56 protein-coding genes and 3 pseudogenes are annotated in these 50,799 nt (G+C 68.9%); 31 read left to right on the plus strand and 28 right to left on the minus strand.

All coding sequences use genetic code 11. The features are described from left to right. Nucleotides 1–1,213 (minus strand): HNH endonuclease signature motif containing protein (locus ACXMYJ_RS20035; RefSeq protein ID WP_460358656.1); only part of this gene is annotated, 1,213 nt, incomplete at its 3' end. 128 nt (nt 1,214–1,341) lie between these two features. Here ACXMYJ_RS20035 and ACXMYJ_RS20040 point away from each other — a divergent pair. Next, nucleotides 1,342–2,739 (plus strand): aminotransferase class III-fold pyridoxal phosphate-dependent enzyme, encoded by a 1,398-nt coding sequence (locus tag ACXMYJ_RS20040; RefSeq protein ID WP_460358658.1) that lies wholly within the window; start codon nt 1,342–1,344, stop codon nt 2,737–2,739. Here ACXMYJ_RS20040 and ACXMYJ_RS20045 read toward each other — a convergent pair. After that, entirely contained in the window at nt 2,736–3,368 is a 633-nt protein-coding gene (locus tag ACXMYJ_RS20045) for a hypothetical protein (protein ID WP_460358660.1), read from the minus strand. The genes ACXMYJ_RS20040 and ACXMYJ_RS20045 overlap by 4 nt on opposite strands. 114 nt (nt 3,369–3,482) lie before the next feature. Between ACXMYJ_RS20045 and ACXMYJ_RS20050 the strand changes: the two genes are divergently transcribed. The 3 genes from ACXMYJ_RS20050 to ACXMYJ_RS20060 all read left to right on the plus strand — a co-directional run bounded on the left by ACXMYJ_RS20050 (nt 3,483) and on the right by ACXMYJ_RS20060 (nt 6,035). Then, on the plus strand, nt 3,483–3,857 hold the full coding sequence (locus tag ACXMYJ_RS20050; protein ID WP_460358662.1) for a hypothetical protein: 375 nt from the start codon (nt 3,483–3,485) through the stop codon (nt 3,855–3,857). A 112-nt stretch (nt 3,858–3,969) separates the two neighbouring features. Further along, the gene (locus ACXMYJ_RS20055) at nt 3,970–5,259 is read left to right on the plus strand and encodes a metal-dependent hydrolase family protein (protein WP_460358664.1); all 1,290 of its coding nucleotides are present in this window, start codon (nt 3,970–3,972) and stop codon (nt 5,257–5,259) included. Between the two features lie 5 nt (nt 5,260–5,264). After that, entirely contained in the window at nt 5,265–6,035 is a 771-nt protein-coding gene (locus ACXMYJ_RS20060; protein ID WP_443188448.1) for an SDR family NAD(P)-dependent oxidoreductase, read from the plus strand. Here ACXMYJ_RS20060 and ACXMYJ_RS20065 read toward each other — a convergent pair. Then, nucleotides 6,001–7,503: a GGDEF domain-containing protein gene (locus tag ACXMYJ_RS20065; RefSeq protein ID WP_460358666.1), complete on the minus strand. Its 1,503-nt coding sequence runs from the start codon at nt 7,501–7,503 to the stop codon at nt 6,001–6,003. The genes ACXMYJ_RS20060 and ACXMYJ_RS20065 overlap by 35 nt on opposite strands. Before the next feature lie 83 nt (nt 7,504–7,586). Here ACXMYJ_RS20065 and ACXMYJ_RS20070 point away from each other — a divergent pair, with 83 nt between their 5' ends. From ACXMYJ_RS20070 to ACXMYJ_RS20095, 6 genes are read left to right on the plus strand one after another with little or no spacing between them, the layout of a single operon-like run. Beyond that, a complete protein-coding gene (locus ACXMYJ_RS20070) occupies nt 7,587–8,603 on the plus strand; it encodes a CobW family GTP-binding protein (RefSeq protein ID WP_260755931.1) in 1,017 nt (338 codons plus the stop codon). 18 nt (nt 8,604–8,621) lie between these two features. Then, complete coding sequence (locus ACXMYJ_RS20075) at nt 8,622–9,008, plus strand: DUF2237 family protein (RefSeq protein WP_260755932.1); 387 nt, start codon at nt 8,622–8,624, stop codon at nt 9,006–9,008. A gap of 40 nt (nt 9,009–9,048) precedes the next feature. Further along, entirely contained in the window at nt 9,049–9,588 is a 540-nt protein-coding gene (locus ACXMYJ_RS20080; protein WP_460358669.1) for a DUF4333 domain-containing protein, read from the plus strand. Nucleotides 9,589–9,618: 30 nt separating this feature from the next. Then, a complete protein-coding gene (locus tag ACXMYJ_RS20085) occupies nt 9,619–10,266 on the plus strand; it encodes an MOSC domain-containing protein (protein ID WP_460358671.1) in 648 nt (215 codons plus the stop codon). Between the two features lie 47 nt (nt 10,267–10,313). Then, on the plus strand, nt 10,314–11,534 hold the full coding sequence (locus ACXMYJ_RS20090) for a mechanosensitive ion channel family protein (protein WP_260755935.1): 1,221 nt from the start codon (nt 10,314–10,316) through the stop codon (nt 11,532–11,534). Beyond that, a complete protein-coding gene (locus ACXMYJ_RS20095; RefSeq protein ID WP_260755936.1) occupies nt 11,531–12,439 on the plus strand; it encodes a phosphotransferase in 909 nt (302 codons plus the stop codon). The genes ACXMYJ_RS20090 and ACXMYJ_RS20095 overlap by 4 nt, the downstream gene beginning before the upstream one ends. Here ACXMYJ_RS20095 and ACXMYJ_RS20100 read toward each other — a convergent pair. The 4 genes from ACXMYJ_RS20100 to ACXMYJ_RS20115 all read right to left on the minus strand — a co-directional run bounded on the left by ACXMYJ_RS20100 (nt 12,421) and on the right by ACXMYJ_RS20115 (nt 16,072). Then, nucleotides 12,421–12,858 carry a hypothetical protein gene (locus ACXMYJ_RS20100; RefSeq protein ID WP_260755937.1) on the minus strand — a complete coding sequence of 146 codons (438 nt, stop codon included), beginning with the start codon at nt 12,856–12,858 and terminating at the stop codon, nt 12,421–12,423. The two genes, ACXMYJ_RS20095 and ACXMYJ_RS20100, sit on opposite strands and share 19 nt — an antisense overlap. Before the next feature lie 80 nt (nt 12,859–12,938). Further along, complete coding sequence (locus ACXMYJ_RS20105; RefSeq protein ID WP_260755938.1) at nt 12,939–13,655, minus strand: NUDIX hydrolase; 717 nt, start codon at nt 13,653–13,655, stop codon at nt 12,939–12,941. A 65-nt stretch (nt 13,656–13,720) separates the two neighbouring features. After that, nucleotides 13,721–14,974: a KasA/KasB family beta-ketoacyl-ACP synthase gene (locus tag ACXMYJ_RS20110; RefSeq protein ID WP_260755939.1), complete on the minus strand. Its 1,254-nt coding sequence runs from the start codon at nt 14,972–14,974 to the stop codon at nt 13,721–13,723. A 108-nt stretch (nt 14,975–15,082) separates the two neighbouring features. Then, complete coding sequence (locus tag ACXMYJ_RS20115; RefSeq protein ID WP_260755940.1) at nt 15,083–16,072, minus strand: ferritin-like domain-containing protein; 990 nt, start codon at nt 16,070–16,072, stop codon at nt 15,083–15,085. Between the two features lie 228 nt (nt 16,073–16,300). Between ACXMYJ_RS20115 and ACXMYJ_RS20120 the strand changes: the two genes are divergently transcribed. Further along, the gene (locus tag ACXMYJ_RS20120; RefSeq protein ID WP_260757861.1) at nt 16,301–17,311 is read left to right on the plus strand and encodes an iron-containing redox enzyme family protein; all 1,011 of its coding nucleotides are present in this window, start codon (nt 16,301–16,303) and stop codon (nt 17,309–17,311) included. Here the strand turns inward: ACXMYJ_RS20120 and ACXMYJ_RS20125 are convergent. Both ACXMYJ_RS20125 and ACXMYJ_RS20130 read right to left on the minus strand, forming a co-directional pair. Further along, nucleotides 17,288–17,515 carry a CDGSH iron-sulfur domain-containing protein gene (locus tag ACXMYJ_RS20125; RefSeq protein WP_396884731.1) on the minus strand — a complete coding sequence of 76 codons (228 nt, stop codon included), beginning with the start codon at nt 17,513–17,515 and terminating at the stop codon, nt 17,288–17,290. The two genes, ACXMYJ_RS20120 and ACXMYJ_RS20125, sit on opposite strands and share 24 nt — an antisense overlap. Further along, the gene (locus ACXMYJ_RS20130; RefSeq protein ID WP_460358672.1) at nt 17,512–18,204 is read right to left on the minus strand and encodes a HemK2/MTQ2 family protein methyltransferase; all 693 of its coding nucleotides are present in this window, start codon (nt 18,202–18,204) and stop codon (nt 17,512–17,514) included. The genes ACXMYJ_RS20125 and ACXMYJ_RS20130 overlap by 4 nt, the downstream gene beginning before the upstream one ends. Nucleotides 18,205–18,273: 69 nt before the next feature. Here ACXMYJ_RS20130 and ACXMYJ_RS20135 point away from each other — a divergent pair, with 69 nt between their 5' ends. Next, nucleotides 18,274–18,528 (plus strand): hypothetical protein, encoded by a 255-nt coding sequence (locus tag ACXMYJ_RS20135; RefSeq protein WP_260755942.1) that lies wholly within the window; start codon nt 18,274–18,276, stop codon nt 18,526–18,528. Between the two features lie 15 nt (nt 18,529–18,543). On the opposite strand, the gene ACXMYJ_RS20140 is transcribed toward ACXMYJ_RS20135, so the two are convergent. Beyond that, a complete protein-coding gene (locus ACXMYJ_RS20140; RefSeq protein ID WP_460358673.1) occupies nt 18,544–19,245 on the minus strand; it encodes a cutinase family protein in 702 nt (233 codons plus the stop codon). Nucleotides 19,246–19,286: 41 nt separating this feature from the next. Beyond that, on the minus strand, nt 19,287–19,565 hold the full coding sequence (locus ACXMYJ_RS20145) for a hypothetical protein (RefSeq protein WP_460358674.1): 279 nt from the start codon (nt 19,563–19,565) through the stop codon (nt 19,287–19,289). Between the two features lie 82 nt (nt 19,566–19,647). On the opposite strand from ACXMYJ_RS20145, the gene ACXMYJ_RS20150 reads away from it, so the two are divergent. The 4 genes and pseudogenes from ACXMYJ_RS20150 to ACXMYJ_RS20165 all read left to right on the plus strand — a co-directional run bounded on the left by ACXMYJ_RS20150 (nt 19,648) and on the right by ACXMYJ_RS20165 (nt 22,933). Then, a complete protein-coding gene (locus tag ACXMYJ_RS20150) occupies nt 19,648–20,205 on the plus strand; it encodes a type 1 glutamine amidotransferase domain-containing protein (protein ID WP_260755945.1) in 558 nt (185 codons plus the stop codon). A gap of 55 nt (nt 20,206–20,260) precedes the next feature. Next, nucleotides 20,261–20,635 carry a hypothetical protein gene (locus ACXMYJ_RS20155; protein ID WP_460358675.1) on the plus strand — a complete coding sequence of 125 codons (375 nt, stop codon included), beginning with the start codon at nt 20,261–20,263 and terminating at the stop codon, nt 20,633–20,635. Nucleotides 20,636–20,657: 22 nt separating this feature from the next. Then, nucleotides 20,658–21,556, plus strand: a pseudogene (locus ACXMYJ_RS20160) (ribonuclease Z). A gap of 183 nt (nt 21,557–21,739) precedes the next feature. Then, nucleotides 21,740–22,933 (plus strand): MFS transporter, encoded by a 1,194-nt coding sequence (locus ACXMYJ_RS20165; protein WP_460358684.1) that lies wholly within the window; start codon nt 21,740–21,742, stop codon nt 22,931–22,933. Here ACXMYJ_RS20165 and ACXMYJ_RS20170 read toward each other — a convergent pair. Continuing rightward, nucleotides 22,926–24,062, minus strand: coding sequence for a glycoside hydrolase 5 family protein (locus ACXMYJ_RS20170; RefSeq protein WP_460358685.1), 1,137 nt, complete (start codon nt 24,060–24,062; stop codon nt 22,926–22,928). The genes ACXMYJ_RS20165 and ACXMYJ_RS20170 overlap by 8 nt on opposite strands. Nucleotides 24,063–24,389: 327 nt before the next feature. On the opposite strand from ACXMYJ_RS20170, the gene ACXMYJ_RS20175 reads away from it, so the two are divergent. Genes ACXMYJ_RS20175 through ACXMYJ_RS20195 form a run of 5 tightly spaced genes read left to right on the plus strand, consistent with a single transcriptional unit; the run spans nt 24,390 to nt 29,137 of the window. Further along, nucleotides 24,390–26,015 carry a PP2C family protein-serine/threonine phosphatase gene (locus ACXMYJ_RS20175; protein WP_460358676.1) on the plus strand — a complete coding sequence of 542 codons (1,626 nt, stop codon included), beginning with the start codon at nt 24,390–24,392 and terminating at the stop codon, nt 26,013–26,015. After that, a complete protein-coding gene (locus tag ACXMYJ_RS20180) occupies nt 26,012–27,079 on the plus strand; it encodes a cobalamin B12-binding domain-containing protein (RefSeq protein WP_260755950.1) in 1,068 nt (355 codons plus the stop codon). The genes ACXMYJ_RS20175 and ACXMYJ_RS20180 overlap by 4 nt, the downstream gene beginning before the upstream one ends. Beyond that, nucleotides 27,076–27,426, plus strand: coding sequence for an STAS domain-containing protein (locus ACXMYJ_RS20185; RefSeq protein ID WP_260755951.1), 351 nt, complete (start codon nt 27,076–27,078; stop codon nt 27,424–27,426). Before ACXMYJ_RS20180 ends, ACXMYJ_RS20185 begins: the two co-directional genes overlap by 4 nt. Nucleotides 27,427–27,464: 38 nt before the next feature. After that, nucleotides 27,465–28,457, plus strand: a complete 993-nt coding sequence (locus ACXMYJ_RS20190; RefSeq protein WP_460358677.1) for an NAD-dependent epimerase/dehydratase family protein — start codon at nt 27,465–27,467, stop codon at nt 28,455–28,457. Then, entirely contained in the window at nt 28,457–29,137 is a 681-nt protein-coding gene (locus ACXMYJ_RS20195) for an alpha/beta hydrolase (RefSeq protein ID WP_260755953.1), read from the plus strand. Before ACXMYJ_RS20190 ends, ACXMYJ_RS20195 begins: the two co-directional genes overlap by 1 nt. A 12-nt stretch (nt 29,138–29,149) precedes the next feature. Here ACXMYJ_RS20195 and ACXMYJ_RS20200 read toward each other — a convergent pair whose 3' ends face one another. The 4 genes from ACXMYJ_RS20200 to ACXMYJ_RS20215 form a co-directional block, all read right to left on the minus strand. Then, the gene (locus tag ACXMYJ_RS20200) at nt 29,150–29,533 is read right to left on the minus strand and encodes an acyl-CoA thioesterase (RefSeq protein WP_460358686.1); all 384 of its coding nucleotides are present in this window, start codon (nt 29,531–29,533) and stop codon (nt 29,150–29,152) included. Nucleotides 29,534–29,604: 71 nt separating this feature from the next. Next, nucleotides 29,605–30,912 carry a hydroxyacid-oxoacid transhydrogenase gene (locus tag ACXMYJ_RS20205; protein WP_460358678.1) on the minus strand — a complete coding sequence of 436 codons (1,308 nt, stop codon included), beginning with the start codon at nt 30,910–30,912 and terminating at the stop codon, nt 29,605–29,607. Then, the gene (locus tag ACXMYJ_RS20210; RefSeq protein ID WP_260755955.1) at nt 30,909–31,559 is read right to left on the minus strand and encodes a TetR/AcrR family transcriptional regulator; all 651 of its coding nucleotides are present in this window, start codon (nt 31,557–31,559) and stop codon (nt 30,909–30,911) included. Before ACXMYJ_RS20210 ends, ACXMYJ_RS20205 begins: the two co-directional genes overlap by 4 nt. A 9-nt stretch (nt 31,560–31,568) precedes the next feature. Beyond that, the gene (locus tag ACXMYJ_RS20215; RefSeq protein ID WP_443188437.1) at nt 31,569–32,402 is read right to left on the minus strand and encodes an SDR family oxidoreductase; all 834 of its coding nucleotides are present in this window, start codon (nt 32,400–32,402) and stop codon (nt 31,569–31,571) included. Nucleotides 32,403–32,474: 72 nt separating this feature from the next. Here ACXMYJ_RS20215 and ACXMYJ_RS20220 point away from each other — a divergent pair, with 72 nt between their 5' ends. Genes ACXMYJ_RS20220 through ACXMYJ_RS20230 form a run of 3 tightly spaced genes read left to right on the plus strand, consistent with a single transcriptional unit; the run spans nt 32,475 to nt 35,374 of the window. Continuing rightward, complete coding sequence (locus ACXMYJ_RS20220) at nt 32,475–33,668, plus strand: metallophosphoesterase (protein ID WP_443188436.1); 1,194 nt, start codon at nt 32,475–32,477, stop codon at nt 33,666–33,668. 13 nt (nt 33,669–33,681) lie between these two features. Then, the gene (locus ACXMYJ_RS20225) at nt 33,682–34,503 is read left to right on the plus strand and encodes an acyl-CoA thioesterase (RefSeq protein WP_443188435.1); all 822 of its coding nucleotides are present in this window, start codon (nt 33,682–33,684) and stop codon (nt 34,501–34,503) included. Nucleotide 34,504: 1 nt separating this feature from the next. Further along, entirely contained in the window at nt 34,505–35,374 is an 870-nt protein-coding gene (locus ACXMYJ_RS20230; RefSeq protein ID WP_443188434.1) for a phosphotransferase family protein, read from the plus strand. A gap of 9 nt (nt 35,375–35,383) precedes the next feature. On the opposite strand, the gene ACXMYJ_RS20235 is transcribed toward ACXMYJ_RS20230, so the two are convergent. Both ACXMYJ_RS20235 and ACXMYJ_RS20240 read right to left on the minus strand, forming a co-directional pair. Next, nucleotides 35,384–35,818: an SRPBCC family protein gene (locus ACXMYJ_RS20235; RefSeq protein ID WP_260755959.1), complete on the minus strand. Its 435-nt coding sequence runs from the start codon at nt 35,816–35,818 to the stop codon at nt 35,384–35,386. Between the two features lie 12 nt (nt 35,819–35,830). Continuing rightward, a complete protein-coding gene (locus ACXMYJ_RS20240) occupies nt 35,831–36,676 on the minus strand; it encodes a lysophospholipid acyltransferase family protein (protein ID WP_260755960.1) in 846 nt (281 codons plus the stop codon). Between the two features lie 53 nt (nt 36,677–36,729). Here ACXMYJ_RS20240 and ACXMYJ_RS20245 point away from each other — a divergent pair, with 53 nt between their 5' ends. Then, nucleotides 36,730–39,249 carry a DEAD/DEAH box helicase gene (locus ACXMYJ_RS20245; RefSeq protein WP_460358679.1) on the plus strand — a complete coding sequence of 840 codons (2,520 nt, stop codon included), beginning with the start codon at nt 36,730–36,732 and terminating at the stop codon, nt 39,247–39,249. A gap of 135 nt (nt 39,250–39,384) precedes the next feature. After that, a complete protein-coding gene (locus ACXMYJ_RS20250; RefSeq protein ID WP_260755962.1) occupies nt 39,385–39,528 on the plus strand; it encodes a hypothetical protein in 144 nt (47 codons plus the stop codon). A 7-nt stretch (nt 39,529–39,535) separates the two neighbouring features. On the opposite strand, the gene ACXMYJ_RS20255 is transcribed toward ACXMYJ_RS20250, so the two are convergent. Then, on the minus strand, nt 39,536–40,366 hold the full coding sequence (locus ACXMYJ_RS20255; RefSeq protein WP_260757866.1) for an LLM class F420-dependent oxidoreductase: 831 nt from the start codon (nt 40,364–40,366) through the stop codon (nt 39,536–39,538). A gap of 157 nt (nt 40,367–40,523) precedes the next feature. Between ACXMYJ_RS20255 and ACXMYJ_RS20260 the strand changes: the two genes are divergently transcribed. Next, nucleotides 40,524–40,994 carry a hypothetical protein gene (locus tag ACXMYJ_RS20260; protein ID WP_260755963.1) on the plus strand — a complete coding sequence of 157 codons (471 nt, stop codon included), beginning with the start codon at nt 40,524–40,526 and terminating at the stop codon, nt 40,992–40,994. On the opposite strand, the gene ACXMYJ_RS20265 is transcribed toward ACXMYJ_RS20260, so the two are convergent. Beyond that, nucleotides 40,995–41,243, minus strand: a complete 249-nt coding sequence (locus ACXMYJ_RS20265; protein WP_260755965.1) for a hypothetical protein — start codon at nt 41,241–41,243, stop codon at nt 40,995–40,997. 105 nt (nt 41,244–41,348) lie between these two features. On the opposite strand from ACXMYJ_RS20265, the gene ACXMYJ_RS20270 reads away from it, so the two are divergent. Next, nucleotides 41,349–41,477 (plus strand): hypothetical protein, encoded by a 129-nt coding sequence (locus ACXMYJ_RS20270; RefSeq protein ID WP_260755966.1) that lies wholly within the window; start codon nt 41,349–41,351, stop codon nt 41,475–41,477. Nucleotides 41,478–41,533: 56 nt separating this feature from the next. On the opposite strand, the gene ACXMYJ_RS20275 is transcribed toward ACXMYJ_RS20270, so the two are convergent. After that, nucleotides 41,534–42,871, minus strand: coding sequence for a hypothetical protein (locus ACXMYJ_RS20275; protein WP_460358680.1), 1,338 nt, complete (start codon nt 42,869–42,871; stop codon nt 41,534–41,536). A 246-nt stretch (nt 42,872–43,117) separates the two neighbouring features. Between ACXMYJ_RS20275 and ACXMYJ_RS20280 the strand changes: the two genes are divergently transcribed. Then, nucleotides 43,118–44,587: an amidase gene (locus tag ACXMYJ_RS20280; RefSeq protein WP_460358681.1), complete on the plus strand. Its 1,470-nt coding sequence runs from the start codon at nt 43,118–43,120 to the stop codon at nt 44,585–44,587. A gap of 1 nt (nt 44,588) precedes the next feature. On the opposite strand, the gene ACXMYJ_RS20285 is transcribed toward ACXMYJ_RS20280, so the two are convergent. The 5 genes from ACXMYJ_RS20285 to ACXMYJ_RS20305 are packed head-to-tail and all read right to left on the minus strand — an operon-like array spanning nt 44,589 to nt 47,481. After that, entirely contained in the window at nt 44,589–45,266 is a 678-nt protein-coding gene (locus ACXMYJ_RS20285) for an energy-coupling factor ABC transporter permease (RefSeq protein WP_260755969.1), read from the minus strand. 22 nt (nt 45,267–45,288) lie between these two features. Continuing rightward, nucleotides 45,289–45,597 (minus strand): nitrile hydratase accessory protein, encoded by a 309-nt coding sequence (locus ACXMYJ_RS20290; RefSeq protein ID WP_260755970.1) that lies wholly within the window; start codon nt 45,595–45,597, stop codon nt 45,289–45,291. Further along, on the minus strand, nt 45,594–46,214 hold the full coding sequence (nthA, locus tag ACXMYJ_RS20295) for a nitrile hydratase subunit alpha (RefSeq protein WP_260755971.1): 621 nt from the start codon (nt 46,212–46,214) through the stop codon (nt 45,594–45,596). The genes ACXMYJ_RS20290 and nthA overlap by 4 nt, the downstream gene beginning before the upstream one ends. After that, nucleotides 46,211–46,951: a nitrile hydratase subunit beta gene (nthB, locus tag ACXMYJ_RS20300; protein WP_260755972.1), complete on the minus strand. Its 741-nt coding sequence runs from the start codon at nt 46,949–46,951 to the stop codon at nt 46,211–46,213. The genes nthA and nthB overlap by 4 nt, the downstream gene beginning before the upstream one ends. Then, nucleotides 46,948–47,481: a DUF1097 domain-containing protein gene (locus tag ACXMYJ_RS20305; RefSeq protein ID WP_260755973.1), complete on the minus strand. Its 534-nt coding sequence runs from the start codon at nt 47,479–47,481 to the stop codon at nt 46,948–46,950. Before ACXMYJ_RS20305 ends, nthB begins: the two co-directional genes overlap by 4 nt. Nucleotides 47,482–47,693: 212 nt before the next feature. Here ACXMYJ_RS20305 and ACXMYJ_RS20310 point away from each other — a divergent pair, with 212 nt between their 5' ends. Continuing rightward, nucleotides 47,694–48,629 (plus strand): GlxA family transcriptional regulator, encoded by a 936-nt coding sequence (locus ACXMYJ_RS20310; protein WP_460358682.1) that lies wholly within the window; start codon nt 47,694–47,696, stop codon nt 48,627–48,629. A 28-nt stretch (nt 48,630–48,657) separates the two neighbouring features. Here the strand turns inward: ACXMYJ_RS20310 and ACXMYJ_RS20315 are convergent, their stop codons facing one another. Both ACXMYJ_RS20315 and ACXMYJ_RS20320 read right to left on the minus strand, forming a co-directional pair. After that, nucleotides 48,658–49,674, minus strand: a complete 1,017-nt coding sequence (locus tag ACXMYJ_RS20315) for a GlxA family transcriptional regulator (RefSeq protein WP_460358683.1) — start codon at nt 49,672–49,674, stop codon at nt 48,658–48,660. 123 nt (nt 49,675–49,797) lie between these two features. Continuing rightward, nucleotides 49,798–50,426, minus strand: a pseudogene (locus tag ACXMYJ_RS20320) (biliverdin-producing heme oxygenase). A gap of 120 nt (nt 50,427–50,546) precedes the next feature. On the opposite strand from ACXMYJ_RS20320, the pseudogene ACXMYJ_RS20325 reads away from it, so the two are divergent. Next, nucleotides 50,547–50,684, plus strand: a pseudogene (locus ACXMYJ_RS20325) (helix-turn-helix domain-containing protein); the annotation flags it as partial. Nucleotides 50,685–50,799: the final 115 nt, after the last annotated feature.

The raw sequence follows: 50,799 nt of genomic DNA on the forward strand, positions 1-50,799 counted from the left end.
CGTAGGGGTACGGCACGACGTGGTCGATGTCGCAACGCTCGGCGGGAACACCGCATCCCGGGAAGCGGCAGAACACATCGCGGGCGCGGATGAACGCGGCCAGCTTCGCCGAGGGCTGGTAGTGCGGTTCGGGATCGGGGCCAGGCAGCCACAACGGCTTGATCAACGCTCCGGAGCGGATGGCTTCTGCCAACGCCACGACCGGCAGGACCTGAGCCCCCGCAAGCAACGCCACCCCGGAATCCTTGGCGCAGGAATCCTTGGCGCAGCAATCAAGACCGGGCTCAACAGGTTCGGCCCCGGGCCGGCTCTCGGGTTCGGACTCGTCAGGTTCGGACTCGGGCTGGGGACGTTCGGATTCGACCCTGATGTTCTGCTGTTCGCGGTCCTCGGCGGCGATCACCTGCTTTGCGGCATCAACGGCCGCCTTGTCGGCGATCACGTGAATCACCACCGGCGATTTCGCCGGGCCGCTGGCGGTGCAGGCCGAAGATCCGCACCGGCACCGCAGGTGGTCTTCGCCCCGACCGATCGCGCCCATGGCATCGGAGCGCCGCTCACCGATGGAACGCGGATCCGCCTCACACAAACCGTTGACCAGTCGGGCAATCCGCGCCTTGTACACCGCGGCGTCCGGCGCCAACAACAACCCCCACAGCGACGTGACCGCGTCGGGGTCCTCATGAGCCCCGATCTGCACATCCCGCTTCTTGAGGACCTCCTTGGCGCGGCGCACCGCGTCGGGGTCGTGGCGCTCGATCACGGCGTTGATCTTGTTGACCAGTTTCTCGTCCGACAGCGGTCCCCACGTCTGGGCCTTGGCTGCCAGCGCCGCGTCAACCACGGCGATGATGTCGTCGGTGACCAGATGGGTGCGCCAGGTGATCTCCGAAATCAACCGGGCGCTCAGGCGCCCCTGCAGGTACAGGGCCGCCACCTTGGGCAGCCGGTAACGCAGCGCCGTCGCAACACACATCTGAGCCGAGGCGCGCTGCTGGCTGATCGACAAAGCGGCCCCGACCTGGCAGGCGGCGTTCTTCCACGGATCGAAGGCCCACATGCCTCGTTCGTCATCCTCATCGACCGTCAGATTCACCAACTCGGCGATCGCGGCCATCTTGCGCGCCCCGGCCCGGGCTTCCTCACGCGCAGCCTGTTCGATCGCAGCGACCAGAGCCGGCTCATCCAACCCCGCATACAATCTATCGAACATGTGTTCGATTCTACCCGTGGACTGTGACACGCCAGCGCACCAAATGCCGTCAGCCGGCGGCCCCTATCCGCGGCACGGCCGGCGACAGGCAATTGTCGCTTCTGCGCTTGGAGATCTACCGTTTCGGTGTGCTGAACGAAACGCTTGAAGAATCCGGCCTTCTCCCCAACGGACTGACCGTCGAGGCGGCGCGTGCGGAGGCCGCCCGCACGTACGAGCTCGACCGCGCCCACGTGTTCCATTCGTGGTCCGCGCAGGCCGACATCTCCCCGATGACGATCGTGGCCTCAGAGGGCTGCTACGTCTGGGACGGCGACGGCAACAAGCTTCTCGACTTCTCTTCGATGCTGGTGAACACCAACATCGGGCACCAGCACCCCAAGGTCGTCGCCGCGATCGCCGAGCAGGCCGCCAAGCTGTGCACGGTCGCACCGCAGCACGCCAACGCCGCCCGCTCCGAAGCCGCACGTCTGATCGCCGAGCGCACCCCCGGCGAGCTGAACAAGATCTTCTTCACCAACGGCGGCGCCGATGCGGTCGAACATGCGGTGCGGATGGCCCGACTGCACACCGGCCGCTACAAGGTGCTGTCCCGCTACCGCTCCTACCACGGTGGCACAGAGACCGCTATCAACCTGACCGGCGACCCCCGGCGCTGGCCCAACGATCACGGCAATGCCGGCGTTGTGCACTTCTTCGGCCCGTTCCTGTACCGGTCGCAGTTCCACGCCACCACCGAAGCCGAAGAGTCCGAACGCGCGCTCAAGCACCTGCACGACACCATCCGGATGGAGGGCCCGAGCACTATCGCGGCAATCATCCTGGAGTCGATCCCCGGCACGGCCGGCATCATGGTGCCCCCGCCCGGCTACATCGCCGGAGTGCGTGAGCTGTGCGACGAATACGGCATCGTGTTCATCGCCGACGAGGTGATGGCAGGTTTCGGCCGTAGCGGAAAGTGGTTCTCCATCAACCACTTCGATGTCACGCCCGACCTGATGACGTTCGCCAAGGGGGTCAACTCCGGTTATGTGCCGCTCGGCGGCGTCGCGATCAACCCTGCGATCGCGCAGACCTTCGCCCACCGTGCGTATCCGGGCGGCCTGACCTATTCCGGGCATCCGCTGGCGACGGCGTCCGCGGTGGCGACGATCAACGCGATGGCCGACGAGGGCATCGTCGAGAACGCGGCACGCATCGGCGCCGAGGTCATCGGGCCCGGCCTGCGCGACATCGCCGCCCGGCACCGGTGTGTGGGCGAGGTGCGCGGCGCCGGCGTGTTCTGGGCGGTCGAACTGGTCGCCGACCAGGATACCCGCGAGCCCCTGGCGCCGTACGGAAGTTCAAGTGCTGCAATGAATTCAGTAATTGGCCGGTGCAAGAAGCTCGGACTGCTGCCGTTCGCGAACTACAACCGCATCCACGTGGTGCCGCCGTGCATCATCACCGACGAACAGGCCCGGGAGGGTCTGGCGATCCTGGACCACGCGCTCGAGGTCGCCGACGAGGAGCCGGGCAACAATTAGTCGAGCTCGCCGCTGATACCGCGCTCCAGTGCGGCGCGGGCCCGCTCGGGAAGCACCAGCAACCCGTCGAGCTCGCGCCGCGCCAAGCGGTAGGCCCGCTCCCGTTCCTGTTGCGTGGCAGCCGAATCCGCCGCCACCCGCAGCAGACGCTGCGCCCGCGCCAGACGTTCCTGCTCCTCTCCGGTGAATCCGGATCGTCTGCGGCGCAACGCCTCCGCCTCGGCGATGTCGAAGGCCGTGACGTATTCCTGCACCGCGGCCAGGTATTCACGCGTCGCGTCGCGGTCGTCGACCAGATCGTCGACGTCAGCGGGCCGCAGGAAGTCGGCGCGCAGCTTCGCCCGGTGGAAGCGCTCGGTGAGAGCGTCCCGCAGATCGGTCATCATCGGACAGTCCAGCAGCCTGGACAGGTCGAGCTCGTACTCCAGCCAGCGGGTGTCGGTCCGGTCGTGCTCCTCGATCGCGCGACCTATCGCTCGGCGCTGCGCCGCCGCGGGATCCGGGGGCGGCGGCAGCTCGGCGGATTGACGTCCCCGCAGCGCGGCGACACCCCGGAACGCGGCATACACCGCCCCCAGCAGCGGCACCAGCACGAGCATCAGCTCGAGCAGCCTGATCACCAATCCCATTGAGCCAGCATGCCACCGCGCCGACCCGGGACGGGTGCGGTGGCAGGACGCGGCCGTCAGCGCGACCACAAATTGGGTGGTTTTGATTTCTTGATCCCCGGCAATCTTTCAGACATGCGAAACAAGACCTCAACACCCCGAATGATTGGTTCCTTTCTGTTCGCGGGCGCTGCGGCGACGGCCATCGCAACAGCGCCCCTGACCTTTGCGCAGCCGGCGCCGCCCCCATGCTTCAACCCGGACGGCACACCGTGCGTCGTGAACGGCACGGCAGGCCCCGACGGCGCCGCAGGTGCCATTCCCGGCGGCCCCGCCGGAGCGGCCGGTCCCGGTGGCGCCGCGGGCGCCATTCCCGGCGGCCCGAGCGGCGCAGCCGGGCCTGACGGAGCCACCGGCGCGATTCCGGGCGGCCCGTCCGGCACCGCCGGCCCCGGTGGAGCCACCGGCTGCATCCCGGGCCTTGGTTGTGCCACCATCCCCGCTCCGTGACCGCAGCGACCTGACCGGTAGCTGACACCGTCTCCTGAGAGGGCCGGGCCCGCATGGGCCCGGCCCTTTCGTACTGTGCAGCTAACGTTGCGCAGGACTCGAGGAGGTAGCCATGGTGGCCGAGGCCAGTTCGACCGGACAGCGTCTGCTGATCAAGAACGTGCGAATCTTCGACGGTCTGTCCGACCGGGTCACAAACGGCCACGTGCTGATCGTGGGACGCACCGTCGCCGCGGTGGAATCCTCGCCGATCGCTGAGACGGACGGCACCGCCGTGATCGACGGCGGCGGGCGCACCCTGATGCCCGGCATGAGCGACGCGCACATCCATCTCGTCGGAATGGCCAACACCCTGCTCGACCTGGCGATGGGATCCCAGACCCAGCTGGCCGCCTCGACACTGGCCGCGGCGAAGGACACGCTGCTGCGCGGGTTCACCACGGTGCGCGACATGGCCGGTGACACCGCAGGCATCAAGAAGGTGATCGACGCCCGGCCCGAGCTCGGTCCCCGCATCTATCCCAGCCAGGCCGCGATCTCGCAGACCGGCGGCCACGGCGACTTCGGCTTCGTCTACCAGACCCCGACGGCGCTGGGCGGCAGCGAATCCCGCGCCGAGGAGATCGGGTTCATGCGGGTCGCCGACGGCGCAGACCGGGTGCTCGCCGCGGTGCGCGAGCAGCTCAAGCTCGGCGCGTCGCAGATCAAGCTGATGGTCGGTGGCGGTGCCGCTTCCCTGTACGACCCGCTGTACACGGTCCAGTTCACGGCTCCCGAGCTCCGCGCCGCGGTGCAGGCCGCCGCGGATTACGGCACCTACGTGGCCACCCACGTCTACAACGTCACGGGGATACGCCGGGCCGTCGAAGCCGGGGTGAAATCCATCGAACACGGACACCTCGCCGACGAACCGACCATCGCGATGCTCGCCGAGCGTGGCGTCTGGCTGTCCACCCAGCCGTTCGCCGAACACGACCACAGCTTCCTCAACCCGGACAGCGCCGAAAAGAACCGCGAGATCTGCGCCGGCACCGATCAGCTGTTCGGCTGGGCCACCAAGCACGGGGTCAAGACCGCATGGGGAACCGATCTGCTGTTCGAACCCGACCGCGACGACCTGCAGAGCGCGATGGCAGTCCGGCTCGGCGAGTACATGACCACCGTCGACGCCCTCAAGATGCTCACCTCCGGCAACGCCGAACTGTTCCGGCTGGCCGGCGACCGCGACCCGTACCGGGCGGCCCGTCTGGGTGAGATCACCGTCGGCGCCTGGGCCGACGTGCTGCTCGTCGACGGAGATCCGACCACGGACCTGCGCCTGCTGGGCAATCCGCGGCAGAATCTGGCCGTCATCGTCAAGGACGGCGTGGTCGTCAAGAACCAGCTGGCTGCCCTACCGTGACGGGCGTGACCCCGAAGGTTCCGGAGACGCTGCTCGAGGGTCGATCCGTGATCGTCACCGGCGCAGCCCGCGGCGTGGGCAGGGGCATCACGTCGGCGCTGCTCGCACGTGGCGCGTCGGTGCTGGCCGTCGATCGCGACGAGCAGACGCTGCACGACACCGTGGCCGAGCTCGGCCCGCGGGTTCGACCGCTGGTCGCCGACCTCCGCGAACCGGACTGCGCGCAGCGCATCATCGGCGCCGCTGTGGACGCGTTCGGCACGGTGCACGGTCTGGTGAACAACGCGATCGCCACCAACGAGCCCAAGCCTTTCCAGGACATCACCCGCGAGGACTACGACCTGGTCTTCGACGTGGGTCCACGCGCGACATTCGAGCTGATGCAGGCGGTGTACCCGGTGCTCGTCGGCAACGGGGGCGGCAGCGTCGTCAACCTCGGGTCCGGGTCGGGCACCCTCGGGAAACCGAAGTTCGGCGCGTACGCCGGAGCCAAGGAAGCGATCCGCGGCATCTCCAAGGCCGCCGCGATGGAGTGGGCCAGAGACGGCATCCGGGTCAATGTGGTGTGCCCGTTCGCCGAATCCGACGGCATCCGGTTGTGGCGGGAGATGGCGCCCGAGGCCTACGAACGCAGCCTGCGCAGCGTGCCGATGGGCCGGCTGGGTGACGTCGGCACCGATATCGGTCCTGTGGTCTGCTTCCTGATCAGCGACGAATCGGCCTATGTCACAGCGCAAACCGTCATGGTCGACGGTGGAACCGCCGGCTTCCGTTGAACTGCGACACGCAGTAGACGCCGAGGACCTCGACCAGCGGGGCGATCCTGACCAGCTCGTGGTGTCCGTCGTGCGAGAAAAACTCGAGCAGATAGCTCTCGCGGCCGGCCGGCACGCCGACCCCCAGCACGGCGCGGTACCCGAGCCGGGCCAGCAACGCCGCCTCGGCCCGATCGGATCCGGGGACGTCCGGTCCCGCGATGAACGTGGTGCCCTCGTGAACGGCGCGGGCCGACGCGGGATACGCGGACAGCGGATAGCAGGACGGTCCCAGATCGGTGATCACCGACAACCCGGACTCTGCCCGCCGAACGCAGTCCACGCAGCGCAGCGTGCGCAGCGCGGCGCCGGGCGCGCATTCCGAGATGGCCCAGGCGGCGACCCCGGTGACCTGCTGGACCTGGACGGCGAGCAGTTCCAACGCCAGGGGCAGCGTCAGACCGGGCTGCTCCGAGAGCATGCGGACGACCGTCCCGGGCAGACTCTCGATCGGCGGTCGCGCCTCGGTGACCCGCCGATTCACCGGGGCCGGCACCGTGGTCATCGTCTCGGCGGTGCTGTAATGCGCCGGGCCCTGACGTTTGGCCTCCATCAGCGCAGCGTCGGCGGCGGCCAGAAGTGCGTTGCCGTCCCGGATCCCGGGACCGGCCGCGGCCGCACCCCAGGACACGGTCACCGCAGACGTCACCGTCGACCGGATGGCCGTCGTCGCGTCCATGGCGAAGACCTGCGCCGAGGCCATGGTGGCGTCGGGCAGCAGCACGCAGAACTCGTCCCCACCCAGCCGGGCGGCCACCGCGCCGTCGATCGTCGTGGTCAGACGCTCCAGTTCCCGGGCCACTCCGCGCAGCAGCCGATCCCCGGCAGGGTGGCCCTCCCTGTCGTTGATGCGCTTGAACCCGTCGAGGTCGCACATGAGCGCCACCGTAATCACTGTGTCCCAGTCGGTTTCGTTCATGCGCCGGTCGATGGCCCGCCGGTTGGCGATGCCGGTCAGCGGATCCTCGAACGCGTACCGCCACACTGTGGTGAGCAACTCTGAGCGGCCGATCGCCACCGCGGTGTGCGCGGCGATCGCCTGCAACAGCCGGGTGTCGTCGAGATCGAAGCGGCGCCCGCCGTCTCCGGTCGCGCTGATCTCGCCCCAGACCGAGTCGCCCACCACGACCGGAACGGCCAGACGATGCTGGTGCGGCGAACGATCCCCCACCTCGATCAGCGTGCGCAACGCCCTGCGGTCGCGTTCCCACCGGCTGATCGACACCGACGCCGCACCCAGCGCCGACGCCCCCTGTTCGGCGACGACCTCGAGCACCTCGTCGAAGTGCTCAGCCCGCGAAACGGCGTCGGAGATTCGCAACAACGCCTTGAGCGCAGGCAGACTGGCGGTCGCGTCAGCGATGCGGGTTGCCGTGTCGACGCCGCCGTCCGTCCCACCCTGCACGAAATCCCCCAATCCGCCGGCCAAAGCGGAGCGCCTGTCATGCTACTCACATCCGGGCGGTGTCGTGGCTGGTGAGGCGAGGTGAGCGACCGGTAGCCTGCCGGGCTGTGCAGCCGATACCCGTCATCGCGTTGACCGGCTACCTCGGCGCCGGCAAGACGACTCTTCTCAACCACGTGTTACGCAGCCCCGATGCGCGAATCGGGGTGATCATCAACGACTTCGGCGAACTGAACGTCGACGCTGGGCTGGTCACCGGACAGGTCGACGAACCCGCATCGATCGCCGGCGGGTGCATCTGCTGCCTGCCCGACGAGGGCGGTCTGGATGCCGCACTGGCCCGTCTGGCCGATCCCAAGCTGCGGCTGGACGCGATCATCGTCGAGGCCAGCGGCCTGGCCGATCCGGTGGCGGTGTCCCGGATCATCCGGTTCAGTGGCGTCGATGGGGTGCGGCCGGGCGGGGTCGTCGACGTCATCGACGCGGCGACGCACTTCGACACCGTCGACCGCGACCCCACTCCCCCGGCGCGCTACGCCGCGGCCACCCTCGTGGTGGTCAACAAGCTCGACCAGATCGCCGGGCACGACCGCGACGCCGCGCTGGAGCGCATCGAGCACCGGGTCCGCGCGCTCAATTCCCACGCCTACGTCGTCGGCGTCACCGCTGGACGGGTCGACCCGGCGCTGCTCTACGACGTCGCCGGGGACGCCGACCACATCGGCCAGCTCACCTTCCGCGAGTTGTGGTCCGACACCGCGACCGACACCCACCACCACACCCATGCTGATTCGGTGACGGTGACCGCAGCAGGCTGTGTGGATCCCGGGGCGGTCATCGATCTGCTCGAGGAGCCGCCGCCCGGGGTGTACCGGATCAAGGGCACGATCGCAGTGCGTTATCGGGCCTCGACGCGGCGGTACACCGTCAACGTGGTCGGGCCGTCGGTGCACGTCGCGGTCGCTCCACCGAACGCACCGGCCAACAGCCTGGTCGCGATCGGGATGCACCTCGACGCGGACGGAACGCGGGAGCAGATGCGCGCGGCGCTGACGCCGGTGGACGGGGCGGCGCCGGCACACGGTGTGCGACGTCTGCAGCGATACCGCAGGCTCAGCATCTGACTCGGCGATACTGACCCGATGGCGGATCGGAACGTTCTCGGCGCACCGTTGGAACCCTGCGGAACCGAACCCATGACCGGGTTCTACCGCGACGGGTGCTGCAGCACCGGCGACGAGGACCTGGGCCGGCACACCATCTGCGCGGTGGTGACCGCCGAGTTCCTCAGGCACCAGCGTTCGATCGGCAACGATCTGTCCACGCCGATGCCGGCGTACCGGTTCCCCGGGCTGGTGCCCGGCGACCGGTGGTGTGTGACGGCGCTGAACTGGCTGCGCGCGCACACCGACGGGTACGCCTGCCCGGTGGTGCTCGCCTCGACACACGAGCGCACCCTGGACTCGGTGCCGCTGGAGGTACTGCGGCGATACGCCGTCGACGTGCCGGACGATCCGGCCGGTTTATGACCCTTTACCTGCGCATCTGCAGTCAATATGATCTTGACCCATGTCACTGAGCCCGACCGCCCGGACCGCGTCGTCTGTTCTGCTCGCCTGCGGTGCGGCGCTGGTCGCGTCGGCGTGCCAGTTCTCGTTCGGTACCGGCGGGCTCGATTACGACAAGCTGGAGAAGGCGATCACCGACGAGCTCAACAGCAGCTACTCCTCGATCGACCAGCAGGTCTCCGGCGTCGAGTGCCCCGAACAGGAGCCGAGCCCGGGAAAGGGCGACACCTTCGACTGCACCGCCGAGGTCGGCGGACAGACCGTCCGGGTCGCGTCCACCATCACCGACGACGACTACAACGTGGACTTCAGCACCAAAGACACGCTGTACGACTTGCCAAGCACCGCAAGCGCATTGACCGATGAGCTGTCGAACCAGCTGCAGTTCCCCGTCACGGTGGACTGCGGTGAGGGGCTCAAGGCCGTCGAGATCGGAAAGACGTTCGACTGTGTCGCCACCGACCAGCAGGGCGAGGAACGGACCGTGCGGATCACCGCGGAACCGGTCGGCGAGAACGACAGCTGGGAATTGCTGGATTAAATCGCTCGCACCGCCTGGTTAGCTGTTCTCATGGCTTCGGTTCTGACAGTGAACACGGCGACCTTCCCCCTCGACCTCGGATTCCGCACATCCGGAATCGACAAGCGCCCCAGCGCTGAACCCCTGGCCGTGCGCGCCCCGGGTCCCCGCAGAGGCGGGCTCGGCAGCGGCGTCGTCGGCGACTCGGTATGCGACAGCAAGTACCACGGCGGCGACGACCAGGCGGTGTACGCCTACGCCCGCGAGCACCTCGACCGCTGGGCCGGTGAACTCGGCCGCGATCTCACCAACGGCATGTTCGGGGAGAACCTGACCACTTCCGGCGTCGACCTCACCGCGTGCCTGATCGGCGAACGCTGGGCGGTCGGCGACGACGGCCTGCTGCTGGAGGTCACCAGCCCCCGCACCCCGTGCCAGACCTTCGCCAAGTTCCTCGGCATCCGCGGCTGGATCAAGACCTTCACCGCCGCCGGGATGCCGGGTGCGTATTTCCGGGTCATCGAGCCGGGCACGGTTCGCGCCGGCGATCCCATCGAGGTTGTCCACCGGCGGGACCACACTGTGACGATCGGCACAGTGTTCCGCGCGATCATGGGCGAACGGGAGCTGCTGCCCAGCTTGGCGGCCGCGGACGCGCTGCCGGACAAGATCAAGGCGAAGGTCGCCAAGGCGGGCTGACGGCGCCCCACGTTTCACGTCAGCCACCTCGGGAAGGCTGCACAGATATGGACGACGCGATCGAATTGACCTCAGCTACTCATCTCGCCGTCAATGCCGCCTGGATGGCAGGCGCCGTCGCAGCGGGCTACGGGCTCGGCCTGGCCGTGTCGTGGGTGCTGCTGCGGCTGGGCCGTCACAACGCTGTCATGCGCGAAGTGGCTCAGCTGACCCGGATGCCGCTGCGCGCGACCCTGGTGGTCATCGCGGCCACCGTGGCCGTGCGGCGGATCAGCGACGGGCAGGCGGGCTGGCGCGGCTGGCTGGACCACACGCTGGTGATCGCGCTCATCGCGACCCTGACCTGGGTGGCGGTGAGCCTGGTCCGGGTGGTCGAACGCCAGGTGATCTCCCGCTTCGCCGGCGGTGACGAAGGATTGACCGATGCCGACCGGCATCGCCGCAAGATCAAGACGCAGGTCACCGTGCTGCGGCGGCTCGTCGTCGCCGTCGTTGTCATGCTGGGCGCGGCCGCGGCGCTGATGACGTTCCCGTCGTTCAGTGACATCGGCAAGACGCTGTTCGCGTCGGCCGGGGTGTTGACGGTGGTGGCCGGCCTCGCCGCGCAGACCTCCCTCGGTTCGGTGTTCGCCGGTATCCAGATCGCGTTCTCCGACGCCATCCGTGTCGGCGACATCGTGGTGCTGGAGGACGAGTGGGGCCGCATCGAGGAGATCACACTGACCTACGTCGTGGTGCATCTGTGGGATGAGCGGCGGCTGGTGCTGCCGTGCACATACTTCACCAGCACGCCGTTCCAGAACTGGACCCGGAACGCGACCGAACTGCTCGGCACCGTGGAGCTCGACGTGGACTTCACTGCCCCGTTCGAGGAGATGCGCGCCGAACTCGACCGCATGCTGCACGCGAACGAGAAGTGGGACGGCCGGGTCGGCGTTTTGCAGGTGACCGACGCCGTCGACGGGCTCGTCCGGGTGCGAATACTGGTCAGCGCGCCCAACGCCGGCGCGGTGTTCGACCTGCGCTGCGATATCCGCGAGGGCATGGTCGCCTGGCTGCAGCGCTCCAATCCCGGTGCGCTGCCCCGTCAGCGGCTCGAACACCACACCCAGTCCGGCCGCACGGTCGAGACCGCACCGCATGCCGCATCGCAGGCCGACTCGGGACTGTTCAGCGGCAGCGCGCACGCCGAGCGCCGCGGCCGCGCGTTCGATCACGCCGGCAACCCCCCAGAGAGCGTGCTGGCCGGGGTGCGCCACCACGAATGACGGGTGACAGAACCGGGCGCGCGGTGGCCGCCGCCGTGACCGCCGGACGCAACCTCGGACTCGATGTGCGGCACGGCGCGGTGCTCCACGATGTGTTCTCCGTGGTGGTACACCTGCAACCGGAGCCGGTGGTCGCGCGTGTCCCGGTAGTGCTGACCAGCAGCGCCCGGCCCGAACAGCAGAGCGTGCGCCAGCAGCGCGAACTCGACGTCGCCGCGTGGCTGCACGATCAGGGCGTTCCCGTGGTCCCGCCGTCGCCTCTGGTGCCCCGTCGCCCCGTGCGCCGCGACGGATTCTCGATGACATTCTGGGAGCTGGCCGATCTGGCGCCCGACCATGAGCCGTATCGCGGTGCCGGCATGTCCTACAGCGCGGCGCTGCACGCGGCCCTGGCCGGCTACCCCGGCGAGCTGCCGTTCCTGGGTCCGTTCAACGACGGGTTGCCGGAGATGCTCGAGCATCTCGGGACCGTCGACCTTCTGACCGTGGCCGAGATCGATCGGGCCCGCGACGAATTCGCCGACCTTCGGGAGATGTTGTCTGACCGCGCGGCGTTCGCGGCCGCCTTCGGTGGGATTGCGGTGCAGCCGCTACAAGGAGACGCGCCGTCGCACAACGTGATCCGGACGACGTCGGGCATCCGGTTCTCCGACTTCGAAGACGTCACCAGCGGACCAGTGGAATGGGACCTCGCGCTACTGGAGGCCGACGCCGTCGCCGAATACGACGCCGCGGCACGGCGGCGCGGGATGCGCACCAACGACCCGCAGGTACGGACGACCATGGACCGCGCGCGCCGGCTGCAGTTCATCGGCTGCCTGACCTTGATTCCCCAGTTACCGGTCCTCGCTCAGGGACTGAGCGAGGTCCTCGCGCAGTGGCGGGCTCAGGTGGGCAGCCCGTAGTCCATCGGCGGGCCGTCGGGTCCGACGGCGCCCTGGTCGGCGATCGCGGTGGCCACCGCGACCCCGTCGTGCACGACGCCGAGCACCACGACGTGGCGCTTGAGGGTGCTGGGCCGGCCGATCTGATGGGTGTCGGCGGTGATGCGGAAGGTGGTGGTCTGCCCGTCGGGGGTGCTCGTCGTCAGCGAGTCCTTCGTCACCGCGATCACCTGGCCGGCGCGGTGGATCTGCTGCGGCGCCGGTGTCGACACCGCAGGTTGCCGCGGCGTGGGCTGCGGCTGCGTCTGCGCCACCGAGGACGTCCACAGCCAGCCCGCCGCGCCCGCGGCGACCATCATCGCCGCCGTGGTGAAACGGTGCGTGACCTGGGGGTCCCGGCTCACCTGCCGGTGCCGTGCGCGGTGCTCGATCGTTGCCATGTCGAGGTGTGGTCTACCCCAACCGCGCATCCTGAAACGGATATGCGAGACCGGTGACCGTTTGCCGGCGGCGGTAGGCCCTACCGCCAGGCGAACACCGGTTGCTCGAGTTGATCGACCGGATCGTGCCGCCCCTCCAGGCACAGCCAGCGCAGCTGCAGCAGCACCGCGCCGGTGGGTGCGTGGATCAGGTCGTTGCCGAGCGGGACCTGCACCACGGGCCGGGGGCTCTCGGGAATGCTGATGAACCTCGGTGAATCCTCACGCAGGAGCTGATGCAGCCCGACGCGATAGGCCGCGACCACCTCGTCGGGGGCAGGGCGCGGATCCAGCCGGCCACCGCCCCAGAGCACGACCGGGGTGATCACGTAGCCGGAGCGGGTCGGGTAGTCGTCGAGCAGTCCCAGCACCGCGGTGTCGGGCAGCCGGACCCCGAGCTCCTCGTCGAGCTCCCGCAGTGCGGCCTGGACGACCGTCTCGCCCGGATCCACCCGCCCACCCGGCAGCGCCCATTGCGCCGAGTGTGAGGAGAGCCGAGATGCCCTGCGGCACAGGAAGAACGCCGCACCGCCGGAGACATCGACCATCCGCCCGTCGAGGTCCTCGGGCATCGGCCTGCCCGCAATCCAGTCCTCGACCGGAGCCGGATCCACCCGGTCCTCGCCGACCAGCGAATCGACGAGCACCACCGCGACGGCGGCGTGCCGCTTCGACGGATCGGTCACGGTCCGGCGGTCGTGCCCGGTCAACCGGTGCAGCACCTGATCGCGCAACCGGTCGTCGTAGGAGATCGTCACGGCTCGAGGGTAAACAGCCGCCGGTCACCAGTGGGGAGCGGCCTGAAACCCACTCCGGCCGTTGATCAGTCGCTGCCGAAGAGCAGCGCCACGTTGTGCCCGCCGAAGCCGAAGGTTCCGCTCAGCGCGCAGCCCAGCGGGGCCCGGCGAGGGGCGCCCGCGACGACGTCGAGATCGATCTCGGGGTCGATGGTCTCCAGATTCAGCGTCGGCGGGATCACCGCGTCGCGCAATGCCTGCACCGTCAGCACCGCCTCCACCGCCCCGGATGCTCCCATCGAATGACCGAGCGCCGCTTTCGGCGCCCACACCGCCGGATGGTGGCTACCGAAAACCTTGCCGAGCGCACGCGCTTCGGACAGGTCTCCGTCCCGCGTCCCCGCGGCGTGGGCGTTGACATGGTCCACCTCGTCGGCCGCGACCCCGCCGAGACGCAGGGCCCGGCTGATCGCGGACGCGGCGAGCTCGCCCTCCGGATCGGGTTCGAAGGCGTCGTGGGCGTCAGCGGTCACGCCGACACCGAGCATCCGCGCCAGCACCCGGGCGTTCCTCGCCCGCGCATGCTCCTCGGATTCGAGCAGCAGCAGCGCGCCGGCCTCGCCGAACACCATGCCGTCGCGCGAGGCGTCGAACGGTTTGCACGCCGCCTCGGGATGCTCGTTGTCGTGCGCGAGCAGCCCCTGGTTGTAGAACGCCGCGATCGGCACCGCCTCGATCCTGGACTCCACACCACCGCAGATCGCCATGTCGGCCTCCCCGAGTGTGATCAGCCGCCACGCCTCGGCCACCGCCGCCGCACCGGACGCGTCGGCGGCCATCGGGGCGATGACCCCGGCTTTGGCCTGGCGGTCCAGGCCTACGGCCGCGGCCGGGGCGTTCGGCATGTGCATCTGCACGGCCAGCGGCGACACGGCCCGCATCCCGCGGGAACGGAAGTCGTCATAGGCCGTGACCAGATCGCGGGTGCTTCCGAACGCATGGCTGATCGAGACGAGCAGGCGGCTGGTGTCGATGTCGGGCGTTCCGGCCTGGTCCCACAACCGGCGGTTGAGCACCAGAGCCATCTTCTGCATGTAGGACAGCCGGCGGATCTCGACCTTGCTCAGCTGGGGGTCGAACTCCTCGGTCAGCTGGCCACCGATCCGGACGGGCAGGTCGAACTCCTCGACGAAGGGCGCGTCGATGGTGCGGACACCGCTTCGGCCGGCGATCAGGCCGTCCCACGTCTGTTCGGCATCGGCGGCCAGGGCCGTGGTGGAGGCGACCGCAGTCACCACCACGCCCGGACGCCCGTCACGTCGGTCAAAGGGACCAGCCATCGTTCGCGTCACCCCCACTTATTCCGGTCGGAGACCTCTCACCTCACTCGAGGTTAAACGCACACGGCCGGCACGGGGTGTCCCGTGCCGGCCTGTGGCGTGGAAGCGTCAGCTGATGCCGACCACCTCCTGCGCGATGGCGGCCAGGCGGGTCTGCGCCGCGGACACCACACGCTGGCGGTTCTTGTGGGCTTCCTCGTAGGCCACGATGATGCGGATATCGGCCGGATCGGTGAGGTCCTTCACGGCGTTGGCCGCATCGTTGACGTTGAGTTCGTCGTAGCCGGCGATCGGCAGCTCCTCGGGCTCGAGGATGCCGGTCGCACCGCGCGCGGCGTGGATCAGGTCGGCGGCGTCTTCGGCGCCCTGTTCGCGGGTGATGCGCTCGGCGGCCTGCAGCGCCCCGTCGCGGGCCCCGGCGAGAGCCTTGGCGGCCACATCACCGGTCTGCGAGCCGCGCTCGACCAGGTCGGCGACCGTCGGACGCACCGAACGGATCGCTTCGGCGACACGCTCCGCGCCGCGGGTCGACCACGTGAACGGCAGGTTCGCGAGCTTGACGGCCAACCCGGCCGCTGCCTGCAGCGGCGTCCGGCGCAGCGCCGCCGGACCGCCGAGGGCGTCCTCGGCGAGCACGGTCGTCAGCCACTCCACGGTCGCAGAGTGCGCGGTGATCAGGCGTCCGGCCAACTGCTCGACGTCCTGCTCCTTCGCGGCGACGGCGAGCGCCTTGACGTAGCGCGACCGGTCCAGCAGCTGGCCTTCGAGCGCGAGGTCACCGAGCAGCGCCTCGTCGAACGGCTCGGCCTGCTCGGTCAGCGCCTTCACCGCAGCGGCGGCGCGACCCAGGAACGGTCCGATGATGTCCGGGAAACCACCCAGCTCGCGAATCGCCTTCTCGATCGCTTCGGCGCGGATCTTGGCGTTCTCAGCGTTCTGGGTCAGTTCACGCCGCACGGCGTCCGTGCGGGCCTGGGAGACCCTGGTCTCGGCGACTTGGATCTCGGTGTGGGTCAGGTCCAGCACGGTGCGTAGCTGCGCGATCAGTGTGGCCTTGATGGATTCGGTCGATTCGACATTCCTCGTCGGTGCGGCCATGTAGTTGTTCACCCCTTGTCTGAGATTGCATTGCTGCGATTTCTTCAGCGCTGTGGTGCGCTCGCTCCTCCGGTTACCCGACCGGCCGGGGTGTCATCGCGTTCTGCGCCCGATGTGAAAAACCCTGCAATACGTGTGGGTTGGCGCGCTGAACGGGTACACCTGCCCGGCTGGAGACGGCGGTCACCCGGTTTGACCGCCCTCCACGTGGGTAAATACGCCGACGTGATGCCGACGCTGGTGCAACCCCGATTGCCTGAACCCCGTGGTCCGATCTCGCTGTCAGTGCTCGAGCAGTTGGCCGAGCGCGCCCCGCTGCGTTATCTGACCCGCGTCGAGACCTCGCTGGCCGACGCCGACCCCGCCGGGCTGGACCTTCAGCTCGCGCTCTACGTCTGCTATGAGCTGCACTACCGGGGCTTCGCCGGGGTAGACGCCAACTGGGAGTGGAACGCCGGATTGCTGTATTTGCGCGGGCGCCTCGAAGAGCTGTTTCTCGAAGACGTCCGCAGGGGTGTCGGCGAGATCGAGCCCGACGTGTCGGCACTCGAAGAGCTCGACAAGCTCTGCGTGGAGCCCGTGAACGGCAGCGGCCCGTCATACCACCTGCGCGACAAGGGCACTTGGGAGCAGATGCGGGAGTACTTTGCGCATCGCTCGCTGTATCACCTCAAGGAGGGAGATCCGCACGCCTGGGCGATTCCGCGGTTGACCGGCCAGGCCAAGGCCTCGTTCGTCGCCGTCGAATTCGACGAGTTCGGCGCGGGCAAGGGTGCGCGCCTGCACCAGCAGCTGTTCGCCGACCTGATGGCCGCCGCCGGGCTGGACACCACCTACCTCGGCTACCTCGGGGACGTGCCGGCCGAAACGCTGGCCGTGGTGAACCTGATGTCGATGTTCGGCCTGCACCGGCGGCTACGGGGTTGTGCGGTAGGGCATTTCGCCGCCACCGAGGTGACGTCCCCGCCGGGATCGCGCCGCATGGTGCAGGCGCTGCAGCGGTTGGGTGCGCCGCAGGAGTGCTGGGCGTTCTACGCCGAGCACGTCGAAGCCGATGCGGTGCACGAGCAGGTGGTGCGCACCGATGTGGTCGGCGACTTGGTCGCCCGGGAGCCGGAACTCGACCGGGACGTGGTCTTTGGCATCCGCGCCTTCGACCTGGTCGAGAACCGGCTGGCCGATCACCTCATGCAGTGCTGGCGCGGCGGGCGGTCGTCACTGCGCCGCCCCCTGGACTGATTCGCAGGCCTGCTCACCGGCGCGCGCCCGGCGCCGGTGACTGGTGTCGCACAGCGGGTAGGTCTTCGATCTGCGGCATGCGCAGATCGCCACCATGAAGCGATCGGATTCCACGGTGCTTCCGTCGGGAAGCTCGATGCAGACAGGGCCTTCGACCATCACCGGTCCGCCGGGCACGACGCGGACCACCCGCGCCTCGGTCATGGCGCGTCCGCGCGGACGACGACGATGCGCTCCTGCCTGCTGCCGCGCGGCAGCAGGCCGGCCTTCATCAGCCACGGCGCACGCGCCATCATCACCGGACCAAATGGAATAAGTTGCTGCGCAATGACTTCGGCCCGCATACCCTGGGCCCGCAAGTCGCTGAGCGTGCGCTTGACGTTCGAGCATTCCGAATGCACGATCAGCATGGTGCCACCCTCGTTCAGCAGCAGAGGCGCTGCCGCACACAGTGGGTCGAGCACCATCCGGCCGTCGGGGCCGGCATCCCAGGCCCGTGACGGACCGGCCATGGCCGGGATCTCCTCGCCGTCCACGTCGGGAGCCTTCGGGACATACGGCGGATTGGCGAGCACAACGTCATAGGGGCCGAATTCCACCGCGCGTGCCCATGATCCGCGGTGCACGTCGATGTCCACCCCGGCTGCGAGCGCGTCGAAGCGGGTGCGTTGCACGGCCTTCGGACAGATGTCGAATGCCGTCACCTCGGCGGCGCCGGAAGCGGCGGCGGCGATGGCGACGACACCGCTGCCGGTGCAGAGGTCGGCGACCCGCGCTCCGGGCAACACGCCGGCCGCGACGGCGGCGTCGATCAGCAGCTGCGAATCCTCTTCCGGGGGATAGACCTCGGCTCCGAGTTCCGGTGCCTCGAATTCGGTATATGCGCTCGTCACGGATCTTTGATGCCCAATTCCCGCACGTCCAAACGTTTGTCCTGATCGGCGGTGGGAACCCCGCGCACCATGAGCATCTGCGACACCTGCGGCAACGACTACGACAAGGCCTTCACCGTGACGTTCCACGACGGGCGGAACGCGACGTTCGACAGTGTCGAGTGTGCGGCGGCTGCGCTGGCCCCAGAGTGCGGGCACTGCGGCTGCCGCATCCTCGGCCACGGGATCGAGACCGACGAAGGCATCTTCTGCTGCGCCCACTGCGCCCGCAAGGACACCAACGCCGACGTCAACGACCGCTATCCGGTTCCCGCCGGCGGGTGACCCCCGGCCGGGGCGTCAGAGCCGGCCCGCCGCGAATGCCGCGCCCTCGTTGGTCATTCCGTTGACCTGGTAAAGGGCGTGCGCGAAGTTCGGTCCGCCGTCCGGCGCGCCGTCACAGATGGTGTCACCGGGGGCACACAGCTGAATCGTCTTGTCGGCGTACAGCGGCCCCACGGTGATGGCCGGGGCGCCGAACTTCTGCAGGAAAGGAGCCGACGGCGTGCCGAAAAGCACCACGGCAGCGACGCGTTCGGCGACCTCCGGCGGCAACGGGGCCGGAGCCGCCGCGGCGGGCACCGAGTCGGGCACCCGGTCGGAGGTCGCGAAGCCCGAGACCACCGCGCCCTGCGAGAAGCCGCCGAGCACCAGGCGGGTGTCGGGACAGTCGACCGACATGGTCTGCAGCCGGTTGCCCGCGTCGCGGATACCGTCGATGACCGTCTGGGCGAACGCGACGCGATCGCCGAAATTGTTGGCCGCGGGGTAGTTCACCGCGTACACGCCGACAGAGCGGGGGCAGGCCTGGGCCCGCAGCGAATCGACGAACGCCTGGCCGACCCCGCCCACGCCCGGCGCTTCACTGGTACCGCGGGCGAACACCACCTCGACATCGGGGCACGCCTGGGCCGCCGCCCCCGGTGACCCCGGCCCTGCAATCGCTGTGAACGCACCCATGACGGCCGCACCGGCGATACCTGCTACTCGACTCATTCTCATGATGTGGTCAGTACCACCGGCTTCGGCCGGTCAAACGGTGGTCACTGCCCCTGGTGCGGTGTGGGGCTCTGCGGGGACTCCCACTTCGACTCAAGCGCCCGCGTCACCCGGGTGTGCCCGGGCAGCTCCACGTCGAATGTCTGACCGTCGTCGGCCTCCAGCGTGAGCAGCAATCCCTCGTCGGAGGATGCGCCGTTCGGGTCGATGTGCACGACCTTGTACTGGCAGTCCTGCGCGTCGGGGGCATCCGGCAGCGGCAACGAGATGAGGTCTCCTGGCGCGACCGAGTCAAGACGGTCGCCGTCTGGCTGGGCAGTCATAGGACAGACCGTACGCGGCAGGCCCGCGGTTCGATCGCCGGCCAATGGGTATCGCTGCCTGCGAGCGAGAGGAGTACATGGCATGCCGAATGAGCTGCAGGGCCGCAAGGTTGCTTTCCTGGCCACCGACGGGGTGGAGAAGGTGGAGCTGGAACGGCCCCGTGAGGCGGTCCACAATGCCGGTGGCACAGTCGAATTGCTGTCGACCAAGGACGGCGAGATCGATGCGCGCAATCACGATCTGGAACCGGCGGGCACGGTCCCGGTGGATCGCGTCGTCGACGGTGCGCGGGTGGACGAGTACGACGCGCTGGTGCTGCCCGGCGGGACGGTCAACGGGGACAAACTGCGGCTGAGCGCGGCAGCGGTCGCGTTCGTGGGCGACTTCGTCCGCTCCGGCAAACCGGTGGCGGCGATCTGTCACGGCCCGTGGGCACTCGTCGAAGCCGACGTCGTCCGGGGCCGCACGCTGACGTCGTACCCGAGCCTGCGCACCGACCTGCGCAACGCCGGCGCCACGGTCGTCGACCAGCAGGTGTGCATCGACGGCAACCTGATCACCAGCCGGTCCCCGAAGGATCTCGACGCGTTCTGTCAGGCCATCACCGACCGGTTCGCGAACACACCTGCCCACACCTGAGCCGCGGCGTTAACCTGGAGGTCATTACCCGGCGTCCGACATATGGGGAGTGCCGATGAACCCGATATCCACGGCCTATCGAGGCCTCACCAAGGTCGCCGACGCCACCACCGCCGTGACGGGTGCCGTCGGCGGGGCCGCCGTCAACGGCATGGTCGGCGGCGTGCAGGGAGCGGCCACCGGCGTCCGTGCCGGCCTGAGTAGCGGCAGTCAGTCCTCCGCCGCCGCGGCGTTGACGCTCGGCGCGATCGGCGCGGCCGGACTGGTCGAATGGCCCGTGCTTCTCACCGTGGGCGGGGCGGCGTTGGTGATACACCAACTGGGCCATCGCACCGAGGAAGCGACGGCCGCCCAACAGGATGGGTCGTCGCCGCCCCGGAAGTCGACCACCCGCAAGGCGACGACCGCGCGGCGCGCCCGCTCTCGGTGACAGGGGGGCGACCGGCAGAGAACTGGTCGTCCTCGGCACCGCCAGCCAGGTCCCCACCCGGCATCGCCACCACAACGGTTACCTGCTGCGCTGGGACGACGAGGGGCTGCTCTTCGATCCCGGTGAGGGAACCCAGCGGCAGATGCTGCTCGCCGGTGTGCCGGTCTCGGCCGTGACCCGGCTGTGCCTGACCCATTTCCACGGCGACCACTGCCTCGGCGTGCCGGGCGTGATCCAGCGGCTGTCGCTGGACGGGGTCACGCGGCCCGTGGAGGCCAGCTACCCCGCCTCGGGGCGCGAGTACTTCGCGCGGCTGCGGCACGCCAGCGCCTTCCACGACGTCACCGACATCCGGGAGAACCCGGTGTCGACCGACGGCGTGATCGCCGCCGGGCCGTTCGGCCGCCTGGAGGCCCGCCGGCTGGACCACCCCGTGGAGGCCATCGGCTACCGACTCGTCGAGGGCGACCGGCCGCAGTTTCGGCGGGAGCTGTTGGAGCACTTCGGCATCACCGGACCGGCCGTCGGGGAGCTGCAGCGCGCCGGTGTCCTCGAGACCGGCGCGGGTCGGTGCGACTGGCCGATGTCACCCGGCTCCGGCGCGGACAGCGCTTCGCCTTCGTGATGGACACCCGGCTGTGTGACGCGGTCTACGCGCTCGCCGACGGCGCTGACCTCCTCGTCATCGAAGCGACCTTCCTGGAGCGCGACGCCGACCTGGCCGCCCGCCACGGCCACCTGACCGTCAGGCAGGCCGCGGGGGTGGCCGCCGACTGCGGCGTGCGGCGTCTGGTGCTCACCCATTTTTCGCAGCGCTACCCCGACACCGACGAGCACCGGCACGAGGCACGGGAGGTGTTCGACGGCGATCTCGTCATCGCCGAGGAACTGACCCGGATTGAGGTGCCCCGGCGCGGGTAGCCGTGAGGACGACCCGGACGTGCCCACCGGCTGAACAGCCCGACCGACGATTCGGCGGCACAAATATCGCTGTGCTATGCATATTTGGTGCCCACCCGCCATGACCAGCGCCGGTGTGCGCCGGCGGCAGGTCGGCGCCCCGATCTGACCACCCGGCTGCCCGCACGCAACGCGCTCGGGTTGATGTTCGACCCCGTCTTCGGCGCGCTGTTCTGGGGCAAGATGTTCGCCGTCGTGGCGGTGTGGACGCACGGCATCGTCGCCGCCATCGTGATGTACGACGCCACGCGATCGGCGCTGATGGTGGGCATGGTCGGCGTGGTGCAGTTCGCACCGCAACTGATCCTGAGCCCGACGAGCGGTAAGTGGGCCGACACCGGGAACCCGGCGCGTCAGATCCTGCTCGGCCGCGTGCTCTGCATGGCCGGTTCCGGTTCCGTCGCGGCGTGGATGTTCATCCAGCCCGAGCTGACGGGGATGGGCGCGGCTCTTCCCGTGCTGGTCGGGACCACGCTGGTCGGCTTCGGGTTCGTCGTCGGCGGGCCGGCAATGCAGTCGATCGTGCCGACGCTCATCCGGGACGGCGAGCTGTCGACCGCGATGGCGCTCAACAGCATGCCGATGACGATCGGACGGATCATCGGCCCGGCGGCCGGCGCCTACCTCGCCGCGCACATCGGACCGGCGACGGCGTTCGCGGTCAGCACGGTGCTGCATTTGGTGTTCGCGCTGTTCCTGCTCGCCGTGCGTTTCCCGGCCCCGCCACAGCGGCGCTCGGGCACCGACTACCGCGTACGGGTCGCCGTGCGCTACGTGTTCGGCGACCGCCCGCTGCTGCTGGCCCTGCTCGCGGTCACGACCGTCGGCATCGTGTCCGACCCGTCCATCACGTTAACCCCGTCGATCACCGACGCGCTCGGCGGCGATGCCTCAATGGTGGGGACGTTGTCGGCGGTGTTCGGGGTCGGCGCCGCGGTCGGGATGATCGCGCTGGCGCTGCTGCGCGGCCGTATCGCCTCGGCGACGGTGTCGTCGATCGGGATGGCCACCCTGGGTCTCGGCAGTGCGGTCCTGGCGGCCGCCGTGCACCCCTGGTTGGCGTTCGTCGGCTTCGTGATCTCCGGTTTCGGGTTCGGCTGCGCGTTGACCGGGCTGGGCACCGTCGTACAGGAACGCGCGCCCGAGGAGTTACGCGGGCGGATCATGGCGCTGTGGCTGGTCGGCTTCCTCGGCTCGCGCCCGATCGCCGCGGCGGTGCTCGGCGGCACCGCCGACGCGCTGAACGTGTACGCGGCATTCGGTGTCGCGGCGGCCCTGGCCGTGGTGGTGACGGTGCTGTGCCGGCCGGCGAAACTGGTCGGACCACTCCCTAGTTAGGGCGGCGACGTCCGGTCAACTCCGCGATGGTGTTGATCTCGCTGTCCCGGTACGGGGTGCCGTCGGTCTTCAACAGATCGTGAAACCACACTCCGGGCGGTCCGGGAACCGGCCGGTCCCACGAGTCCCACGGCAGGAAGGTCTGGGTCTTGCCCGCGACGAAGCCCCAGGTGAACGCGCCGACATTGCGTCGCTTGGTGATCGGCAGGATCGACTCCACGGTGCTGTTCAGCGTGCGGGCCATGTACTCGGTGCACAGCATCGGGCGCCCGATCGGCGTCAGTTCCTCCAGCCGCGCCTCGAAGCCCTTGGGGTCGGCATAGCTGTGGAAGGTGATCACGTCGGACAGGTCGAGCTGGATCCGGTTGATCTCGTTGCGGCGCGCCGGATCTCCCCATTCGCCGTCCCAGACTCCGCTGGTCAGCGGTTGGATCGGGTCGACCGAGCGGGCCCAACCGAAGACCTGCGGCAGCAGTTCGGCCACCCGCTCCACCTTGTCCCTGCGTTCGACGTCCTTGTACGCGTCAGCGGGGTTGTCGGGCTCGTTCCACAGGTCCCAGCCCAGGACCCGCCGGTCGTGCCGGAACTGGCTGAGCACCCCCACCACGTAGTCCCTCATGACGCGGTGGTGCCGCGGATCGCTGAGGTGGTCGGCGCCGGGACTCTGCACCCAGCCCGAGTTGTGCACGCCCGGTGTCGGGTTGCGCTGCTGCCCCAGCCGCGGGTGCGGATCCCAGCAGGAGTCGAACAGCACGAACAACGGCTTGATGCCGTGGTGAGCCGCGATGTCGACGAACCGGGCCAGCCGCCGCTGGAACCCGACCCGGTCCTGCACCCACAGCAGGTCGTGCAGGAATACGCGAACGGTGTTGAGCCCGATCAGCTTTGCCATGCGCAGCTCGGTGTCGATGCGCCGCGGATCGAAGGTGCCCGGCTGGAACATCTCGAGCTGATTGATCGCGTTGGCCGGGATGAAGTTCGCGCCGACGAGCCAGCCCTGCGCCCGGTGCCACCGGTGTGCCTGGTCGGGCGACCACCGCGCCAGCTCCGCCGACGCGCGGGGCACGCTCGTCAGCACGGCGCCCGCGGCCAGTACGGCGGGCAATTTGAGCGCAGAGCGACGATCCAGCAGGGCTTCAGACGGCAACGTGCAATCCTTCGGTGCGAAGATCGGTGATTCGCCGCCGGACCACGCTGCAACGTCGATGAGAGCGTGTCGGGCAAGTCGACGACCGCCTGTGTATCGACGCCCCCGGCGAGCCCGTTACAGCCGCAGGTCATGCCGTGAATTCGGGACCTCAACGCACAGAACCTATTTCGCTGAATGGATAGCGGTGTCCACCGTGATTGACGGTCGCGAAAGCCGGTGTCCTGAGAACCGCGAGTCGACATTGCCCGCCCGACTGCTTAAGGTCGGAAGATGGCCGACTTCGTTCGGTCTGTGTGAGGAGGCACTATGGGGGAGAGCACACCCCTGGACATCGCCTCGGAGTACCACGCAGCCTGGGGATCGGTTCCCCACCCAGTGCTCGTTGTCGACGGGGCCGGAATGGTCCGGACCTCGAGTGAATCCGCGCGAACCGTGTTGCCGGAGCTCATCTCCGGCGGTGCGCTCGAAGACGTGGCACCGGCATGGCTGGCAGGCGCGCATCATCGCCTGGCCAAAGTGTCCGGAAGTGTGGACGGGCGGGAGTTCGAGGCGCACCCGACGACGTTGCCCGGTGGCGAGGTCGCCTGGTGGCTGGTCGAAGATTCCGCCCGCTCGGCCCGGGAAGCACGGCAGGCGCTGACGGTGGAACGGGAACGCGCGGCGTTCCTCGACGATGCGTCCGCGGTGCTGATGGCCTCGCTGAACATCGACCGTTGCATGGAGGCGACCGTCCAGATGGCCGCACGCCACCTCGCCGACGCCGCTGTCCTCGTCGCCCCCAGCTCCGGTGGGCGCGTCCCCGTCGTGTGCAGCGGGCCCGACGGCGCCGCGGCGCACCGCGGCGTCGAGGCCGACCCCGCCGACGTGGCCGGGCTCTCCGAAGCCCTGCGCGGATTCCCACCGGTCCCGTCGCGGTGGATCGACCCCACTTCCGTTCCCGATTGGCTTGTGCCCGAAGACTTTCCAGGTCCGGTCGGCTCCGTGGTGATCACCCCGCTGCCCGGTCACGGCGTCCCGGCCGGGGCGCTGGTCCTGTTGCGGCGCTCCTCGCAGACGGCGTTCAGTGAGGGCGAAGAGGTGTTCGCCCGGCTGTTCGCGGCCCGCGCCGGTGCGGCGCTGTCGGCGGCTCGGCTCTACGCCGAGCAGTCCGCGATCACGCGCACCCTCATGGAGGAGCTGCTGCCGCCCCGCCTGCACCGCCTTGAGGGCGTCGAGCTCGCCGGCGGCTACCGCGCTTCGGAAGACCATGAGGCCATCGGCGGTGACTTCTACGACGTGCACGTCGGGGCCACGCCCGAGGACGAGACGCTGGTGGTCCTCGGCGACGTCTGCGGCAAGGGACTCGAAGCCGCCGTGCTGACCGGCAAGATCCGCAACACGCTGATGGCGCTGGCACCGCTGGCCGAAGACCACGCCGGGGTACTCAAGCTGCTCAACAGTGCGTTGCTCTCGGTGGAGAGCACCCGGTTCGTCACGCTGGTGATGGCCTCGGTGTCGCGCCGCGACGGGCAGGTGGTGCTGCGTCTGACCTGTGCCGGACATCTGGCCCCGCTGATCGTGCGCACCGACGGCCGTGTGGAGGAGGCCGACACCCGCGGCACGCTGGTCGGCGTGATGCCGCAGATCAAGGCCCGCACCGTGGAAACCACCCTGGCCCCCGGCGAGACCTGCCTGCTCTACACCGACGGCGTCACCGAGGCCCGCGGCGGACCGCTCGGCACCGACATGTTCGGCGAGGAGCGGTTGTCCACAGTGCTGGCGGAATGCGCGGGTCTGCCCGCCGAGGCCGTCGTCGAGCGCGTCATGATGCTCACCAGCCAGTGGGTGAGTCACCGCGCCCACGACGACATCGCCGTGGTCGCCATCACCGCGCCGCGCCGCACGCATCTGAGCGCGGTCGACGGTCACACCGCTGGGAGGTACACCGCGTGAGCGACCGCACCTCTCGCGCCCGTGAACAACTCTGGGCTGCGGCGCTCGACGGTGACGAGTACACCGCGTCGTCGGTCGTGCTGGCCGCGGTCGACGACGGTATGACGGGCGAAGAGGTGCTGCTCGACGTCATCGCGCCGGTGCAGCGTCGGGTCGGCGCCGAATGGGCGGCCAACCGCATCACCGTCGCCCAGGAGCACGCCGCGACCGCGATCAACGACCGCGCGATCGCCGCGCTGTCAAACCATCCGGCCTGCGCATCCAGCGGCGGCGCCGGCCGGGTGACAGTGGCCTGCGTGGACGGCGAATGGCACGCCCTGCCGGCGCGCCTGCTCGCCGAGGTGCTGAAGCTGCGCGGGTGGCACGTCGACTTCCTCGGCGCCCAGGTCCCCACCCCGCATCTGATCGCCCACCTGCACCAGCACGGCCCCGATGCGGTCGCACTGTCCTGCATGATCCCGACCCGGCTGCCCACCGCGCACGCCGCGATCACCGCATGCCAGGCCGCCGGTGTGGCCGTGCTCGCCGGCGGCGCCGCGTTCGGCGCGGACGGGCGTTTCGCCCGCCGCCTCGGCGCCGACGCGTGGGCCGCGGACGCCCGCAGCGCGGCCGCCCTGCTCGGGGACGGCCTGCGCCCGGTCCCGGTCACCGCCACCCACCAACCCGTCGACGACCTGCCCCACCTGGTGGACCAGGAGTACACGATGGTCCGGGACAACAGCGCGCAGTTGATCGCGACCACGGTCCGGGATCTGGAGGACCGCTTCCCGGCAATGCGCGACTACACCGAGGCGCAGCGCCAGCACACCCTCGAGGACATCGCCCACATCGTCGAATTCCTCACCACCGCGCTGTACGTCGACGACGACGAACTGTTCGTCGGGTTCATCACCTGGACCGCCGACATCTTGACCGCCCGCGGCGTGCCGGCGGTTTCGCTGCTACCCGCTCTCGAATCACTCGCCGGGCACCTGCCCGAGTTCCCGCGTGCCCAGCGCCTGCTCAAAGCCGCGCACGCATCCGTCCATCACGTTCCCACCGACAACCCCTCACTCTCCGCATGAAACTCACCCTCACCGTCCACACCGCCGACCAGGCGGCCCGCGTCCGCATCGCCGGAGACCTCGACTACGGCTCCACCCCGCTGCTGCTGGACACGGTTTCCGAGGTGCTGCGCCGGGCCTCCGGGCTCACCGATCTCCACCTGGACTTCACCGATCTGGCCTTCTGCGATTCGGCCGGACTGTCCTCCCTGGTGCTGATCTACAGGCGCACCGCCACCGCCGGCCTGCACCTGCACCTCGACCAGCGGCCGGCGCAGCTCGAGCGGATCCTCGACATCACCGGTCTGCTCAACTTCCTCACCACCCCTGCGGCGCAACAGGAGCCCGGCGAGTCCGACATCGGCTGACGCCGTTTTGCCACAGCCGATCCGGGAAACTCACGGGCATGTCTGTGCGCGTCGCGGTGACCGGTCCCACCGGGGAGATCGGCCTGTCCACCATCTCCGCTCTGGAGGACCACCCTGACGTGGAGTCGATCGTCGGGATGGCCCGCCGGCCTTTCGACCCGGCCGAGCACGGCTGGACCAAGACCACCTACCGGCAGGGCGACATCCTCGACCGCGACGCGGTGCACGCGCTGGTCGCCGACGCGGACATGGTGGTCCACCTCGCGTTCATCATCATGGGTTCGCGGGACGAGAGCGCGCGGGTGAATCTGCAGGGCACCCGCAACGTCTTCGAGGCCGCCGTCGCCGAACCCCGCGTCCGGCGACTCGTCTACACCTCGTCGGTCGCCGCCTACGGCTACCACTCCGACAACCCGGTCCCGATCACCGAGGACGTCCCGACGCGCGGCTCACCGGAGCATTACTACTCCGAGCAGAAGGCCGCGTGCGAGGCGGTGCTGGCCGAGGTAACCATCGGGTCGTCGCTTCAGGTGTACATCCTGCGCCCGTGCATCGTCGCGGGCCCCAAGGCGACCGCGCTGGCCGACGCGATGCCCTGGAACCAGCTTCCCGGGACGGTGCGGCGGGTCACGCAGGCGCTGCCGCTGCTCAAGCCGCCCTTCCCCGACCCCGGCACCCCGCTGCAACTGGTGCACCACGACGACGTTGCCTCGGCGATCGCCGCTGCGGTCACCACCGACTCGGCGCCGCCGGGGGCGTACAACATCGCCGGCGAGGGCGTGCTGTCCATGTCGACCGTGGGTGACGCGCTCGGCGCCAGGCCGGTGAAGGTCCCGCACGCCGCGGCCACCGCCTCCTCCGAGGTGATCGCGCGGTTGCCGTTCGTCCCGTCGATCCTGGAATGGCTGCACGCCGGCCGCACCTCCGTGGTGATGGACACCACCAAGGCCAGGGAGCAACTGGGATGGCAGCCCACCTTCACTGGCGCGGAGACACTTCGGGCGCTGGCGAGTGCCGCGGGGAATGCGTGATGGAAACCGCGGAGTACGCGCCGGGGCGCGCGGTCGACCTGTACGGCGACCCGGCGGCGCCGACGGTGCTGCTCTGGCACGGCACCCAGACCGACGCGCGGGCCACCGTCCGGGTGCTCGCGGGTCTTCTCGCCGAGCGGGGCCGGAGTGTGGTTGTCCCGGACTGGGATTCGCACGGCCCCGACGGCGGACGAACGGATCTGCTGGAGTCCGCTCGGTTTGCCTCCTCGTGGTCGCGCAGCCGGGAGCCGCTCACGCTGGCGGGCTGGTCACTCGGCGGTGTCGCGGCGGCCGGCCTCACCGTGGCCGCCGAGAGCCACGGCGTCGCACTTACGCACACCGTGTGCCTGGCGGGGGCCTTCATGGCACGCGACCCGATCTCCGGCGCAGACGTCACCGCACAGCTTGAGAACCCGGCGGCGCGGACACCGTTCACGCTGCTCCATGGCACCGCCGACGACGTCGTTCCCCTATCGGCGAGCCGGACGTTCGCCGCGTCGCTGCAGAATTCCGGTTGGCCCGTGCGGCTGCGGGAGCTCGACGCCGACCACGGCGACATCGCCGGTGCCCGATACGATGCCGCGGCCGACCGGTACGCCCCCGCCGATGATCCGGCGACTGCGCGCACCGCCGCCCAGGTCGCCGATCTCATCACCGCGACACCGGCTCCGGCGGGTTAGCTGCCGTGACGATCACCCTGGCTCCTGGCTGACCACCAGCGCCGTCAGCGCCGACCGTATCCGGTCCGGGATCGGAACTGCTTGCCGCCGTTGACGTTCGACGAAGACATGGACGAAGTGACCATACGCCACCGCGTCCTCGCCGGTGGCCGCGAAGATCGCCACGCCGTAGGTCACCGAACGGTTGGTGAGCCTGTCCACCCGCAACCCGGCCCGCAGGTCATCCGGGTAGGCCACCGGGGCCAGGTACGCGCATTTCGACTCCACCACCAGGCCGATCACCGGTGCGGTGTGGATGTCCAGGCCGCCTTCGTGGATCAGGAAGTGGTTCGCCACGGTGTCGAAGTAGCTGTAGTACGTCACGTTGTTGACATGGCCGTAGACGTCATTGTCCATCCACCGGGTGGTGATCGGCACGAAGTACCGGTAGTCGGCGATGCGGTGGGTCACGGGCGCCGTCGGTTCGCTCACCAGTAGCTCATCGCGTGCCGGAAAGTGTTGGCCAGCAATGCCTTGTCGACATCCAGCGGGGCGTTGCCGAGGAGTCGCTGCTGGGGCCACGCACCCTCGGCGAGGGCGTCGGCGTCGGCCTGGGAGTAGCCGACACCGGCCAGACCGTTGGGCATCCCGACCGCCTGCATGATCGTCACGAGGTGGTCGGCCAGCACGGTCCCGGCGTCGTCGGGCGCGGCCCCGGCAGTGTCCGCCCCGAGGTGCGCTGCCGCGTCGAGGTGCCGCGGCGGGTCCAGCGGCGCGGTGGCCAGGAACGCCGCGGGCGCGTTCAGGATCACCGACATCCCGTGCGGCACAAGGGGTTCGTCGCCAGGGTAGCCGTCGGGGTGAAACCCGCGCACCTGCCCGGCCACGGCGTAGGCCATCGCGTGCGGGATGTGCACTCCCGCGTTGCCGAACGCGATACCCGCCAGCGTCGCCGCCCACATCACCTGCTCGCGGGCCTCCCCGTCGGCGCCGTCGGTGACGGCCCGCTGCAGGTACCGGCCGAGCAGTCGCAGCGCCTCCACGCTGCCCAGGTCGCTCCACGGGTTGGCGCCCTGGCTCATCGGCCGCTGGCTGGGTCTGCCGGGTGCGGCGCGGCGGTGATAGGGCCGCGCGGTGTAGGACTCCAGCGCGTGGGAGAGCACGTCGAGGCCGCTGCAGGCCACCACGTTTGCGGGCAGGGTGTCGGTGCAGTCGGGGTCGACCAGTGCTTCGGTGGGGCGCAGCGCCGGTGAGGCGATGCCGGTCTTGGCCGCCATCGACAGCAGGTCGAAGATCGCGATGCCGGTGACCTCGCTGCCGGTGCCCGAGGTGGTCGGGCACGCGAGGTGCGGCTTCAGCGGGCCCGGAACCGCGGCGCCGGCGCCGACCGGGGCGTTGACGTACTCCAGGAAGTCGGCGGGGTGACTGGCGTAGAGGTTGGCCGCCTTGGCGGTGTCGATGACCGAACCGCCGCCGACGGACACGTAACCGTCCGCGGCCACCTCGGTCGCGAATTCCGCTGCCTGCTTAAAGGATTCGTCGGTGGGTTCGACCCGGACGTCGGTGTAGGCGACGATGTCGATGCCGGCGCCCCGCAGGGACCGCTGCACCGTGTCGAAGATCTCCAGCTCGGCGACCGTCGGGTCGGTGAACAACGCGACCCGCGCGACGCCCAGCGCGTTGACCCGGTCACCGGCCTCACGCAGGCAGCCTCGCCCGAAAGTGATCCGTGACGCGTCGACGGTGAACGCGGTGTCCCCTGCGCCCCCCACACCGTTGTGCTGGCAGCAACTCATCCTGCCGATTGTCCACGACCGCCGCTCACCGATGCCACCGAACGCCGGCCGCGCGGCGACGCGGCGGCGGGCCCCAGCCAGCGGGACAGGAAGGTGCGCAGTTCCGTGCCGGCGTGCGGTGGACTGCCGGGGTCCAGCAGCAGAGAGTGAATCGAGCGCAGCCCGAACTCGGCGAGCTGATCGAGGGCGATTTCGTCGAAACCGTGTGCTTCCCAGTCGACGTCGAGACGGTGCAGCAGCGCCCGGCCGAACGCGCGGGCGGTGTCGGAGGTGATCGACGGGACCGCGCCGCCGCGGCCGCGCTGGTGGAACAGGAACTCGATCGTGTCGTCGTGGGCCAGCGCCTCGACGGCGTACGCAACACCCTCGACCATCGCGGCGGCAGGATCGGTGTACCCGCTCAGGTGCGCGGCGAGCCGGTCGAGGAATCCGTCGGCGGACCGCATCGCGCAGGCCATCAACAGCGCGTCGGTGCTCGGAAAGTACCGGTACACGGTCTGCCGGGTCACGGCGAGTTCACGTGCCACGTCGGCGATGCGCATCGCCGATCCGCGGTCGGCGATGATGGTGTCCGCGGCGTTCAGGATGCGGTCGATCGCCTCCTCGTCGGAGGCGGGCGTGTTACCGCCCCACCCGTGGCTGCGCACGCGGCCATCCTAACCTGCGGCCAGTCGCGCTCTTTCGGTCATGGAGGCCACCACGCCGCCGTCGTTGAGGATGTCGGTGCCGGTCAGATAGCCGGCCTTGGAGCTGGCGCAGAACGCGAGCAGAGCCGCCATCTCCTCCGGCTTGCCCCAGCGCGGGACCGCAGCGTCGGCGACCAGGGCACCGGCGCCGGCCTGCTCTTCGAGCCGGCCCATCTCCGTGTCGACCGAACCCGGCGACACCGACACGACGCGCAGGCCGCGGGTGTTGAACCGCTCGGCCTGCGAACTGCTGTACCAGCGGACGAAGGCCTTGCTGAACGCATAGGAGATACCGGACCGGGCTTCCTCGGGAGCGAGCTCGCAGGCCCGCAGCATCTCGGTCAGGAACGCGTCGGGGTCCTGCAATGCCAGCGGGAAGGTTGCGGTGGGGATCAGTTCGGCCGGCACCAGGTGCGCCGCCATCGAGGCCACGTTGACCAGCGCGGCGCCCTCTCCGGCCATCGTGAAGAAAACCTCCCCGACGTTGACGGTGCCCGACGCGTTGGTCCGCATCACGTACTCGGCGTCGCCCATGCTGGGGCTCACCCCGGCCGTGTGGATGACCGACGTAAGCGTGCCGAGGCCCGCCACCGTCGTGAACAGCCGTTCGACGGCGTCCCGGTCGGTGACATCGCAGTTGACCGCGTGCACGTCGACCCCGCGCCCGGTCAGCTCGACTGCCGCAGCGTCGAGCCGGTCCTGCCGGACGTCGGCCAGGACCACCGCGTGGTCCTCACCGACGAGTCGGGCGGTGGCCGTGCCCATGCCACCCGCGCCGCCGGTGATTAACGAAACTGCACTCATCTGTAAACCTCCTCGGGACATTCAACACTGCGGTCCAGCGGCGCGGAAGCCGGCCGTCGGTACTTTCGAGAGATGTCCGACGTCCCGGCCGACGCAGTTGAAGAGGCCGCCCACCCGCGGCGCCGCTCCCCCGGTCGCTGGCGCCGCGTGGCGGTGGTGCTGGCGATCATGCTGCTGCTGTTCGGGGTGCCGTGGTCGACGCTGGTGCTCGGCGGGGCGGCGTGGCCGGTGGCCGGCGTGGCCGCGGGCACGCTCGGGTTCGTCGCCGCGTTCGCCGCGCTGCCGCTGTTGATGCGCCTCGGGCACGGCCGCACACGTCGCGACGGCGCTGCCGCGGCCGGCGACGCGCTGCTGGGCGCGATCTGGGTGTTGTTCACCTGGTCGGTGCTGGGTCAGCTGCTCGAGCTGCTGCTGTGGGCCGGCGGCGTCGCCGACCCGACCCGGTCGCGGATCGCCACCGTCGTGGTGGTGGCCGTGACCGTGGTGCTGCTGGGCTGGGGTCACGTCGAGGCGATGCGGGTGCCGCGGGTCAAGCGGCTCGACGTGACGCTCCCGAGGCTCGGTCTCGGGCTGGACGGCCTGCGGGTGGTGATCATCACCGACACCCACTACGGGCCGATCAACCGTGCCCGCTGGTCGGCGGGCGTGGTGGAGCGGGTCAACACCCTCGAAGCCGATGTGGTCTGCCACGTCGGTGACATCGCCGACGGGACAGCGGCGACGCGCGACGCCCAGGCCGCGCCGCTGGCGTCGGTGCGCGCCGCATCGGCCCGCGTCTACGTGACCGGCAACCACGAGTACTTCAGCGAAGCCCAGGGCTGGCTCGACTACATGGACCGCATCGGCTGGGAGGTGCTGCACAACCGGCACGTGGTGGTGGAGCGCGACGGTGACCGGCTCGTCGTCGCGGGCATCGACGACGCCACCGCGTCGGGCTCGGGCATCCGTGGCCACGGCGCGGACCTCGACACCGCGCTGGCCGGCGCCGACCCTTCACTTCCGGTGCTGCTGCTGGCCCATCAGCCCAAGCAGGTCACGCATGCCGTGCGCGGCGGAGTCGATCTGCAGATCTCGGGGCACACCCACGGTGGTCAGATCTGGCCGTTCAATTTCCTGGTGCGGCTCGAACAGCCGGTGGTGCACGGACTGAGCACGCACGGCGAGCGGACTCAGCTGTACACGAGCCGGGGCACCGGGTTCTGGGGTCCGCCGTTCCGGGTCTTCGCGCCGAGCGAGATCACCTTGATGACGCTGCGCAGCTGTTAGGCAAGATACCTGCGTGTCCTCTTCGCTGGGCGATGTGCTCGCCTCCATGCAGCTCGACCGGGCCGGCGCGACGTCGTTCGTCGGCGCGCAGCTGCCCGCTCCCGCCAACCACATTCTGGGCGGCCACATTTGCGCCCAAGCACTGTTGGCGGCCAGCCTCACCGCTGGGGACCGCACGCCCCACAGCGTGCACACCTATTTCCTGCGCCCCGGTGACGCCCGGCTGCCCGTCGCCTTCGAGGTGACGAGTCTGCAAGAGGGGCGCACGTTTTCGGCGCGACGGGTGACCGCCCGCCAGGGTGAGGAGATCCTGCTGGAGGCGATGTCGTCGTTCAAGTCGCCGACCCCGGCCGGGGTCACCTACCAGCCGCCGTGTCCCGTTGTGGCACAACCAGATTCGTTTCCGCGGGTGCCTCCGCATTTCGCGGAGTCCGACGGTGTCAGCAAGGGCATGTGGGCCAGCCTGCGTTGGTTCGAGCGGCGCATCGTCGACGCCGACACCGCCCCACCTGCCCACTCGCTGATCTGGTGGCGGCCCGACGGTGCGGTCCCTGACGACCCGGCGCTGACGGCGTCGCTGGTGGCGTATCTGTCGGCGGTCACGCTGACCGAACCGGCCTATGCCGCGCGAGGCGGGATCTCGGCTGCGGCTCAGCGTGACCACTCGGTGTGGTTCCACGCCGCGGCGGACCTGTCGGACTGGCTGCTCTACGACCAGTCCTCGCCCAGCAGCACCGACACGCTCGCGCTCGCCGGCGGGACGATGTTCAACCGCTCTGGCGAGCTGGTGTGCACGGTGCGCCAGGAGATGTACTTCCCGCCTCCGCGGCGCTGACATGGCTGTGCAGTCGTGGCATCGCGGACGGCTCACCGACGAGCAGGCCGCACGCCTGGCCCGCTGGCTCCCCGGTGCGCGTCTGCGCCGCGATCTGAGTTGGGGACTCGTCGATACCGTCGTCCTCGACGTGGACTCCGAACGCGGCAGGGTGGTGGTCAAGGCCGGCGGAGCGCAGAACCACCACATCGGCCGCGAGATCACCGCCTTCGAGGGGTTCACCGGATGCCTGGCCGCGACCGGACACGCCGCCGAGCTGTTGCACTGTGACCGCACGGCGAACCTTCTCGTCGTGCGGTACCTGGACGGGTCGTTGGTGTCGGGCTCCGACGCTGAATTCGCCGCCGAGACGTACCGGCAGGCGGGAAGGTTGGCCCGGGTATTCCACGGTCAGGCTCGACGCACCGATCCCGACTGGGAAGCGGCCGCCGTGACGAAATCGTTGAGCTGGCTCGGCGAGCCCCATCGGATCCCGCAGCACATCGCCACGCGGCTGCGCAGCATCCTGACGGGGTACCGGCCGCGGGAGGTGGTCGTCGTGCCCACCCACGGTGACTGGCAACCGAGGAACTGGATCGTCGACGGGGGCGTCACAAGGGGCACAATCAAGGTCATCGACTTCGGCCGTTTCGCGTGGCGGCCCGCGATCACCGACTTCTGTCGGCTCGCCGCGCGGCACTGGCGGGACGACCCCCGGCTGGAAGCCGCGTTCTTCGCCGGATACGGTGACGACCCCCGGCACCCCGAGCAATGGCGGATGTCGGCCCTGCACGAAGCGATCGGCACCGCCGTCTGGGCACATCACGTGGGCGATGAGACATTCGAGCGTCAGGGCCATCGGATGATCGCGGAGGCGCTGGCACTCTTTTGATCGTGAAGGTCAACTCTCGGTAAGGGCTTTGAGGTTCTTGACGGTCTTGTCCATGATGCGGCCGACCTGCCGCGAGGCCACCCGGTCGGCAATCAGGCCCAGCAGTCCGCCGGGCGCCTCATAGGACAGCCGAAATGTCACCTTGGTCCGACCCGGGCCGTTCTCCCGCAGTCGGAACCGGCCGCGTAACCCCACGCCGGTGATGCCGATGAACGCGAGGTCGCGGGCCTCGTCGAACTCGGTGACCTCGATAACCCCGCCGATCGGGACGGAGCCGACTTTCCAGTGCACGGTGTAGCGGGACCCCACACCGACCGGCCCCTCGGTGATGATCTCCCACCGCTCCAGGCTGGCCATGAATTCCGGGTAGCAGCCGGGGTCGCTGACGTGCTTCCACACGATGTGCGGATCGACGTCGATGATGACGCTTCGCTGCAGCCGCATCCGCCTGCCCCCTTAACCGATCACCGGGAAGCGTCGCTCGGAGGCCAGCCGGTCGACCGCCGACTGGAGCGCACCCTCGACCTTGGTGTGGATGGTGTCGTCGTCTCCGGCGGCGATCTCGTCGGGCGCGATTGGGTCCTGCACCTCGATGGTGATCTTCGTCGGCAGCGGCAGTCTCGGCACCATGTCGCTGACGGCCAGTCCCCACGGGGGAGCTAACAGTATCGGGACGCTCTTGAGCCGGGCGATCTTGTCCACCATCAGCAACCTGGCCAGCCACTGTCCACGGTCGAGGAACAGCGCCGCCTCCTGGCCGCCGACGCTGGCGATCGGGACGATCGGCACACCGGCTTCGCGGGCCAGCTTCACATACCCCTTGCGACCGCCGAAGTCGACCTCGTGCCGCTTCCAGGACGGCCGGAAAACCTCGTAGTCGCCGCCCGGATAGACCAGCAGCGCACCGCCGGACGTCAGCGCGAGGGTGGCGTTGTCGTGGTTGGCGGCGACGGTGCCGAACTTGCGCAGCGAGCCGAGACCGGGCATGGAGACCACCAGGTTGTGGGCCAGCTGGAAGAACGGGCGCTCCACGCCGAAGTAGGAGCAGAACGCCAACGTGAACACGAAGGTGTCGGGCGGCAGGTTCCCGCCGCTGTGGTTGCCGACCAGCAGCACCGGGCCGTCGGGCGGGATACGGTCGAGGCCGCGGACGTCGGCACGGAAGTACAGCGAGGCCAGCAGCCAGAGCCCCGGGAGCTGCTCGCGGATGTAGTCGGCGTCGCGCTGATCGAGATCAGCCTTCGGCACGCGCGCAGAAACCTCGTGTTTGACCCACTCGAGGACATCACCGAACCCCGCCATGGAAGGGCTATTGACGGCGGCGGCCTTCGGCAAACCTGGCAGGCTGGACCCCGATGTCCGCGCTGATCGAAGACCTGTCCGCCCTGCGTGCCCTCGGCGACGACGCCGACGCCTTGTTCACCACGTTCTCCGCGTGGGCGCAGACCAACGGCACCGCGCTGTACCCGGCGCAGGAGGAGGCACTGATCGAGCTGGTCAGCGGCGCCAACGTGATCCTGGCCACCCCGACCGGGTCGGGCAAGTCACTGGTCGCGACGGGTGCGATCTACGCGGCCCTGGGTGCCGGCCGGCGCAGCTACTACACCGCCCCGATCAAGGCGCTGGTCAGTGAGAAGTTCTTCGCGCTGTGCGACGTGTTCGGGGCGGCCAATGTGGGCATGCTGACCGGCGACGCCGCGGTCAACGCCGACGCCCCGATCATCGCGTGCACCGCGGAGATCCTGGCCAACATCGCGCTACGTGAGGGACCCGACGCCGATCTCGGGTTGTGCGTGATGGACGAGTTCCATTTCTACGGCGATCCCGACCGCGGCTGGGCGTGGCAGGTGCCGCTGCTGGAGCTGCCGCGCGCGCAGTTCCTGCTCATGTCGGCGACGCTCGGTGACGTGACGTACCTGCGGGAGGATCTCACCCGGCGCACCGGGCGGACGACCGCGCTGGTCGCCAACGCGCAACGCCCGGTCCCGCTGTACTTCTCCTATGCGACCACCCCGATGCACGAGACGATCCAGGAACTCGTCGACACTAAGCAGTCCCCGATCTACGTCGTGCACTTCACCCAGGCCTCGGCGCTGGAACGGGCGCAGGCGTTGATGAGCGTGAACGTCAGCACCAAAGCCGAGAAGGCCGCGATCGCCGACATGATCGGTGCGTTCCGTTTCTCCTCGGCGTTCGGGTCCACGCTGTCGCGGCTGGTCCGGCACGGCATCGGGGTGCATCACGCCGGCATGCTGCCCAAGTACCGGCGCCTCGTCGAGCAGTTGGCGCAGGCCGGACTGCTCAAGGTCATCTGCGGCACCGACACTCTCGGCGTCGGGATCAACGTCCCGATCCGCACGGTGGTGTTCTCGGCACTGTCCAAGTACGACGGCACCCGCACCCGGCTGCTCAACGCCCGCGAGTTCCACCAGATCGCCGGTCGCGCGGGCCGGGCCGGATTCGACACCGCGGGCACCGTCGTGGTGCAAGCGCCCGATCACGAGGTGGAGAACCTCAAACAGTTCGCCAAAGTGGCCGACGACCCGAAGAAGCGCCGGAAGCTGGTGCGTCGCAAGGCACCCGAGGGCATGGTGCCGTGGAGCGAGGCGACGATGAAGCGGCTGGTCGACGCCGCGCCGGAGCCGTTGACCAGCCACATGCGGGTGACTACGGCGATGATCCTCGACGTGGTGGACCGCCCCGGCAATCCGTTCGAGGCGATGCGCCGGCTGCTCACCGACAACCACGAACCGCGCAAGCGGCAGCTGCGCCTGATCCGGGAAGCTGTCGGGATCGCGCGCTCGCTGGGCCAGGCCGGCGTCGTGGAGCGGCTCGCCGAACCGGAACCCGACGGGAGGCGATACCGGCTCACCGTCGACCTGCCTCCCGACTTCGCACTCAATCAGCCGCTCTCGACATTCGCGCTGGCCGCGATCGACCTGCTCGACGCGAACGCGGAAAGCTATGCCCGGGACGTGGTTTCAGTGATCGAGGCGACGCTGGAGGATCCCCGGCAGATCCTGGCCGCGCAGCTGAACAAGGCCAGAGGTGAAGCGGTCGCGCAGATGAAGGCTGACGGGATCGAATACGACGAGCGGATCGAACAGCTCGATGAGGTCACCTACCCCAAGCCGCTGGCCGAGCTGCTGGAGCACGCGTACGAGGTGTACCTGCAGAGCAATCCGTGGGCCGCCGACGGGAAGCTGTCGCCGAAGTCGGTCGTGCGGGAGATGTGGGAGCGGGCCTTCACCTTCCGCGAGTACGTCAGCGTGTACGGGCTGACCCGTTCCGAGGGCGCGGTACTGCGCTATCTGTCCGATGCGTTCAAGGCCCTGCGGTCGGGCGTGCCGGCGGCGGCGCGCACAGAGGAGCTGACCGATATCGTCGAGTGGCTCGGTGAGCTTGTGCGCCAGGTCGATTCGAGTCTGCTCGACGAGTGGGAACAGCTCACGAGGCCGGATCAAAGGATGGACGCCCCGGTGGCGGTGCCGGCGCGCCCACGACCGCTGACCGCCAACGAGCGGGCGTTCACCGCGATGATCCGCAACGCACTGTTCCGCCGGGTCGAGCTGTTCGCCCGCGAGCGCTGGGACGAGCTCGGAGCCCTCGACGCGGGGTCCGGGTGGACCGCGGCGCGCTGGCAGGACGTCGGGGACGAGTACTTCGACGAGCACGACGACGTCGGAACCGGCCCCGACGCGCGCGGGCCGGCGCTGCTCATCTTCGACCGGCAGCGCGACGTGTGGCGGGTGCGGCAGATCCTCGACGATCCGGCCGGGGATCACGACTGGGGTATCGAGGTCGAGGTGGACCTCGAGGCGTCCGACGACGAGGGTGCGGTGGTGCTTCGGGTGCTGGACGCCGGACGGCTGTGACGGCCGTCTCTGTACCCGAAATCACAGGTCAGCGGTTTGATTAACGTGCCCGTAACACGGACCATGGGAGATGTCCGGCCGACGGGCGATCCTCGTTGCCCGGACCCCCAATCACAAGAATCAGGAGCCCCCGCCATGTCTCTCGCGCAGTACCGTGCCGCCCGCCAGATCGCTCGTGATCGGCGGCGCCTCTACGCACGGATTGCGTCGATGCCGCATTCGGCGGTCCGCGACGAGCTGGTCGCGGTCGCGCAGCGGTACGAGACGATCGAGCGCTGAGCGGGCCTCAGCCCCGGTAGCGGGCCACCTGCTCGGCATACTCGTCGAGCAGCCTCAGCGACTCGTCGCGCGACGTGGTCGGGAGCAGCAATCGCAGCTCGCTGAAGCCCAGTTCCTCTGTGGCACGCCAGTACTCGGGATCGACCGGGGTGCCGAACGTCGACAACGGCACCTCGTGCCGGGCACCTTCGCGAAGCTGGTCGATGCGCTTCTTCAGCCGCTCGACCGGCAGCGGGTTGGCGATCCAGCCGGCCTCGTGTCTGATGATCCGTTTGACGGTCGCGTCGGAGTCGCCGCCGATCAGGATGGGCGGGTGCGGCTTGCGCACCGGCTTGGGTCGCATGTAGGACGCGTCGAAGTTGACATACCTGCCGTGGTATTCGGCAGGGTCGGCAGTCCACAAGACTTTGATGGCCTCAATCCGTTCGTCCAGCAGCGCGCCTCGCGTCTTCGGGTCGGTGCCGTGGTGACGCAGCTCCTCGATGTTCCAGCCCGCGCCGACGCCGAACACGAAGCGGCCGTGGGACAGGACGTCAAGACTGGCCCCTTCCTTGGCCGTCGTGATCGGGTCTCGCTGGATGAGCAGGGCTATCGCGGTGACCAGCTCGATGGTGGAGGTGACGGCGGCCGCGGCCGCCAAGGTGACGAACGGATCCAGGGTCCGGTAGTACACCGCCGGCAGCTCGCCGCCCCCCGGGTACGGCGACTCCCGGCTGGCCGGAATGTGGGTGTGCTCGGCGACCGCCAGTGACGTGAAGCCTCGGTCCTCCACCGCGCGGGCAAGGGACACCGCGTCGATGGTGTCGTCGTTGACGAACGTCGAGATACCGAATCGCAGCGCAGCCATCCCTCGAGGCTATGCCTGTCGGCCAAACATGTCGTGGCCGGATTGATATCGAAGTTTGCCTCATTGGTCACATGGGTAACATCAGTCACAGCGCCGTGACGTCAGCGCTCTTCACAACATCAGAGAAAGAAACGAATGGATCATCGACATGAATACCGTCCTGTACTTCAGCGCCAGCGGCGCCGTGTATGAAACCCGCGCCTACACGAAAGCCGACATCGACAAGCTCATCCAGGATCAGGGTCTGCACTGCTTGACCAGCGCCGACAACCAGTTCGACTTCTGGTTCAGCCCGGCCGCCCGCGGCTGCCAACGCCGCGCCAACCAGATCGCCACCGAACTGCTGATGGCGACCACCGATTTCACCGCCAAGACCGTCCCGCTGTTGCGCGGCAGCGTGGTCGTGGCCACGCATGACGCCGAGGGAGACCTCGACGGCCTCAGCTGGCAACAGCTTGATGCCCTCGCCGAGCTCAATCGGTCGATCTCCGCGCGCGACGAACGGTTGCTGCAGCGCCGGATCGTGCGTGATGAGCGCCGACAGCGCCGTGCCGCCGAGGCTGCGCAGCCGGCGTTCGTGAGCTGCTCGCGTCCCCGCACATCGGTCCGCCTCGGCTGATCACCGGCCGGGACCGTACAGGCCGGGCAGCAACTCCGGATCGCCCGGTGTCCAGGTATTCGCGAACTGGGACCGGTTACCCAGCGCCGCGGCGCGGTCGACGACGGCGTTGCCAAGTTCCACTTGCGCCGGTTCCCAGGCCTTCAGCGCCCTGACAATGTCGTCACATTTGCCGAGGTGTTCGTAGAGCGCCCCCGCGTCGGCGGCGGCCGTCGGTGCCGACGGTTTTCGCGCAACGTGGCGCGCCATCCGATATACCCTCGCATACTCGTGCTGCAGATCCGGGTACAGGCGACGACGCCGCAGGTTCTCGAGCCGGATTAGCGGCGGCAACCGTGGGGTATGTGGGTCGGCATGACATCTTCGGAAGAAAACGTAACGTCCGAGTCGGCCAAGGAACCCGACGTGCTGGCGCCTGCGACTCCGGGTGCCGAGGCCCTGCCCCTTCCCGAGGACGAGGTCGACAAGCCTTCGGAGGGCTGACGAGTAGACGGAACCGGCCCCCTGCCCGAGGCAGGGGGCCGGCTCGTGTCAGCACCTCACTCGTCGCCGGAGCCCGACTCGGACTCCGCACCCTCGACCTCCGCACCCTCGACCTCGCCGCCGGTGACGTCATCGTCCCCGCCGGCCTCGGAATCGGTGGCGGCCTGGCCGGCGTCCTCGACCCCCGTCGTATCGTCGTCCTCGACCACCTCGGCGTCCTCGTCCTCGACCACCTCGGTGGGCTCCCCGGCCTCCGGGGTCACCTCGGGTTCGGTGGCGGGAACCTCGGCCTCGACCGCGCTGTCCACGGTATCCGTGGCAGGTTCGGCCTCGGTGCCGGTCCCGTCCTCGTCGCCGGTCGAGACCAGGTTGACCTCGGTGCCGTCGACATCGAACGTGAACGTCGCGGCCTGGGCCGGCGTCGGGTCCGGCGCAGAAGCCGCCGCGGGCACCGGTTCCGGCTTCTTCAGCGCCGCCGCGATCGTCTGGGGCAGCTTGACGAACAGTGCGTCGAGGGTGCCGCCGGCCGAGAACAGACCGGGGAAGTTCTCCGGGCTGTAAATCGGGTCGCCGTTCTCGTCGTGGCCGAAGTAGGGCTTGTAGCCGTTGAGGAATGCACCGGTGATCAGACCGGGGGCGTTGACCAGCGCGGTGAAAGCATCCTTGAGGTTGCCCTCCTTGATCGACGCGAACACGGTGTCGGCGACGTTCATCGCGGCGAAGAACGCGGTGATCGGCGGGGACATCAAGCCCTTGGAGATCGTGACGATGTTGCCGCGGGTGATCAGCGAGTCGTACACGCGGCCGACCGCGTCGAACATCGCCTTTGGGATGGTCAGGATCGACGTCAGCGGGAACGCCACGTTCTCCAACAGAACCAGGCCCCACGTGTTGAGCTCGACCAGCGCCTCGGTGAACTGCCCCTGGCCGAGGAACTCGGCCGCGGCCTGCAGCCGGACCGGCAGGTTGGTCAGTGAACGCTGCACACCCTCGGCGGTACCGACGAGACCGGTGCCGCGGCGGGTGCCGGCCTGCTCGGCCGTCATACCCCAGATCGTCTTGAGGTGGCCGAGCTGGTTCTCGCCGATCTGGTTCAGGATCGGGAACGGGGTGTTCCACAGCGACGAACCGATGGCGCCGATCTGCGTGAACGTGGTGGTGATGGTGTTCTGCCAGACCAGCAGCGGGTTCTCCAGCACCGGGTTGGCGGTCAGCGCAACGGCGGCCTGCCGGATCTCCGGCGCCGACGGCAGCGGCGCCACGGGGTTCACCGCAATGGCGCCGGCAGCAACCACCGCGGCGCCACTCACCACGAACTTGTTCACTCGCGAAGCCGACTTGGTGGCCCTCGGCTGGGCCCCGACGCCGAACCCGACCGGAAGTGCTTGTTGCACGGATACTCCTTTTTAACTGGTCATCGCCCCCTTGGGCGCGCTCGAAACTTAGCTGAGGGTTCCCTAAGAAGCAATAGGTTTGGCTAACCTCAATTAGCTTCTCTCGATAACTTGGTTTGCTGACTCGGGTACACGTTCAGCAAACTCAATGCTCAAACATGCGCGGGGCTTTCCCGCGGATTTTGCGCGGCGGTCAAAAAGCTGCGGCGCGGGCGTCAGCAAAGCAGGGGACGCTACGGTCGAGTCGTGGATTTTGATGAATACCGCGCCCAGGACGCGACCGGCCTGGCTCAGCTGGTGGCCGACAGACAGGTGAGCGCCGACGAGTTGATGGCCGTCGCGCGCGCCCGCGCTGCCGAGGTGAACCCGCGGATCAACGCGATCGTGCGCGACGTGGCGGCCGACCCCGCCACGGCGGCCCCCGGCCCGTTCGCCGGCGTGCCGTTCCTGATCAAGGACCTTGCGCAGGACTACGCAGGCGTGCCCAGTTCACGCGGGTCCCGCGCGCTGATGTCGACGCCGGCGCGCGAGCACGCGACGATCGTGCAGCGCTGGATCGACGCCGGCCTGGTCATCTTCGGTAAAACCAACACCCCGGAATTCGGCGCCAAGGGAATCACCGAACCCGTCGCATGGGGTCCGGCGCGCAATCCATGGGACCGCAGCCGCACCCCGGGCGGGTCCTCGGGCGGTTCCGCTGCCGCCGTCGCTGCGGGGATCGTGCCGTGCGCGGGCGCGAACGACGGTGGCGGATCGATCCGTATCCCGGCGGCCTGCTGCGGATTGGTCGGCTTGAAGCCGAGTCGCGGGCTGACGCCGATGGGGCCGGAGACCGGCGAGTCGATGCACGGATCGGCGGTGCAGGGGGTCGTGTCGCGCACCGTCCGCGACACCGCCGCGATGCTCGATGTCATCAGCGGCGGCGAACCCTGGGGCCCGTTCGCACCCGCAATCCCGAACGCGCCCTTCGCTTCCTGCGTCGGACAAGATCCCGGCCGGCTGCACATCGGGGTACGGGTCCCGACGGCGATCACGCCTTCACCGCACCGTGAGGCGTTCGCCGCGGTTGAGGCGACCGTGCGCACGCTGACCGAACTCGGGCACCACGTCGAGGAGCTACCGCAGGCCCCGTTCGACGACGCAGCACTGGCCCGCGATTTTCTCCTGACCTGGTTCGTCTACACCGCTTGGGAATTGGAGGATGCGAAGCGGCTCACCGGCGCCGGAGACGACGCTTTCGAGCGGGATACCCTGATCCTGGCCGCGATCGGTCGCGCCACCAGCAGCGTCGACTACGTCGACGCGGTTCAGCGCCGCCACGAGCACACCCGGCGTCTGACCGCCTACTTCGAGTCGTACGACCTGCTGCTGACTCCGACGCTGGCCACTCCCCCGCCGACCATTGGTGAGTTCGACCTGCCGGTGGTGTTGCAGAAAGCCTCGGACGTGTTGCTCAAAACGCGCACCGCGAGCCTGCTGCGCTTCACCAATCTCGTCGACGACATCGTCGACAAGAACCTCGGCTGGGTGCCGTACACCCAGTTGGCGAATATCACCGGCCGCCCGGCGATTTCGCTGCCGTTGCACTGGACCGCAGACGGCCTGCCGTTGGGTGTGCAGTTCGTCGCACCGCTTGATGGTGAGTCACTGCTGATCCGGCTGGCGGCCCAGCTGGAGCGGGCGACGCCGTGGATCGACCGGGTGCCACCGGTGTGAATCACGCCGGGTTGAACAGCCGCGGCTCCAGCCATGCACCGTTCTTGAGCCGCTCCAGGGACTTCGCGCCGGCCAGCACACCGAGGTCGGCGAGTGGTTCGACGATGATCACCAGCAGGTAGGCGGCCCCGAAGATCGCCACACTGCTGACCGCTTCGGCCGTGAAGCCCTCCCCGTAGAGCGCCCAGAACGCCACCCAGGACACGATGCCGGCCTGGTAGGTGGCCGAAAGCGCAAGGGCTTGGCGGTATTTGAGGTCGACGTAGCGGGTGTCGGGTGCGATCGTCCTGCCCGCCACGTACTGGAGCGCGAACAGCGGAACCAACAGCGTGGTGAGGTTCATGCCGTATTGCGGAAGGTCGAACGGGGCGAAGGCCATGCCCTGTATGAGGAGGCCGAGCGAGAGCCCGAACGCCGCCGGCGCCGCGCCGAACAGCAGAAAAAGCGTGGAACCCAGGATCAGGTGCACCTCGGACACCCCCACCGGGTAGTGCGGGAGAACCTGGAAGAACACGAGTGTCAGCGCGGTGGTCGCCGCTGCGCCCAGCATCAAAGACCCTGCGCCGCGGTCTTTGACGTGCTTGCCCATCGCGGTCAGCGCATAGGCGCCGACGCCGGCCGCTGTGGCGTAGCTGAGGACGATCTTCGCGCCTTCGACGATTCCTGGCTCGATGTGCATCGCTGTGCCTTTCGTGGGGAGTTCAATGGTGGTCGTCGGAGACCGCGTGGTCACCGTCGTCGGTAGCAAGGGGTTTGGTGAGCAGCTCTCGCTGTTGCACAACGTCTTCCAGCGCGGTGACCCAGTGGTCGTAGTACTGCCATTCGCCGCGGTCGGTCTCCGCGGACGCCTCCCACGCACCGATCGTGTCGATCAGGCTCTGCTGGAAGTCACTCCACGGGTAGTGCCCGAACTCCGACAGCGCCAGGGCCAGCCCGAAGGCTCGGCGCTGCCAGTCGTGGTCGAAGGACGGGGCAGCCTGATCGGTGGTGCAGGTGCTGTGCAGTTTCATACCGGCTGCCCCGCGAGCGCCACGCCCATCATCGACTCGGTGGTGACCAGCTCCATCAGTTCGTCATCCGTCAGATCTTCGGTGCGCGAGGGCCTTTCGGGGATGACGAACCACCGGGAATGACCGCTGGAGTCCCACACCTTGATCTCGGTGTCGTCCGGCAGAGCCACCCCGACCTCGGCGAGCACTGTGCGCGGTTCGCGCGCGGCACGGGCGCGGAACACCGGATCTTTGTACCAGTAGGGCGGCAGCCCCAGCACCGGCCACGGGAAGCACGAGCACAGCGTGCAGATCACCAGGTTGTGCACTCCCGGCCCGTTCGCCACGGCCTGCAGGTGTTCGCCTTCGGCGCCGGCCATCCCCTCGGGCAGATCGAGTTCGGCCAGTGCGGCCGGGGTGTCGATCACCACCCGCGCGGCGAAATCCGGATCCGTCCACGCCTTCACGACGATCTTCTTTCCGTTCAGCGGTGTCATCTCGGATTCGAAGTAGGACAACACCTTCTCCACGGTCTGGCTGGTGATGACACCCTTCTCGATCAGCAGTCGCTCCAGCGCCGCGACGCGGTCGGCGCTGGACTTCTCCCGGTCGGCCGGGTAGGCGAACTGGTCGGTCATTGAGAATCCTCCTCGACAGGTTGCAGGTATGCCTCGAAAAGTTCGGCGTACAGGGTGTTGGCGCCCGGCTCCGCACGCGGACCCCACAACTCGTCGGGGGCGAACTCGACGATGTAGATCGGCATCGGATCACCGATACCGTCCCCGGTGTGGACGAAGTAGCCGTAGTCGCCCTCGAAGATTCGTCGCACAGTGCCGGTGCGGGACCGCAGATAGCCGGGCAGCCGGGTGTGCGCCCCCGCAGGAACGTCGGTGATGCGCACCTGCTGACCGACGCCGAACCGCGGGTGCGCCACGTCGCGGCGCGGGCTGTCGCCGCGACGCAGGTAGTCGATCACCTGGTCGTCGATCGCCTGCCCCGACGGGTCTTCGGCCTGAGTGCCGGCTGCGCCGAGGGACTCGAGGAGCTCGTCCTCGGTCACGTAACCCCTGTCGATGAAGAACTGCGTGATGCCGCCGAGCCACTTCTCGTAGTAGCGGAACTTGAAGTAGTCGAACGGATTCATCGCTTCCGCACCGGTCCGCAGGTCGGCCCACGTCCATTCGTCGCGGAACGCGGTCGGCACGTCGGCGATCGGATACTCCGGCAATGCCGACCCCAGATGATTGCTCAAACCCATCATCGCGACGTGGATGCCGAAGATCCGCTTCTCCCAGTCCTCGACGAAAACCCGCTTCTCCAGATTCAGCGGTTGGGGCAGCCCTTCGAGACCCCCCAGATGATGCTGCAGTTTCACGCCGTCGCACCTTCCGTGTCGGGGCGCCCGGCCGCAGCCGTCGGCGCCGTTCTTGTCATCACCGCGGCGAGGTATTCGGAGACGATTCCGAAGGTCGCCCCCAGCACGCAGGCAGATGCGGCCACCAGGCCGGGATGCGAGATGCTCGTGGCGGTGACCAACTGCCCGGTCCCCGCCACGGTCGACACCGTGGAGGCGAACCCCACCACCACGGCGGGCGTGGTGGACAACAGCCCCACCCAGGACGCCTGCACCATCAGCGCGCTGCCCACCCCGACGGCGATCGCGGTGACCGCCAGACTTCCGCCGAGAAGATGGGCGGCAAAGAGGCTCCCGCAGGCGATGGCGACACCGACCAGGTTGCTCGCCACCGACCGCACCCAACCCGCCGGCCCGCCGCCGACGAAGAAGAACGACGCCCATGCCAGGAACACCACCCAGATGGGGACGGTGACCACCATCGCGGTGAACGCCACCGCCAGCCCGCCGAGCACCCCGATGCTCAGCGTCAGCGCAGACCGTGAATCCATAGAGTTCCACCTCGCTTGATCGACCGGACCCGAATAACGTTGAGCGGACCGTGTTTCGGCGACGTAAAGTCACCATTGCCACCGGTGTCCGACATGGACGTGGTTTGTGCGGAACAGGACACGGGCAACAGCCGACCGACCGACCCGGACACAAGGTGGACAAATCCGGACATCGCACCACGTGTGGTCCCCGTACCGGCGACGCTGACGCGATGAACATCCCCGCCGACACCCGGTCACGGCATATCGCCGTTCTGGTCTTCGACGGTGTCCGCACACTCGACCTGACCGGGCCGCTGGAAGTCTTCGACGTCGCCCAGGTGCTGGGCTGCCGTTATTCGGTCAGGCTGTACTCGACCTCGGGTACCGCCGCCATCCGGTGCGGCTCGGGACTGTCGATTCACGCGGCGACGTCGCCGCTGCCACCCGACGTCGACACGGTGCTGGTTCCGGGCGGGGACTGCCTGGTCACGGGCGGTGTGCCCGCACACCTGGATCAAGCCGTCCGCTCGCTCGCGCCGGCGGCGCGGCGGACCGCATCGATCTGCGCGGGGTCGTTCGCGCTGGGGGCGGCGGGAGTGCTCGACGGTCGCCGCGCGACCACTCACTGGCGGCATCTGGAAGTGTTCGCCGCCCGGCATCCGTCGACGGCGATCGAACGGGACTCGGTGTACACCCGTGACGGCAACGTCTGGACGTCCGCCGGCGGCACCGCCGCGATCGACCTGGCGCTGGCACTGGTCGCCGACGACTTCGGCAACGCTGTGGCGCAAGACATCTGCAAAGAGATGGTGCTGCTGGGCAGGCGGTTGGAGGGCCATCCGCAGATCTCGGCTGCCGCGCGCACCGCGCGGCCGAAGCACCCCGGACTTGATCGGCTGATGGCCACGATCGTCGTCGATCCCGCCGGGCACTACGAACTCGACGTCGTGGCAGCGCAACTCGGTCTGAGCCCGCGTCACCTCGCCCGGCTCTTCAAAGCCCAGGTCGGGGTGACGCTGCGGGAGTACGTGGACGGAATCCGATTGGAGAACGCGGTCGGGCTGGTGCTCGCGGGCGAGTCGTTTCATGCCGCGGCCCGGCGTAGTGGATTACGCTCCGGGGCCCGCGTCCGCGATCACCTGGTCGCTCGCCGGACACCGGCGTGACGCCATCGCGGCACACCGGCTTCCGGCCCTACCCGTCGATACCTGTGGTGCGGAACCGATTTCGGTACGTGCTGGGCGAGATTCCCAGATTTCGGCGAAACGTGCGCCGCAACGTGTCCGGTGTCCCGAACCCGGTGCGCCGTGCCACCGCGTCCTGCCCTTTGTCGCTCGTGGCAAGAAGTACTTTGGCGGCCTCCAGCCGCGCCTGCTCGACGAACCTCGCCGGTGTCATCCCGACCTGTTCGCGGAACATCCGCACCAGATGGCGCTCGCTTACCGCGGCGCGGGCGGCCATGGCGGCAATCGAGTGATCGGCGCCGGGGTCGGCGATCACCGAGTCCACGACACCTCGCAGACCCCCCGTCACCGGCAGCGCCGATTCCGCCCAGACGCTGAACTGCGCCTGCCCACCCGGCCGTTGCAGGAAGACCACCATCCAGCGCGCGACGCGTCGCGCGACCGTCGGACCGAAGTCACTCTCCACGAGGGCGAGCGCGAGATCGATGCCGGCGGTGATCCCGGCACCGGTGATAAACGGTCCGTCCTGGACGAACAGGGAATCCGGGTCGACCTTCACTTTCGGATACGTGCGGGCCAGCGTCTGGCAGTGCGCCCAGTGCGTGGTCGCCCGGCGGTTGTCGAGCAACCCCAGAGCGGCCAGCACGAAGGCCCCGGTACACACCGATGCGATGCGACGCGACCGGGGCGCGAGTTCGCGAACCATCATCAACGCGTCCGGAACCGAATCCGGTGTCGGTTCTTCCGGGATGTCGTGCAGGCCGGGGGTGAAGGAGAAACCGGCGGGCACGCCTCCGGGAACGAGCAAGGTGTCGATCGATTCGGGCGCCCGGGCCAGGGGCACATCGGTGTTCAGCTGCGCATAGGCCGTCGTGCCGACGGCGCCCCCGGTCGGCGACACCAGCAGCACCCGGTACCGGGCGCCGAAATCGTTGGCCCTGGCGAAGATCTCCAGAGGTGCCGCGACGTCCTGCAGCGTCACCTTGTCGTAGAGCGCGAACACCACTGTTCGGGAACCGTCTGCCACCACGCAGTCGCCCTTCCCTGACCCCGCTGTGCGTGGCGCCACTGTAACGGGCTTCTGTTACCACCGGGTTGCGGCGCCGTCTCAGTCGATGATCGCGGGCATGCTGTCCTCGCTTGAGCACCGCTACCGCGCGGAGGCCAGCTCGTCGAACACCGCCTGATTCAGCGCGAACGCGGTCTTGACCTCGGCCACCACCCGTCCGATGTCAGCGGCGTCCAGACTGAGGCCGTCCAGGCGCTCCCGGTAGTGATCCTTGTACGGCTTGACCCGGAAACCGAAGCGGTAGAACGCCAACCCGTTTCCGTCGAGACCGAACTCGCGGTCGAGGATTCGGGCCATCGCCTGCCCACCGGACAAATCGCCCAGATAGCGGGTGTAATGGTGGGCCACCAGCGCGCCACCCCAGGACTGGCCGCTGATCCTCTCCCGATAGCGTTGCACCGCAGCTGAATCCACGGTTCGATCGGCGCCCAGTGGTCCAGATCGGCGTCCAGGGCCGCCACCCGTTCCAGCGCGGGGTCGTACACCGCCGCGACCAACGGGTCGTCGCGATGTGCCCGCACAGCGTTCTCCAGTGCGTCGTAGATCCCGCGCAACCGCACCAAATACTGCGCATAAGCCTGCCGGCCGATCCCCCCGGACAGCAGGTCGCTCAGAAATGGCGACCGCTCGGCGGCGTCGTGCTCGGCCGCCGAACCTTCTCTGATCGCCGTCGACAGCGGCCGCAAGGTTTCAGCGGTGCTCGGCCGCATGCAGGGTCTCCAGAGGATCGGGTGGCTTTCGTCTCAGCCTAACGGCGGATCATAACAGAGCATGCGCTCTGTTATGGTGTTCGGGTGCCCAGACCCCGCGTCATCGACCTGGACCACCTGATGGACACGGCTGAGCAGCTGGCCGCCGACGCGGGGCCGCGCGCGGTGACGATCAGGGCGTTGTCGCAGCGCACCTCGATTTCGAACGGTGCGATCTATCACGCATTCGGATCCCGCGGCGGTCTTTTAGCCTGGATACACCGATCGGCGGTTGGTGTGGGGTTGAATCTGGTTGTGAGGCTTTGAGCTGATGTATAGGTCCCAGTGGGCGTGGCTGATCGCCCGATCTCGGTATCGGGTTGTTCCTGTTGGT

Source organism: Mycobacterium sp. ZZG (genome assembly GCF_054786995.1).

What these genes read in the sequence shown, in the direction of transcription:
- ACXMYJ_RS20085 (WP_460358671.1), top strand. Translation starts at nt 9,619, where the DNA reads ATGGCTTCGGTTCTGACAGTGAACACGGCGACCTTCCCCCTCGACCTC.
- ACXMYJ_RS20140 (WP_460358673.1), bottom strand. Translation starts at nt 19,245, where the DNA reads ATGAGAATGAGTCGAGTAGCAGGTATCGCCGGTGCGGCCGTCATGGGT.
- ACXMYJ_RS20200 (WP_460358686.1), bottom strand. Translation starts at nt 29,533, where the DNA reads ATGGACAATGACGTCTACGGCCATGTCAACAACGTGACGTACTACAGC.
- ACXMYJ_RS20095 (WP_260755936.1), top strand. Translation starts at nt 11,531, where the DNA reads ATGACGGGTGACAGAACCGGGCGCGCGGTGGCCGCCGCCGTGACCGCC.
- ACXMYJ_RS20100 (WP_260755937.1), bottom strand. Translation starts at nt 12,858, where the DNA reads ATGGCAACGATCGAGCACCGCGCACGGCACCGGCAGGTGAGCCGGGAC.
- ACXMYJ_RS20195 (WP_260755953.1), top strand. Translation starts at nt 28,457, where the DNA reads ATGGAAACCGCGGAGTACGCGCCGGGGCGCGCGGTCGACCTGTACGGC.
- ACXMYJ_RS20045 (WP_460358660.1), bottom strand. Translation starts at nt 3,368, where the DNA reads ATGGGATTGGTGATCAGGCTGCTCGAGCTGATGCTCGTGCTGGTGCCG.
- ACXMYJ_RS20090 (WP_260755935.1), top strand. Translation starts at nt 10,314, where the DNA reads ATGGACGACGCGATCGAATTGACCTCAGCTACTCATCTCGCCGTCAAT.
- ACXMYJ_RS20230 (WP_443188434.1), top strand. Translation starts at nt 34,505, where the DNA reads ATGGCTGTGCAGTCGTGGCATCGCGGACGGCTCACCGACGAGCAGGCC.
- ACXMYJ_RS20185 (WP_260755951.1), top strand. Translation starts at nt 27,076, where the DNA reads ATGAAACTCACCCTCACCGTCCACACCGCCGACCAGGCGGCCCGCGTC.
- ACXMYJ_RS20125 (WP_396884731.1), bottom strand. Translation starts at nt 17,515, where the DNA reads ATGACCGAGGCGCGGGTGGTCCGCGTCGTGCCCGGCGGACCGGTGATG.
- ACXMYJ_RS20155 (WP_460358675.1), top strand. Translation starts at nt 20,261, where the DNA reads ATGAACCCGATATCCACGGCCTATCGAGGCCTCACCAAGGTCGCCGAC.
- ACXMYJ_RS20150 (WP_260755945.1), top strand. Translation starts at nt 19,648, where the DNA reads ATGCCGAATGAGCTGCAGGGCCGCAAGGTTGCTTTCCTGGCCACCGAC.
- ACXMYJ_RS20220 (WP_443188436.1), top strand. Translation starts at nt 32,475, where the DNA reads ATGTCCGACGTCCCGGCCGACGCAGTTGAAGAGGCCGCCCACCCGCGG.
- ACXMYJ_RS20205 (WP_460358678.1), bottom strand. Translation starts at nt 30,912, where the DNA reads ATGAGTTGCTGCCAGCACAACGGTGTGGGGGGCGCAGGGGACACCGCG.
- ACXMYJ_RS20285 (WP_260755969.1), bottom strand. Translation starts at nt 45,266, where the DNA reads ATGCACATCGAGCCAGGAATCGTCGAAGGCGCGAAGATCGTCCTCAGC.
- ACXMYJ_RS20050 (WP_460358662.1), top strand. Translation starts at nt 3,483, where the DNA reads ATGCGAAACAAGACCTCAACACCCCGAATGATTGGTTCCTTTCTGTTC.
- ACXMYJ_RS20120 (WP_260757861.1), top strand. Translation starts at nt 16,301, where the DNA reads ATGCCGACGCTGGTGCAACCCCGATTGCCTGAACCCCGTGGTCCGATC.
- ACXMYJ_RS20250 (WP_260755962.1), top strand. Translation starts at nt 39,385, where the DNA reads ATGTCTCTCGCGCAGTACCGTGCCGCCCGCCAGATCGCTCGTGATCGG.
- ACXMYJ_RS20055 (WP_460358664.1), top strand. Translation starts at nt 3,970, where the DNA reads ATGGTGGCCGAGGCCAGTTCGACCGGACAGCGTCTGCTGATCAAGAAC.
- ACXMYJ_RS20110 (WP_260755939.1), bottom strand. Translation starts at nt 14,974, where the DNA reads ATGGCTGGTCCCTTTGACCGACGTGACGGGCGTCCGGGCGTGGTGGTG.
- ACXMYJ_RS20310 (WP_460358682.1), top strand. Translation starts at nt 47,694, where the DNA reads ATGAACATCCCCGCCGACACCCGGTCACGGCATATCGCCGTTCTGGTC.
- ACXMYJ_RS20290 (WP_260755970.1), bottom strand. Translation starts at nt 45,597, where the DNA reads ATGAAACTGCACAGCACCTGCACCACCGATCAGGCTGCCCCGTCCTTC.
- ACXMYJ_RS20260 (WP_260755963.1), top strand. Translation starts at nt 40,524, where the DNA reads ATGAATACCGTCCTGTACTTCAGCGCCAGCGGCGCCGTGTATGAAACC.
- ACXMYJ_RS20165 (WP_460358684.1), top strand. Translation starts at nt 21,740, where the DNA reads ATGTTCGACCCCGTCTTCGGCGCGCTGTTCTGGGGCAAGATGTTCGCC.
- ACXMYJ_RS20190 (WP_460358677.1), top strand. Translation starts at nt 27,465, where the DNA reads ATGTCTGTGCGCGTCGCGGTGACCGGTCCCACCGGGGAGATCGGCCTG.
- ACXMYJ_RS20135 (WP_260755942.1), top strand. Translation starts at nt 18,274, where the DNA reads ATGAGCATCTGCGACACCTGCGGCAACGACTACGACAAGGCCTTCACC.
- ACXMYJ_RS20245 (WP_460358679.1), top strand. Translation starts at nt 36,730, where the DNA reads ATGTCCGCGCTGATCGAAGACCTGTCCGCCCTGCGTGCCCTCGGCGAC.
- ACXMYJ_RS20305 (WP_260755973.1), bottom strand. Translation starts at nt 47,481, where the DNA reads ATGGATTCACGGTCTGCGCTGACGCTGAGCATCGGGGTGCTCGGCGGG.
- ACXMYJ_RS20075 (WP_260755932.1), top strand. Translation starts at nt 8,622, where the DNA reads ATGGCGGATCGGAACGTTCTCGGCGCACCGTTGGAACCCTGCGGAACC.
- ACXMYJ_RS20240 (WP_260755960.1), bottom strand. Translation starts at nt 36,676, where the DNA reads ATGGCGGGGTTCGGTGATGTCCTCGAGTGGGTCAAACACGAGGTTTCT.
- nthA (WP_260755971.1), bottom strand. Translation starts at nt 46,214, where the DNA reads ATGACCGACCAGTTCGCCTACCCGGCCGACCGGGAGAAGTCCAGCGCC.
- ACXMYJ_RS20080 (WP_460358669.1), top strand. Translation starts at nt 9,049, where the DNA reads ATGTCACTGAGCCCGACCGCCCGGACCGCGTCGTCTGTTCTGCTCGCC.
- ACXMYJ_RS20145 (WP_460358674.1), bottom strand. Translation starts at nt 19,565, where the DNA reads ATGACTGCCCAGCCAGACGGCGACCGTCTTGACTCGGTCGCGCCAGGA.
- ACXMYJ_RS20265 (WP_260755965.1), bottom strand. Translation starts at nt 41,243, where the DNA reads ATGGCGCGCCACGTTGCGCGAAAACCGTCGGCACCGACGGCCGCCGCC.
- ACXMYJ_RS20115 (WP_260755940.1), bottom strand. Translation starts at nt 16,072, where the DNA reads ATGGCCGCACCGACGAGGAATGTCGAATCGACCGAATCCATCAAGGCC.
- ACXMYJ_RS20175 (WP_460358676.1), top strand. Translation starts at nt 24,390, where the DNA reads ATGGGGGAGAGCACACCCCTGGACATCGCCTCGGAGTACCACGCAGCC.
- ACXMYJ_RS20235 (WP_260755959.1), bottom strand. Translation starts at nt 35,818, where the DNA reads ATGCGGCTGCAGCGAAGCGTCATCATCGACGTCGATCCGCACATCGTG.
- ACXMYJ_RS20270 (WP_260755966.1), top strand. Translation starts at nt 41,349, where the DNA reads ATGACATCTTCGGAAGAAAACGTAACGTCCGAGTCGGCCAAGGAACCC.
- ACXMYJ_RS20215 (WP_443188437.1), bottom strand. Translation starts at nt 32,402, where the DNA reads ATGAGTGCAGTTTCGTTAATCACCGGCGGCGCGGGTGGCATGGGCACG.